At 73.8% G+C, this 56,069-nt stretch carries 49 protein-coding genes and 2 pseudogenes (2 of these 51 running past the window's edge); 20 read left to right on the forward strand and 31 right to left on the reverse strand.

Translation table 11 applies throughout. The features are described 5' to 3' along the window. Positions 1 to 644 carry the 3' portion of a LysR family transcriptional regulator gene (locus ACZ6JT_RS32385; RefSeq protein WP_469215333.1) on the forward strand. Its footprint begins 250 nt before the window's first position, so the window shows 644 of its 894 coding nt (coding positions 251-894); its start codon lies off the left edge, out of view; its stop codon occupies positions 642 to 644. Between the two features lie 46 nt (positions 645 to 690). On the opposite strand, the gene ACZ6JT_RS32390 is transcribed toward ACZ6JT_RS32385, so the two are convergent. The 4 genes from ACZ6JT_RS32390 to ACZ6JT_RS32405 all read right to left on the reverse strand — a co-directional run bounded on the left by ACZ6JT_RS32390 (position 691) and on the right by ACZ6JT_RS32405 (position 4,038). Continuing rightward, positions 691 to 1,269, reverse strand: coding sequence for a hypothetical protein (locus ACZ6JT_RS32390; protein WP_469215335.1), 579 nt, complete (start codon positions 1,267 to 1,269; stop codon positions 691 to 693). A gap of 86 nt (positions 1,270 to 1,355) precedes the next feature. Continuing rightward, positions 1,356 to 1,697 carry a hypothetical protein gene (locus ACZ6JT_RS32395; protein ID WP_469215337.1) on the reverse strand — a complete coding sequence of 114 codons (342 nt, stop codon included), beginning with the start codon at positions 1,695 to 1,697 and terminating at the stop codon, positions 1,356 to 1,358. Between the two features lie 84 nt (positions 1,698 to 1,781). Beyond that, entirely contained in the window at positions 1,782 to 3,137 is a 1,356-nt protein-coding gene (gene gdhA / locus ACZ6JT_RS32400; protein ID WP_469215339.1) for an NADP-specific glutamate dehydrogenase, read from the reverse strand. Between the two features lie 256 nt (positions 3,138 to 3,393). Beyond that, positions 3,394 to 4,038: a dihydrofolate reductase family protein gene (locus tag ACZ6JT_RS32405; protein ID WP_469215341.1), complete on the reverse strand. Its 645-nt coding sequence runs from the start codon at positions 4,036 to 4,038 to the stop codon at positions 3,394 to 3,396. 246 nt (positions 4,039 to 4,284) lie between these two features. On the opposite strand from ACZ6JT_RS32405, the gene ACZ6JT_RS32410 reads away from it, so the two are divergent. After that, the gene (locus ACZ6JT_RS32410) at positions 4,285 to 5,376 is read left to right on the forward strand and encodes a PP2C family protein-serine/threonine phosphatase (RefSeq protein ID WP_469215343.1); all 1,092 of its coding nucleotides are present in this window, start codon (positions 4,285 to 4,287) and stop codon (positions 5,374 to 5,376) included. A 100-nt stretch (positions 5,377 to 5,476) separates the two neighbouring features. Here ACZ6JT_RS32410 and ACZ6JT_RS32415 read toward each other — a convergent pair whose 3' ends face one another. The 15 genes from ACZ6JT_RS32415 to ACZ6JT_RS32485 form a co-directional block, all read right to left on the reverse strand. Beyond that, the gene (locus ACZ6JT_RS32415; protein ID WP_469215345.1) at positions 5,477 to 6,433 is read right to left on the reverse strand and encodes a virginiamycin B lyase family protein; all 957 of its coding nucleotides are present in this window, start codon (positions 6,431 to 6,433) and stop codon (positions 5,477 to 5,479) included. A gap of 253 nt (positions 6,434 to 6,686) precedes the next feature. After that, positions 6,687 to 8,399 carry a PKD domain-containing protein gene (locus ACZ6JT_RS32420; protein ID WP_469215347.1) on the reverse strand — a complete coding sequence of 571 codons (1,713 nt, stop codon included), beginning with the start codon at positions 8,397 to 8,399 and terminating at the stop codon, positions 6,687 to 6,689. Between the two features lie 210 nt (positions 8,400 to 8,609). Continuing rightward, positions 8,610 to 8,969 carry an ArsR/SmtB family transcription factor gene (locus ACZ6JT_RS32425; RefSeq protein ID WP_469215349.1) on the reverse strand — a complete coding sequence of 120 codons (360 nt, stop codon included), beginning with the start codon at positions 8,967 to 8,969 and terminating at the stop codon, positions 8,610 to 8,612. Between the two features lie 165 nt (positions 8,970 to 9,134). Next, a complete protein-coding gene (locus ACZ6JT_RS32430; protein ID WP_365478084.1) occupies positions 9,135 to 9,509 on the reverse strand; it encodes a hypothetical protein in 375 nt (124 codons plus the stop codon). 181 nt (positions 9,510 to 9,690) lie between these two features. Continuing rightward, on the reverse strand, positions 9,691 to 11,448 hold the full coding sequence (locus ACZ6JT_RS32435) for a thiopeptide-type bacteriocin biosynthesis protein (RefSeq protein ID WP_469215351.1): 1,758 nt from the start codon (positions 11,446 to 11,448) through the stop codon (positions 9,691 to 9,693). Positions 11,449 to 11,488: 40 nt separating this feature from the next. Beyond that, a complete protein-coding gene (locus ACZ6JT_RS32440; protein ID WP_469215353.1) occupies positions 11,489 to 13,510 on the reverse strand; it encodes a TOMM precursor leader peptide-binding protein in 2,022 nt (673 codons plus the stop codon). Beyond that, complete coding sequence (locus tag ACZ6JT_RS32445) at positions 13,507 to 15,318, reverse strand: hypothetical protein (RefSeq protein ID WP_469215355.1); 1,812 nt, start codon at positions 15,316 to 15,318, stop codon at positions 13,507 to 13,509. Before ACZ6JT_RS32445 ends, ACZ6JT_RS32440 begins: the two co-directional genes overlap by 4 nt. After that, positions 15,315 to 16,490: a lantibiotic dehydratase C-terminal domain-containing protein gene (locus ACZ6JT_RS32450; RefSeq protein WP_469215357.1), complete on the reverse strand. Its 1,176-nt coding sequence runs from the start codon at positions 16,488 to 16,490 to the stop codon at positions 15,315 to 15,317. Before ACZ6JT_RS32450 ends, ACZ6JT_RS32445 begins: the two co-directional genes overlap by 4 nt. Before the next feature lie 80 nt (positions 16,491 to 16,570). Continuing rightward, entirely contained in the window at positions 16,571 to 19,306 is a 2,736-nt protein-coding gene (locus ACZ6JT_RS32455) for a lantibiotic dehydratase (protein WP_469215359.1), read from the reverse strand. Positions 19,307 to 19,427: 121 nt separating this feature from the next. After that, a complete protein-coding gene (locus tag ACZ6JT_RS32460; RefSeq protein WP_469215366.1) occupies positions 19,428 to 19,610 on the reverse strand; it encodes a thiazolylpeptide-type bacteriocin in 183 nt (60 codons plus the stop codon). Between the two features lie 22 nt (positions 19,611 to 19,632). Continuing rightward, positions 19,633 to 19,821 (reverse strand): thiazolylpeptide-type bacteriocin, encoded by a 189-nt coding sequence (locus ACZ6JT_RS32465; protein ID WP_365478096.1) that lies wholly within the window; start codon positions 19,819 to 19,821, stop codon positions 19,633 to 19,635. 416 nt (positions 19,822 to 20,237) lie between these two features. After that, the gene (locus ACZ6JT_RS32470; protein WP_469215369.1) at positions 20,238 to 21,899 is read right to left on the reverse strand and encodes a hypothetical protein; all 1,662 of its coding nucleotides are present in this window, start codon (positions 21,897 to 21,899) and stop codon (positions 20,238 to 20,240) included. A gap of 218 nt (positions 21,900 to 22,117) precedes the next feature. After that, on the reverse strand, positions 22,118 to 22,993 hold the full coding sequence (locus ACZ6JT_RS32475; protein WP_469215371.1) for a hypothetical protein: 876 nt from the start codon (positions 22,991 to 22,993) through the stop codon (positions 22,118 to 22,120). A 126-nt stretch (positions 22,994 to 23,119) separates the two neighbouring features. Beyond that, the gene (locus tag ACZ6JT_RS32480; protein WP_469215517.1) at positions 23,120 to 23,764 is read right to left on the reverse strand and encodes a GAP family protein; all 645 of its coding nucleotides are present in this window, start codon (positions 23,762 to 23,764) and stop codon (positions 23,120 to 23,122) included. Positions 23,765 to 23,991: 227 nt separating this feature from the next. Further along, the gene (locus ACZ6JT_RS32485) at positions 23,992 to 26,316 is read right to left on the reverse strand and encodes a macro domain-containing protein (RefSeq protein WP_469215373.1); all 2,325 of its coding nucleotides are present in this window, start codon (positions 26,314 to 26,316) and stop codon (positions 23,992 to 23,994) included. A gap of 283 nt (positions 26,317 to 26,599) precedes the next feature. Here ACZ6JT_RS32485 and ACZ6JT_RS32490 point away from each other — a divergent pair, with 283 nt between their 5' ends. Next, positions 26,600 to 28,090, forward strand: coding sequence for an MFS transporter (locus ACZ6JT_RS32490; protein ID WP_469215374.1), 1,491 nt, complete (start codon positions 26,600 to 26,602; stop codon positions 28,088 to 28,090). Between the two features lie 16 nt (positions 28,091 to 28,106). Here the strand turns inward: ACZ6JT_RS32490 and ACZ6JT_RS32495 are convergent, their stop codons facing one another. The 3 genes from ACZ6JT_RS32495 to ACZ6JT_RS32505 form a co-directional block, all read right to left on the reverse strand. Then, on the reverse strand, positions 28,107 to 29,252 hold the full coding sequence (locus tag ACZ6JT_RS32495; protein WP_469215377.1) for a mechanosensitive ion channel family protein: 1,146 nt from the start codon (positions 29,250 to 29,252) through the stop codon (positions 28,107 to 28,109). A 283-nt stretch (positions 29,253 to 29,535) separates the two neighbouring features. Further along, positions 29,536 to 30,207 (reverse strand): hypothetical protein, encoded by a 672-nt coding sequence (locus tag ACZ6JT_RS32500; RefSeq protein ID WP_469215379.1) that lies wholly within the window; start codon positions 30,205 to 30,207, stop codon positions 29,536 to 29,538. 150 nt (positions 30,208 to 30,357) lie between these two features. After that, positions 30,358 to 31,635 (reverse strand): pyroglutamyl peptidase, encoded by a 1,278-nt coding sequence (locus tag ACZ6JT_RS32505; protein WP_469215380.1) that lies wholly within the window; start codon positions 31,633 to 31,635, stop codon positions 30,358 to 30,360. A 204-nt stretch (positions 31,636 to 31,839) separates the two neighbouring features. Between ACZ6JT_RS32505 and ACZ6JT_RS32510 the strand changes: the two genes are divergently transcribed. Beyond that, entirely contained in the window at positions 31,840 to 32,922 is a 1,083-nt protein-coding gene (locus ACZ6JT_RS32510; RefSeq protein WP_469215382.1) for a P1 family peptidase, read from the forward strand. 97 nt (positions 32,923 to 33,019) lie between these two features. Here the strand turns inward: ACZ6JT_RS32510 and ACZ6JT_RS32515 are convergent, their stop codons facing one another. The 3 genes from ACZ6JT_RS32515 to ACZ6JT_RS32525 all read right to left on the reverse strand — a co-directional run bounded on the left by ACZ6JT_RS32515 (position 33,020) and on the right by ACZ6JT_RS32525 (position 35,049). Then, on the reverse strand, positions 33,020 to 33,625 hold the full coding sequence (locus ACZ6JT_RS32515) for a hypothetical protein (RefSeq protein ID WP_469215384.1): 606 nt from the start codon (positions 33,623 to 33,625) through the stop codon (positions 33,020 to 33,022). Positions 33,626 to 33,818: 193 nt separating this feature from the next. Further along, complete coding sequence (locus tag ACZ6JT_RS32520; RefSeq protein ID WP_469215386.1) at positions 33,819 to 34,532, reverse strand: hypothetical protein; 714 nt, start codon at positions 34,530 to 34,532, stop codon at positions 33,819 to 33,821. A 163-nt stretch (positions 34,533 to 34,695) separates the two neighbouring features. Continuing rightward, a complete protein-coding gene (locus ACZ6JT_RS32525) occupies positions 34,696 to 35,049 on the reverse strand; it encodes a ribonuclease H family protein (RefSeq protein ID WP_469215387.1) in 354 nt (117 codons plus the stop codon). A 416-nt stretch (positions 35,050 to 35,465) separates the two neighbouring features. On the opposite strand from ACZ6JT_RS32525, the gene ACZ6JT_RS32530 reads away from it, so the two are divergent. Next, positions 35,466 to 36,218, forward strand: coding sequence for a hypothetical protein (locus tag ACZ6JT_RS32530; RefSeq protein ID WP_469215389.1), 753 nt, complete (start codon positions 35,466 to 35,468; stop codon positions 36,216 to 36,218). Positions 36,219 to 36,275: 57 nt separating this feature from the next. On the opposite strand, the gene ACZ6JT_RS32535 is transcribed toward ACZ6JT_RS32530, so the two are convergent. From ACZ6JT_RS32535 to ACZ6JT_RS32545, 3 genes are all read right to left on the reverse strand, one after another. Beyond that, positions 36,276 to 36,746: a flavodoxin family protein gene (locus ACZ6JT_RS32535; RefSeq protein WP_469215391.1), complete on the reverse strand. Its 471-nt coding sequence runs from the start codon at positions 36,744 to 36,746 to the stop codon at positions 36,276 to 36,278. A 123-nt stretch (positions 36,747 to 36,869) separates the two neighbouring features. After that, positions 36,870 to 37,619, reverse strand: a complete 750-nt coding sequence (locus tag ACZ6JT_RS32540; protein WP_469215392.1) for an SDR family NAD(P)-dependent oxidoreductase — start codon at positions 37,617 to 37,619, stop codon at positions 36,870 to 36,872. A 79-nt stretch (positions 37,620 to 37,698) separates the two neighbouring features. After that, positions 37,699 to 38,670 (reverse strand): RNA-guided endonuclease InsQ/TnpB family protein, encoded by a 972-nt coding sequence (locus ACZ6JT_RS32545; protein WP_469215518.1) that lies wholly within the window; start codon positions 38,668 to 38,670, stop codon positions 37,699 to 37,701. Positions 38,671 to 38,770: 100 nt separating this feature from the next. Between ACZ6JT_RS32545 and ACZ6JT_RS32550 the strand changes: the two genes are divergently transcribed. Continuing rightward, the gene (locus ACZ6JT_RS32550; RefSeq protein ID WP_469215394.1) at positions 38,771 to 39,709 is read left to right on the forward strand and encodes an NAD-dependent epimerase/dehydratase family protein; all 939 of its coding nucleotides are present in this window, start codon (positions 38,771 to 38,773) and stop codon (positions 39,707 to 39,709) included. Positions 39,710 to 39,795: 86 nt separating this feature from the next. Here ACZ6JT_RS32550 and ACZ6JT_RS32555 read toward each other — a convergent pair whose 3' ends face one another. Further along, on the reverse strand, positions 39,796 to 40,782 hold the full coding sequence (locus tag ACZ6JT_RS32555) for a ScbA/BarX family gamma-butyrolactone biosynthesis protein (protein ID WP_469215396.1): 987 nt from the start codon (positions 40,780 to 40,782) through the stop codon (positions 39,796 to 39,798). Between the two features lie 459 nt (positions 40,783 to 41,241). Here ACZ6JT_RS32555 and ACZ6JT_RS32560 point away from each other — a divergent pair, with 459 nt between their 5' ends. The 10 genes and pseudogenes from ACZ6JT_RS32560 to ACZ6JT_RS32605 all read left to right on the forward strand — a co-directional run. After that, positions 41,242 to 42,531: a cytochrome P450 family protein gene (locus ACZ6JT_RS32560; protein ID WP_469215398.1), complete on the forward strand. Its 1,290-nt coding sequence runs from the start codon at positions 41,242 to 41,244 to the stop codon at positions 42,529 to 42,531. Positions 42,532 to 42,725: 194 nt separating this feature from the next. Beyond that, positions 42,726 to 43,400 (forward strand): ScbR family autoregulator-binding transcription factor, encoded by a 675-nt coding sequence (locus ACZ6JT_RS32565; protein ID WP_365478148.1) that lies wholly within the window; start codon positions 42,726 to 42,728, stop codon positions 43,398 to 43,400. 302 nt (positions 43,401 to 43,702) lie between these two features. Then, complete coding sequence (locus tag ACZ6JT_RS32570) at positions 43,703 to 44,374, forward strand: TetR family transcriptional regulator (protein WP_469215399.1); 672 nt, start codon at positions 43,703 to 43,705, stop codon at positions 44,372 to 44,374. A gap of 259 nt (positions 44,375 to 44,633) precedes the next feature. Beyond that, positions 44,634 to 45,521 (forward strand): AfsR/SARP family transcriptional regulator, encoded by an 888-nt coding sequence (locus ACZ6JT_RS32575; protein WP_469215401.1) that lies wholly within the window; start codon positions 44,634 to 44,636, stop codon positions 45,519 to 45,521. Positions 45,522 to 45,570: 49 nt separating this feature from the next. Continuing rightward, positions 45,571 to 46,314 carry a ScbR family autoregulator-binding transcription factor gene (locus ACZ6JT_RS32580; protein WP_469215403.1) on the forward strand — a complete coding sequence of 248 codons (744 nt, stop codon included), beginning with the start codon at positions 45,571 to 45,573 and terminating at the stop codon, positions 46,312 to 46,314. Next, positions 46,304 to 46,498, forward strand: a complete 195-nt coding sequence (locus tag ACZ6JT_RS32585; RefSeq protein WP_469215405.1) for a hypothetical protein — start codon at positions 46,304 to 46,306, stop codon at positions 46,496 to 46,498. The genes ACZ6JT_RS32580 and ACZ6JT_RS32585 overlap by 11 nt, the downstream gene beginning before the upstream one ends. 430 nt (positions 46,499 to 46,928) lie before the next feature. Beyond that, positions 46,929 to 47,765, forward strand: a complete 837-nt coding sequence (locus tag ACZ6JT_RS32590) for an AfsR/SARP family transcriptional regulator (protein ID WP_469215406.1) — start codon at positions 46,929 to 46,931, stop codon at positions 47,763 to 47,765. A gap of 222 nt (positions 47,766 to 47,987) precedes the next feature. After that, positions 47,988 to 48,173: pseudogene (locus ACZ6JT_RS32595) on the forward strand (NAD(P)-binding protein); the annotation flags it as partial. A gap of 1 nt (position 48,174) precedes the next feature. After that, complete coding sequence (locus ACZ6JT_RS32600) at positions 48,175 to 48,540, forward strand: hypothetical protein (RefSeq protein WP_469215408.1); 366 nt, start codon at positions 48,175 to 48,177, stop codon at positions 48,538 to 48,540. Next, positions 48,537 to 49,016 (forward strand): annotated as a pseudogene (locus tag ACZ6JT_RS32605) (nucleotidyl transferase AbiEii/AbiGii toxin family protein); the annotation flags it as partial. The gene ACZ6JT_RS32600 and the pseudogene ACZ6JT_RS32605, both read left to right, overlap by 4 nt. 86 nt (positions 49,017 to 49,102) lie before the next feature. Here ACZ6JT_RS32605 and ACZ6JT_RS32610 read toward each other — a convergent pair. After that, a complete protein-coding gene (locus ACZ6JT_RS32610; protein ID WP_469215410.1) occupies positions 49,103 to 49,393 on the reverse strand; it encodes a hypothetical protein in 291 nt (96 codons plus the stop codon). A gap of 727 nt (positions 49,394 to 50,120) precedes the next feature. Here ACZ6JT_RS32610 and ACZ6JT_RS32615 point away from each other — a divergent pair. From ACZ6JT_RS32615 to ACZ6JT_RS32630, 4 genes are all read left to right on the forward strand, one after another. After that, complete coding sequence (locus ACZ6JT_RS32615; RefSeq protein WP_469215412.1) at positions 50,121 to 51,416, forward strand: helix-turn-helix domain-containing protein; 1,296 nt, start codon at positions 50,121 to 50,123, stop codon at positions 51,414 to 51,416. A 76-nt stretch (positions 51,417 to 51,492) separates the two neighbouring features. Then, positions 51,493 to 52,461 (forward strand): SRPBCC family protein, encoded by a 969-nt coding sequence (locus ACZ6JT_RS32620; protein WP_469215414.1) that lies wholly within the window; start codon positions 51,493 to 51,495, stop codon positions 52,459 to 52,461. Between the two features lie 11 nt (positions 52,462 to 52,472). Next, positions 52,473 to 53,429: a 4'-phosphopantetheinyl transferase family protein gene (locus ACZ6JT_RS32625; RefSeq protein ID WP_469215415.1), complete on the forward strand. Its 957-nt coding sequence runs from the start codon at positions 52,473 to 52,475 to the stop codon at positions 53,427 to 53,429. Positions 53,430 to 53,558: 129 nt separating this feature from the next. Next, entirely contained in the window at positions 53,559 to 55,661 is a 2,103-nt protein-coding gene (locus ACZ6JT_RS32630; RefSeq protein WP_469215417.1) for a condensation domain-containing protein, read from the forward strand. Between the two features lie 5 nt (positions 55,662 to 55,666). Here the strand turns inward: ACZ6JT_RS32630 and ACZ6JT_RS32635 are convergent, their stop codons facing one another. Further along, on the reverse strand, positions 55,667 to 56,069 hold the 3' portion of the coding sequence (locus ACZ6JT_RS32635; RefSeq protein WP_469215419.1) for an AfsR/SARP family transcriptional regulator. The gene runs 419 nt beyond the window's last position; the window shows 403 of its 822 coding nt (coding positions 420-822); the start codon falls outside the window, past its right edge; it ends in the stop codon at positions 55,667 to 55,669.

The following is a 56,069-nucleotide window of genomic DNA, read 5'->3' on the forward strand; positions in this document are numbered from 1 at the left end:
TGGCGGCCCGTGGCATCACCGCAGAGCTGCGCGTCAGCCTGATGCCGTTCAACGTCGTGGATCTGCACCCCTATTGGAAGGCGTTCCGCGCGCGGTACCCGCAGTGGGGGCTCCGGATCCGCCAGGCGACCTTCACCGATGTGTTCGGCCAGCTCCGCAGCGGCGCGATGGACGTCATCGTCGCCTGGCTGCCGGTGGAGGAACCGGACTTCACCGTCGGGCCGGTCCTGTGCAGCGACTCGCGGATCCTCGCCGTGGCCGCCGACCACCGGCTCGCGCAGCGGGACTCGGTACGGCTGGAGCTGCTGGCCGACTTCCCGCACGGCACGGCTCTCGGCCTGCCGGATTACTGGGAGGACAGCTACCTGCCCTTCCACACCCCACGGGGCCGGCCGATCGAGCGCATCACGTCCGCGGCGTCGGACAACGCCGATCAGCTGATCAACCACGTCGGCATGGGTGAGATCATCCACACCTTCCCCGGGCACGTCACCCGGCACTGGGGCATGTCGAACATCCGATGGATCCCCATCCCCGACATGGCCACCATGCGCTTCGCCCTGGTCTGGCGGACCGAAGCCGAGAACGACCTCATCCGCGCCCTGGCCGACACGGTGCGGGACCTCGGCGTGTTCCGCTTCTGACGGGGCGTCCGCCGAGGGCCGTGGCGGCCCGGCCGAGTGGGCGGGGTTACTTGCCGGCCAGGCCCGCGTTGGCCCCGCCGCGCAGGTCCTGGAACCCCTGCGCGATGACGGCGGCCGGCTCCAGGCACGCGGTGCGGGTGTCCGCTGCCGTCGGCCCGGTGGCGCATCCCAGGGTGTGGTAGGTGCGGGCGGCGGTCTGGAGCTTGCGGGCGACGGAGTCGAGCGTCGCGAAGCCCTGGCGGCCGTCGATCTCGGTCAGGGCCAGGCCGGCGGCGTCGGACGTGGCGTCGGCGGCCGCCTTGCACGTGGCGGTGAACACCTGGGGCGATGACGTGGAGCAGGGAGAGTTCTCACCCGAGCCGAACTGCCGTTCATCCGCGGAGATGCGCTTCTCGACGGCGAGCTTCACCTTCTCGGCGGCCTGTGCCTTCGCCGAGAGCGGCGCCGCCGACGGCGCGGAGGAGGGGGCGTCGGAGGTGGCGGCGTCAGAGGTGGCGTCAGAGGCGGCGGCGGTGGCGGCCGGGGGATGGTCGGAGGGCTTCGCGCCTTCGGAGTCGCTGCATCCCGTGACGAGCAGCCCGGACATACCCAATACGGCGGCTGCGCGCAGCGCTTGCCACTTCATCTTTGCTCCCCCTGTGAACTGTCGCATCACCCTACCCGAGGGGACGGTTCAAGATCGAAGAGCTGACGGGAGCGGCTGCGGAGGCCTCAGGCCCGGCGGCGGCGGTGCAGGGCGTGCAGGGTGAGGGCGGCGGCCGCGGCGGTGGCGGTGAGGGTGCCCGCTGTCATGAATCCGTGGCGTGCGCGCCAGGAGAGCACCGACCAGCTGGACTGTGCGGAGAGCACCGAGCCCGTGCTGAGCCAGGAGCCGGCGCAGAGCAGGGAGAGGGAGGAGCCGATGGACGCGGCGGAGAGGGCCGAGCCCACCGAGCCGACCGACAGCACCGAGCCGACCGACCCGATCGACAGCACCGAACCCACCGATCCGATCGACAGGATCGAGTCCTTGGAGCAGAGGGAGAGGTAGGACCTGTCCTGTGGTGGGGGCATGGCACTCAGTGTGGCACGTGAGCGGTCCTCCGCATGTGCTGCCGCCGGGTGCGGCAGCACATGCGGGTGGTGTGGGCTGCCGGGTCAGATGACGCCCTGCGCCAGCATCGCGTCGGCGACCCGCTCGAAGCCGGCGATGTTCGCGCCGGTGACGTAGTCGCCCGGGGCTCCGTAGCGTTCGGCGGTTTCGTGGGCGACGGCGTGGATGGAGCGCATGATGGCGGCGAGCTCGTCCTCCACCCGCTGTGCGCTCCAGGCCACCCGGCCGGCGTTCTGGCTCATCTCCAGGGCGCTGACCGCGACTCCGCCGGCGTTGGCGGCCTTGCCGGGCCCGAAGGCGACCCCGGCGTCCTGCAGGATCCGTACGGCCTCGGGGGTGGTCGGCATGTTGGCGCCCTCGGAGACCGCCTTGACGCCGTTGGCGACGAGCGTGCGGGCGTCCTGCGCGTCGAGTTCGTTCTGTGTCGCGGAGGGGAAGGCCGCGTCCGCGGGGACCTCCCAGACCCGGCCGCCGGGCACGTACCGTGCCGAGGTCCCGCGGCGCTGCGCGTACTCGCTGACGCGGCCGCGTTCGACCTCCTTGACCTGCTTGAGCAGGGCGAGGTCGATGCCCTTGTCGTCGACGACGTAGCCCTGGGAGTCGGAGCAGGTCAGTGGGTTCGCGCCGAGCTGCTGGAGCTTTTCGATCGTGTAGAGGGCGACGTTGCCGGAGCCGGAGACGACGGCGGTCAGGCCGTCGAGGGATTCGCCGCGGACGTGCAGCATCTCGGCGGCGAACAGGACGCTGCCGTAGCCGGTGGCCTGCGGGCGGATCGCGGAGCCGCCCCAGTTCTGTCCCTTGCCGGTCAGGACGCCGGCCTCCCAGCGGTTGGTGATGCGCCGGTACTGGCCGAAGAGGTAGCCGATCTCGCGGCCGCCGACGCCGATGTCGCCTGCGGGCACGTCGGTGTGCTCTCCGATGTGCCGGTGCAGCTCGGTCATGAAGGACTGGCAGAACCGCATGACCTCGGCGTCGGAGCGGCCGTGCGGGTCGAAGTCGCTGCCGCCCTTGCCGCCGCCGATCCCGAGGCCGGTCAGGGCGTTCTTGAAGATCTGCTCGAAGCCGAGGAACTTCACCACGCCGATGTCCACCGACGGGTGGAAGCGCAGGCCGCCCTTGTAGGGGCCGAGGGCGCTGTTGAACTCGACGCGGTAGCCGCGGTTGACGTGGACCCGGCCCCGGTCGTCCTGCCAGGGGACGCGGAAGAGGATCTGCCGCTCGGGCTCGGTGAGCCGCTCCACCAGGGCCACGGCCGGGTCGGCGTACTCGGGCCGGGCGGTGAAGACGGGGGCCAGGCTCTCGAGTACCTCGCGTACCGCCTGGTGGAACTCGGGCTGTGCGGGGTTGCGGCGCTCGATCTCGGCCCGCAGCGCTTCCAGCCTGTCCTTCGAGTCCTTCACGTGTGTCCCTCCAGGGAGTGCGCGGTGCGCGGACGACGGCAGGTGCATGATGCCGGAGGGGCCGCGAGTTCCGGTCGATTTCGAGTGCAGCGCGCCCCGAACCCGCGCTTTCGGAAAAGTTTTTCCGGAGGACGACCCCTCTGCGGAGGCTATCGCGCAGGGCGCGGCTCTGGGGAAAGCTTCTGTCCCGCGGACAAAAAACATTCCCCCGCGCCGGTGCCCGGCCCGTGCGGGCTGCCGTGGCTGTCGTGAGCGCTCAGGCGTCGCGTCCGACGCCGCGGTCGGGTGCGCTCATGTCCCCGGTGGCGGGGATGCCGTCGGCGAGCCCGTAGCGCAGGTACACGCTGCCCTTCGGGCCGGCTGCCGGGGGTGCGAGGAGGGTGAGGTTGGTGGGCACCGCGCCGTCCTCGAACACCTTCTTCCCGACGCCGAGCACGATCGGGTGCACCCAGAGGTCGAGACGGTCGAAGAGCTTCTCGCGCAGGAGGCTCTGCACGAGGTTCAGGCTCCCGACGACCTTCACGTGCGCGTGCCGGTCGCGGATCTCGCGCACCGCGTCGGCGAGGTCCGGGCCGAGCTGCGTGGACCCGGCCCACGTGAGGTCGGGCCTGCCGCGGGAGGCCACGTACTTCGGGACGCTGTTGAAGAGCGTGGCGATCTCGCCGTCCTCGCCGCCCTTCTGGTGGGGCCAGTAGGCGGCGAAGATGTCGTACGTCCGCCGGCCGAGCAGGAGGGCGTCGGTGCCCTCGTAGGCGGCGCCGACCTGCGCCCCGGCGACCTCGTCCAGCAGGGGTGCCTGCCAGCCGCCGAAGGGGAACCCGGCCGGGTCCTCGTCGGGGCCGCCGGGCGCCTGCCCGACGAGGTCGAGGGTCGCGAACAGCTCGATTTCGATGAGGCCCATGGCGTGCTCCCGGTGAGTGGTTGTCTCCGTCAAGGGATAGACCTGCGGATGCCCGTGTACTCATCGCCGCGCCGGGCCCGATTTCACCCGGCCGGGCGGCCTCGGAACGCCCCTGCTTGCGGACCGTTCCGGTCCGCGATGGGCGCGGGATCGGCGCGGCATGACACCCGGCCGGGGAGCGGGGGCGGACGGCCGGCTCCGTTCGCCAGAGCGCTGTGCCCTCGTTGCGCACATATTCTGGGAAGTGTGATCGAGTCTGGACGGCCGTGGCTGCGCCGGCACTACGGCCGCGGGTGGCTGGTACGGCTGTCGCCGGTCATTCTGACCGTCGTGATCGCCAGCCTGGCCTACGGCACCCCGCGGGAGATGGCCTTCAGCCGGCTCCTGCCCGCGGCGCCGGCCCTGGCCGCCGCCATGTGGCCGGTCCTGCCCACCGTCCTGCTCGGGACGGTGTGCCTCTTCCTGATGATCGGCCTCGGCTTCCTCTTCCCCGATCTGGGCACGTGGTGGACGGCCGCGGGGATCATCGCGGTCACCGTGGCCGCCGCGTACGGAAGCCACGTCCGGCTCCAGCGGGAGCGCACCCTCTTCCAGGTACGGCTCGTCGCTGAGGCGGCGCAGCAGGTGGTGCTGAGCCCCATGCCGCACCGCGTGGGGAACATCGAGATCGAGTCGCTGTACCTCGCGGCCGCGGCGGAGGCCCGCATCGGCGGGGACTTCTACGAGGTGGTCGACACGCCGTTCGGGGTCAGGCTGCTCATCGGTGACGTGCGGGGCAAGGGCCTGCCGGCGGTGGGGGCGGCGGCGGCGATCGTCAACGCCTTCAGGGAGGCGGCCTACGGCGAGGTCGACCTGGTCGAGGTCGCGCGCAGGCTGGACGCCAGCAGTACCCGTTACAACGCCGCCTTCGCCCCCGACGGGCCGATGGAGCGCTTCGCCACGGCCCTGCTCGTCGAGATCCCGCGGGCGGGCGGCCGTATCGACATCCTCAACTGCGGACATCCCCCTCCACTGCTCCTGAACCGCGGGAAGCTCCGTGTCCTGGAGTCCGCCAACCCCTCGCCGCTGCTCAGCCTCGCGGAGCTGATCGGTGATCACTACACCGTCGACACCTTCGATTTCTCCCCCGGTGACCTGCTGCTCCTCTATACCGACGGGATCGCCGAGGCCCGTGCCCGCGACGGCGAGTTCTTCCCGCTGGCGGCGTGGATGGGCCGGCAGCCCCCGACGCCGCCGCGCGAACTGCTCACGGCTCTGCACGGCGACCTCCTGCACTACAGCAGGGGACGTCTTGACGACGACATCGCCGCCCTCGCCGTACGCCTGTCCGAGCCCTGAGGCGCGCAGTGCCGGTGTGGAGTCCCGGTGCGCGGTCCCGGGGGTGCGGTCCGGGTGTGTGGTCCGGTGTGCGGTCCGGTGTGGGGGCCGGGCGCTCGTCTCACCGGTGCGGGGCCGCCGGCGGGGTGGTGCGGGTGTCCGGGGGGAGGGCCAGGCCGGTGGGGGTGTTGAGGCCGGTGGAGTTCAGGGTGCTCTGGGTGCCGTTGGGGCGGACGCGCAGGACGCGGTTGTGGAAGGCGTCGGCCACGTACAGGGTGCCGCGGGCGTCGACCGCGAGGCCGAGCGGGCTGCTCAGGCCGGTGGCGGGGACGGTGGTCTGGGTGCCGGTGCCGGCGGCGAGCCGCACCACGCGGTTGTTGCCGCTGTCGGAGACGTAGAGGTCTCCGGTGGCGCTCAGGGCCAGCCCGGTGGGCTGCGAGAGGCCGGTGGTGGGGACGGTGCTCTGGCCGGTGCCGTCGGCGGGCACCTTCACCACGCGGTCGTTGACGAAGTCGGAGATGTAGAGGTCACCGTCGGGTTCCAGGGCCAGGCCCCAGGGGTGCAGCAGGCCGGTGGTGGGGACGGTGCTCTGGCCGGTGCCGTCGGCCGGCACCTTCACCACGCGGTCGTTGAAGCTGTCGGCGATGTAGAGGTCACCGGCGGGGTCGACGGCCAGGCCCAGGGGACGCGAGAGGCCGTCGGTGGGAACGGTGGACTGGCCTCCCTTGTTCGGGAGCAGCCGCACGACGCGGTTGTTGCCGGTGTCGGAGACGTAGAGGCTGCCCGTACGGTCGAAGGCCAGGCCCGTCGGGCGGACCAGCCCGTCCAGGGGGAGGGTGTCCGGGTCGCCGCCGTCGGGGGGCAGGGTGACCACGCGGTTGTTGCCGTAGTCGGAGACGTACAGCGGCAGGGCGGTGTGCGGGCGGGCGTCGTGGGGCTGGGTGTCGCCCACCGCGCGCGCGGGCAGCGCGCACAGCAGCAGGAGTCCCGTCACGGCGGCGAGGCCGCGGGTCAGGCGGTTGCGGCGGGCGGGCGCGGGAGGTGGCTGTCCGTGTGAGCCGGCCGGGACGCGTTCCACGATGCACCCACCCCTTCACCAAGCGAGGGCCGGCCGGCTGCGGTGCCGGCCCGGTCGCGTCGACCCTAGGCGGCGGGCGCGGGCCGGTCCGCAGCCACGCCATCGGCGGCGACGCGGGCCACTCCAATGCGCTGCCCCACGCGTTCACCGTCCGGGGGCGGGGTGGGCGGGGTGGGGCGGGGTGGGGCGGGGTGGGGCGGGGTGGGGCGGGGTGGGGCGGGGTGGCCCGCCGGTGCGGGCCACCCCGCGGGCATCACTTCGACTGGTAGACGCCGAAGACGTCGAGCACCAGGTCGGCGTCCTGGTAGCCCTGGTTCCAGAAGGTGATGACGCCGTGGTCGCCGTCGCTCGCCTGGACCAGGTTGGGGACGGTCTCGCCGGCCGTCCAGTTCAGGGTGGAGGAGCCGGGGCGCGGTGCGGTGGGTGCGGCGGGTGCGCCTTGCGCCGGCAGCGGGTGGGGGCTCGGTGCCACCGAGAGGTATCCGGTGCCGCCGGTGGCGGTGACGGTGGTGTTCAGCACGTAGGCCTCGACGCCCGTGGTGGGCTCGGGCGTGAACCCGTGCGTGATGTACTCGCGGGCCCGGAACCGGCCGCCGGGCCAGCCGTAGGCCTCCTCGCGGGTGTCGAGGGTCCGGAAGGGGGTGAAGGGCAGGAAGGCGGCCTTGCTGTCCTTGCTGTAGTAGCCGACGACGTCGACCACCACGTGGGCCGCGCTCCAGGACCCGTTGAAGACCTTGATGGTCCCGTCCGCGGCCACCGGCACGATCACGGCGTTGGCCACCGTCTGGCCGGGTGCGAAGTTCAGGTTCGACGCCGTGGGGACCGGCCCGTCGCCGGAGAAGGCGGTCAGGTGGCCCGGTCCGCCGGGTTCGGTCACCGTGACGTTCAGTGCGACGGCGGTGATGCCCTGGGGCACGCCCTGCAGGCCGCCGATCCGGGTCGTGAACGCGGTGCGCGCGGCGAGCTTGCCCCGGGGCGCGCCGAGGCCTTCGCGGGTGTCGACGAAGCGGGCGGGCGTCATCGAGGTGTAGCCACCGGCCGCGGCCCGGGTGAAGTAGCCGGTGACGTCGGCGATGAGGTCGACGGGCTGCGGGCCGCCGTTGTAGAGCTCCACGTACCCGTCCTCGCCGACCGGCACGATCACCAGGTTCGGGACGGACCGGCCGGCCGTGTAGTTGAGGTTCGAGGTGCCGGGGCGCTCGTAACCGGTGCCGGGCCAGGCGGTGACGTACCCGCTGTCGGCGGTCTCGGTGACCGTGACGTTGAGGGCGACGGCGGTGACGCCGGCCGGGACGGCGGCGTTGCCGGCGATCTTCACCCGGACGGAGCCCAGGCCGGGGACCTTGGCCGCGGGTGCGCCGGTGCCGTCGCGGGTGTCGAGGAGCCGGGTGGGGGTGTGCGGGGTGAAGTCGGAGCCGGGGGTGAGGAAGGCGCCGCCGTTGGCGGCCTGGACGGCGTTGGCGGTGTCGGTCACCGTCACCTTGACCTGGTACTCGCCGGACTTGTCGTACGTGTGCGTGTGGTGCAGCTCGGTGGTGCCCTGCGCGGTGACCGTGTCGGTCTTCCCGTCGCCCCAGTCGACGACGACGCCGAGGGCGAAGTCGGCGCTCGTGATCAGGGTGGTGAGTTCGATGCCGTGCGCGGTGTAGCTGGTGCCGCTGACGTCGACCGCGAGGGCCGGGTTGGCCCCCGCGTCCGCCGCGGCCGGCGCGGCCGGCGCGCTCTGGGCGCTCTGGGCGCTCTGGGCGCTCTGCGGTGCGGCGGTCTTGGCGTTCGTCTTGCCGTTCGCGGCGGCGGCGCCGGGCAGGGTGGTGCGGATCGTGCGGTCGGCCGGGCTGTGGAAGCCCTCGGAGGTGGCCGCCTTGGCTATCGCCTCGGCCACGCCGGCCGCGGCGGGTACGGGATCGGCCGCCTGCGCGGTGCCCGGGATGATGCCGAGACCGGCTGCCACCAGGGCAGCGGTCATTACGAGTCGGTGGTTGCGCACCGGCCCCCCAGTTGTGGTGATGAGCGAGAAGAGGGGCCAACGTACGTAAGGTTCCGGCCAAGGGTCACGGGATCCCGGCGGCATTCACTCCATAGGGGCCAAGGCTTTACCGGCTGTGCGGTTTGTGATCGACGGCTCCCGTTCTCGGCCGTGCCCGCCCGGGACGCGCGGCCGGCCGAGGCGTGGGCGTCACAGTGGGGTCGGACCCGCGTGTACGGGGGTGTCGGCGTGGCGGAGTTCGGCGAGCAGCTCGCTCTGTCCGGCCAGCAGTTCGGTGAGGATGCGCCGTGCGGCCCGCAGGAGTTCCGCGACGTCGCCGCCGGCGAGGGCGTAGCTGACGGTGGAGCCGTCACGTATGGAGACCACGATGCCGGACCGGCGCAGGACCGCGAGCTGTTGGGAGAGGTTGGACGGTTCGATCTCGATCTCGTTCAGCAGTTCGCGTACCGGTACGGGGCCGTTCTGGAGCAGTTCCAGTACGCGGATGCGGACGGGGTGTCCGAGCATGCGGAAGAACTCCGCCTTGGCCTGGTACAGCGGCACCTGCATGCGACAACACTCCCAACCGGGTTCGGCTTTTCCTGAGCTGGCGGTCAGACCTCCATCCTCCCGCTCCCTGGCTCCGGTCCACCCGTGGCTGATCACTTTCAGATGTGCCGAGTTGAAGAGTCTTTCAACTCGTGGGCGTGCGGAGCCGGGAAGCAGGAGGGACGGTTACAGCTCCAGTTCCGCCTCGATGCGCTTGAGCTGGTGCCTGGCCATGGCCAGGTTCGCCCTGCCCTTGTCCAGGACGATGTAGAGGAACAGGCCGTTGCCCCCGCGGCCCTTGATCAGCCGGATGAGGTGGTACTGGCTGCCGAGGGTGATCAGCACGTCCTCGATGTCCTCCTCGATGCCCAGCATCTCCATGGTGCGCAGCTTGGCCCGGATCACGTCGGTGTTCCCGGCCGCGGCCACCGTGAGATCGAGGTCCTTGCCTCCGCCCAGCGTTCCGAGGGCCATGCCGCTCGTGTAGTCGACCAGTGCGGCCCCCACGCTCCCCTCGATCGAGGTCATCGCTTCCTTCAGAGACGTCTCGACACTCACCATCGGTACTCGCTCCCTCGGCTCTTGACGGCCCCGGCCGGCTTCACGACTCCGGCCGGGTGATGACGGACGACGCTACCCACTGGCCGTCAGGAGGGCGGGGAAGATCCGATATTCGGCGGGAAACGAACCTTCGCGACCGGCCTCGTTGCAGAAATCGCCCGGCGCCGCCGACCGGATGGGGTCAGCCTTCGCCGCCGTGCGGGCGGCGGCCGAGGGGCAGCAGGTACTGCAGGGGCTGGTCCGGGTCGTGGAGGCCGAGGAGTTCGTGGGCCAGGTCGTCGTGGAAGCCGCCCAGCGGGGTTCCGCCCAGGCCCAGGGCCGACGCCGTGAGCAGCAGGGTCTGGGCCAGGTGGCCGGTCTCCAGCAGGGCCAGGCGCAGCGCGCGCAGTCCGTAACGGCGGCGCAGCAGGCCGAGGTCGGCGTAGAGGGCGAGGACGACGGGTGCCTGTTCGACGCCGATCCAGTCCGGGTCGGCCGAGGGGCGCGAGAGGTAGGTGGACAGGGCGGTGATGTCCTCCAGCGGTGCCACCGGGCCGATGCGGCGCAGGGTCCGGCGCTCGGGGACGCAGTCGTAGGTGCCGGCGGGGAGCCCGGCGACGTCGAGGACGAGCAGGCGCACGCGTGCCGTGTGGAGGGCGCCCGCGCTGGGGTAGGGGCGGTGGGCCAGGGTACGGGTCGTGCCGTCGGCGAGGCGCTGCTCGCTGCGGCCGCTCTCGGCGAGGGAGTGCCACAGCAGGGCGCCGAGCGTGCCGGCGTCGAGGGGGCCGGTGAGGGCGCCGCGGAGCGAGGAGCGGGCGGCGAGGACGGCGCCCAGGGACACCTGCGGCAACGGGTCGGCCGGCAGGGGGACTTCGGCGGCCACCGCCGGGTCCGGGGCCGCGGTCGGTTTGTCGTCGGCGGCGGTCGGGGCGTACGGGCGCAGTGCCGAGTCCTCGCCGCGGCCGATCTGGAACTTGCTGCGTTCCAGGTACTGCACGTCGGGGGCGGTGTGGCCGGGCGGGAAGAACCCGGCCGGTGCGTCGCCGGTTTCCAGCAGGGTGCGTGCGGCCAGCCGGCACACGGCCCGTTCCTCGTCGGGACTCACGCCCAGCCGGTTGAACAGCATGTGCAGCTGCGAGCCCCACACCGCGGCCCGGGTCCGCTCCCCCAGGTGGTCGAGCCGCGCGTCGGCCTCCCGGACGTGTTCGGCCCAGTACGCCGGCCAGGGCGCCGCCGTGCCGGCCCGGAGGCGCGCGTACAGGTCGGCGGCGCGTGCGGTGAGGGTCGTGCGCTGCGCCGCGTGGACGGTGTTGACGCGGGTGTGGATCGCGGCGGCGGGCAGCAGCGGCACCTCGGTGACCCAGCGCCAGCCCGCCGCGTGCGCGCGCAGCCAGCGTGCGGCGGCGAGCCGGTCCAAGCCGAGCGCGTACGCCGTGGTGTGGGCGAGGTCCGCGGCCGCGGTGAGCCGGGACGCGGCAGCGGACCCGGCGGGCAGGGCCCGAAGGACGTCGAGGGCGGTCCGGGTGGAGGCGCCGAAGACCGCCTCGGCGACGGGCAGCGCCCGCGGTCCGCCGTAGCGCCGGGTCTCGGGTGCGTAGGGCACGGTGTGGACCTCGCCGTGCCGGGAGGGCCAGGGGCCGGGGACGGCGGGTACTTGCCGGGCCTGACGGGCCAGCAGGTCGGGGAGTTCGGGCAGCGGTGCGGTGGTGCGGACCCGGATGCGTACGTGGGGGCCGTCCTGTCCGTAGCGGATGAAGAACCAGTCGGCGGCTTCGCCGGCGGCGACCAGGCCGTCGAGGAGCGGGGCCGCGTCACCGGTCAGGAAGCGGTCGGTGTCCTCGGTGGTGGAGTGCAGGAAGAGGTGGTGGCTCTGCCAGGTGCCGGCGGCGGTGCCCGTGCCGGTGCCCGCCTGGATGTCGGTGTCGGTGTCGGTGTCGGTGTCGGTGTCGGTCGTCGTCACGTCGTCCGGTCCTCGTCGTCGCGGGTCGGGTCGGGTCGGGTCAGGGGAAGGGGTGCGGGTGCAGGGGCAGTTCCCCGTGGCGTGCGGGCCGGCCGGTGCGGCCCAGCCGGTGGGGTACGTCCAGCAGCCGGGGCAGGCCGAGGGTGCGCCGGTTGACGTGCCCGAAGGTCATCGGGAGCGCGCCGGGGACGACGGCCTTCACGCAGTGCAGGCCGAACCGCTCGCGCAGCCCCGGCTCGCTCTGGTCGACGGTGATCACCTCCAGGCCGGCGCGGGCCAGCCGCTCGACGGTGCGTGTCAGGAGGTCGGAGAGGTCGGGCACCGGCTCGGGGGCACCGGGCCAGGCCTCGGCGGCCGCCACGGTCGGGGTGTCGGCGAAGAGGAACTCCAGGCGGGGGGCGGCTTCGGGCAGGGTGTTCAGTCCGACGTGGTCGTCCAGGGTCAGCACCAGTTCCGGGCGTTCCAGCAGGGGCCGCAGCCGTGCCCGATCGCGCGGGCCGCCCTCGGCGAAGGAACGGTGCGGTGCCTCCAGGACATTGGTGACGGCCTCGGCGACGGCGGAGCGGATGGCGGCGCGCGGATCGTGGTGGGCGCCCGCCGCGAGGAACATCCGCGGTGCGTCCGGGTGGCCGCCCTCGTAGCGGCAGACGGCCAGGACGGCCGGGATGCCGAAGTCGTTGGTCGCGTCCAGGAGGAGGAGCCGGTAGCCGGCGGCCGCCGCCCGGTCCGCGAGCAGCAGGGTGTCGGTGTCCTCGGCCGGCAGGCGGACGCGGCGCAGCGGGGTGGCCGCGTACCAGGCCATGAGGAAGGCGTCGCGTTCCGCGACCTCGAACAGTCCGTACAGGGCGGCCTCTTCGGGGCTGTTGCCGAGCCCGCAGCCGTTGGAGGACTCGTAGACGACGCGCGGCCGGTCCGGGCCCGGCACGTCCCAGTACGCGACGTGTTCGGGGACCGCGGTCGGCCGGTGGTGGGTGAGGGACCAGCCGCGCACCCAGTGGAGCGGCAGGTCCGGGGTGTAGGGGACGGTGGGCGAGCCGGGGTGGCCGTGGTGGGCGGGGTCGGGCAGGCCGAGCCGTTCGGGGTCCAGGGCCCGCTCGGGGCCCAGTTCGGCGAAGGAGGCCAGCAGGTCGGTGCGGCGGCCGGTCGGGCGCATGCCCGCGTACCGTTCGACGGCCTCGAAGAGGGCGATGCGCTCGCTGTCGGCGAAGGTGCGGGCCCGGCCGTGGCCGCCGTCGTCGACGGACCGGCCGTCGGTGACGATCGCGCTGGTGAGGCTGAACGCCGAGTCCTCGGAGCGGCGCAGCAGCCGCACCGGCCCGAACCGCTCGTCGTACAGGGCGGCCCGCAGTGCGGCGCCTGTCGTACGGGGGTTGGGGCCGCGCAGGACGGCCGGGTCGGGCAGCGGGCGCGGCGCCGAGGGCAGCGGGCTGAGGGGGGTCTGCGCGTCGGAGGGCAGCGGGCGGCACACGTGGCAGCCGCCGATGGGGCGGACGTGGTGGGTGGACCAGGTGCCGCGGCCCTGGTGGACGATGTGGACGACGGCCGGGTCCGGATCCTCGGGGGGCGATTGCGGGTCGGGGTGGTCGAGGAGGTCCTGTACGAGGGCCAGGGCGGCCGGGGTCAGGGCCGGTGAGGGCACTCCGGCCAGGGTCAGCTTCGGGCTCTGCCACGGGACCCGGCCGCCCGCGGTGGCCAGGCGCTGGTACTCGGTGCAGACGAGGCAGGCCGCGGCGTCCGGCCGCAGCACCGGCCCGATCACCGCCAGGGCCCCGTCGAAGCGCACCGGGACCAGGGCCACGGGCCGGCTCAGGGCGTGGCGGCTCAGTTCCTCGGCGAGGCCGAGCGTCCAGCGGGTCAGCAGGACCGCGGCCCGGCCGGTGGTGGCCGCCAGGGCGGCGGGGGCGTCCAGTACGGGGACGGCGCCCGGCCCGGCGGCGGCCGCAGGGCCGGCCATGGGGGCGGGGGCGGCCATGGGGGCGGGGGCGGGCGTGGGGGCGGGGGCGGGCGTGGGGGCGGGGGCGGGCGTGGGGGCGGGGGCGGGCGTGGGGGCGGGGGCGGTCATCGGGTCTCCTCGGCGGTGCGCAGCACGGTGAAGCCGAAGGAGCGCAGCAGGCCGGCGGGTTCGGGGTCCGGTGCGCCGTACGGGGTGGGGGCGGCGGGGCCGGTTGCGGACAGCCGGTGCAGGGTGTTCTGGAAGGTTTCCTCGCGCGCGGCCAGGTCGGCGAGCCAGCCCCCCGTCCAGCCGAGGTCTTCCCAGGCGGCGGTGCGCGCGCCGGCCGCCGCCAGCGGGGCGAGCGCCGCGCCGGAGGGCCGGGGGCGGGCGGCGGGCGGTCCGGCCGCGGCGGTGCAGGTGGCGGTGACGGCGGCCAGCGCGGCGAAGGACGCGGCGTCGCCGGGCGTGGCCTCGACGGCCTCGCCGAGCAGCGGGCCCGGCCCGCGCCCCGGTTCCTGCGGGGTGTGGCGGACCACGGCGTGGTAGGCGTGCGCGCGGGGGGCCGCCCGGTGCACCTCCAGGCGCGCGGGGACGGCGAGCCGGTCGGTCAGGGTCGTCCACCAGTGGCGCAGCTGCGGGTGGCCGGACCATCGGGTCGGGTCCACCGCGGTGCGGCCGTCCGGAACGGCGGCGGCAGCGGCGGCGAGGCGGCGGGCGGCAGCGTGGCGCAGGGCGCGGCCGCGGGCGTGCACGGGGTCGGCGCCGACGGTGAACTCGCCGTCTCCGAGGAGTAGTTCGGCGGCCCGGCAGAACAGTTCCAGCCGGGCCAGGTCGAGGCGGGGCCCGCCGCCGGTCAGGGTGCGGGGCGGCCCGGCGGCGCCGGTGGCGGGGCCGGGCAGGGTGCAGGTGGCGAGGGGTACGGGGAGTTGGGGCAGCTCCCCCGGCAGCGGGCCGGGCAGGGGTCCGCAGCGGTGCTCCCCGAGGGCGGTGATCCGCCGCAGCGCCTCGGTGAGGTCGGCCGGGGGTGCGAGGCGGACGCGGCGGTCCGCGTCGATGTGCTCGGGGCCGAGCCAGCTGTGGTGGTCGGCGCGCGCGGGGCGCAGGTCGGCGAGGAGGACGGCGGGGATGCCGGGGAGCAGCCGCGGGTCCTCTGCCTCGGCGGCCGGGTCGGGCAGTCCGGCGGCGGCGCACAGCAGCCGGTGGGCGGCGGCGCCGGCCAGCAGTGCGGCGAACGCGCCCGGCGCCTGGTGGGGTTGCGGCGCGCCGGCGTCCCCGGCGGCGGCGAGGCGGGTTTCCAGGGCCGCCGCGTCGGCGCGTGCCTGGGCGGCGCTGCCGGGGGCGGTCACGTATCCGGTGGCGCCGCCCTGTCCGGCCGCGACGGCCCGTTCCCGGCCGGCGCCGCGGACGGTGAGCAGGACCCGGTCCCCGGGCAGCCGCGGGTCGGGGGTGCGGGTGACGGGCAGCCCGCAGGCCTCCAGTGCCCGTACGGCGGCTGCGGCGGGCGGGGCGGCCGGGTCGCGGGCCAGGACCTCGGCCCGGGCGGCGGCGAGGGCGGCGGCCGCGTCGGCGGGGCGGGCGGCCGTGGCGTCGATCCACCGCGCGACGGCGGGGTGCACGGCGCCGGCGGGGTCCGGGGTCCCGGCGGCAGGCGGCGCCGGGACCAGGAGGTCGTGGTCGGCGAGTTGGCCGACGAGGGTGTCGACGGCGACGCGGACGGCCGAGCCCGGCTCCAGGCCCTCCCGGAACGGTGCGAGGCGGCCGGCGCGCAGGGGTTCCTCCAGCAGGCCCCACACCACCGGGACGGCGGTGCTGCCCTCCAGGGTGACGCCGGCGCGCCGCCCCCGCAGGTGCAGTCCGGCGCGCAGCGGGGTGACGGCGGTGCCGGGGCGCAGCCGGCCGCCGCCGGCACGGTCCTCGCCGGTGTCCGCGCCGGTCATGTCCGGGCCTCCACCGCGTCGATGACGGCGCCGATCTCGGTGCGCCAGTCGCAGCCGGTCAGGGCGGGCACGGCGCGGACGACCAGGTGCGCGGCGAGGTAGCGCTCCAGCGGGCGGACGTCGCAGACGGCCAGCAGCCGGTACAGGGCGTTCGTACAGGCCCGGTGGACGAGGTAGTCGGGGCGGCTCCACATGGCGCCCTGTGGGTCGGCGCGGCGCAGCAGTCGGTGGAACTCGCTGTAGCGGGTGCGGATGTCCTGGTTCCAGCGTTCGTGTGCGGCGGCGTCGCCGGTGGCGGCTGCCCGGACCCGGTAGGCGAGGGGATCTCCGTGCAGGTCGGCGCCGGCGTCGTGGCGTTGCCGCGTGAGCTGCCAGGCGTCCTGGGAGAAGCCGGCCCAGGCCTGTTCCCAGTCGTCCGCGCGGCCGTCGGCGATCCGTGCGACGAGGGCGGTCGCGGTGTCCCCGGCCTGCTCCCCGTGCCGTTCGAAGGTGGCGCGCAGTCTTCCGTCCGGGTCGTCGTGGAGCAGGAAGTCCTCCAGGTGGGAGACGTAGGACCAGTGGCCGCCCGTCAGGCCGCCGGGGTGGGCGCAGGCGTGGGCGGCGAGGGCGGTCACGGCGAGGCGGAGCCGGGCCCGGTCGGTGTCGCCGTGCCGGCCGAGGAAGCCGGCGCCGGCCCGCAGGGCGTCCAGGCCGCGGCGCAGCAGGTCCTCCCGCAGGGCGGTGCCGTCCGCTCCGAGCAGGCCCCGTACGGAGGACCGGTCGACGGGCTCGATCCGGACCGTGTTGTCGGGGATGAGCGGCCCGTAGGGCGGGGCGATGAGTTCGGCCCGTCCCGCCTGGGCGGCCCGTTCGAGGAGCTGGGCCTCGGTGAGGTCGCTGTGTGAGGGGTGCGCCTGCAGCCAGGCGCGGATGCGTCCGGCCGCGGTGGCGGCGGTGGCGGCGACCCGGGCGGGATCGGTGCCCTGCAGGCGCAGGCGCAGGTGCGGGCCGTGCAGCCAGTGCCGTTCCACGTGGGCCGCGGTCCCGTCCGCGGCGGCGTCGGCGGCGAGCGGCAGCATCACCTCGCGCAGCAGCGGGGCCTTGACGGGGTGGTGGTGGTACGCGACGACGTCCAGCGCGCCGCTGTCGCGCGGGTCGTCTGCGGCGGGGGCTCGGGGGTCGGGGGACGGCATGTCCGGCAGGCTCCTCTCCTGGTGCTGCGGGCTCGGCGGATGCGGCGGGCTGGGCGGACTGGGCGGGCTCGGCGGGCGGGTCATCGGGGGCGTCCGGCCCGGTAGACCTCCAGGACGAGTTCGACGGCCCGGGCGGGTGCGGGCAGGCCGCCGGGTGCGGGCAGGGCCTCTTCGAGGACGACGCCGTCGGTGTGCCGGGACAGCCATTTGGCGAGGCAGCGCAGGTGCAGGGCGTTGCCGAGGTCGGCGAAGTGCGGTTTGGGGCGGGCCAGTCCGCTCAGGAAGTCCTCGGTGGCCCGGCCGGTGGGGGCGCCGGCCACCGGGTGCAGGAAGACCTGCTCGGGCAGGCCGAGCAGGGCCCGCCAGTGGGCCGCGGCGGATGCGGGGACCCGGCCGGGGCCGGTGTCGGTGGCGAGGTCGGCGCGCAGCCGGGCCACCACGGCGGACGGCAGCAGCCAGCGGCGGCGCTGGAGCACCACGTGCCGGTGGCGGAGCCGGGAGCAGAGGGTGACGTGGCCGCCGGGTGCGGCCAGGGACCGGCGGGGGGCGAGGGGCCGGAAGTCCACGACCCCGCCCGGGTGGTCGGCGAGGTGGGGCGCGATGCGGGCCGGCAGCAGCACGGGGGCGAGGAAGCCGGGGTAGAGCACGTCGAGCAGCTCGCCGGTGGTCCGCAGACGGACCCGGATCTGGTCGGTGGCTTCGTCGTGGACGAGTTCGAGGTCGGCCTCGGCGATCGGGGTGCGGTGGCGGTCGGGGCCGATCTCGTCCGGGACGAGGAGGGGGTGGAGGTTGGCGTTGAACCCGCCGACGGGGCGGATCTGGGCGGGGCGGGCGCCGGGGCCGAGGCCGCGCCGGAGCTGCCGGGACACCTCGGCGGTGGCGCGGGGGTCCAGCGAGTCCAGGAAGCGGCTGGCGAAGCGGCCCCAGCCGCCGTAGACGTGGTTGACGGCGAGCAGCCCGCAGGCGGGGTCGCGCTGGAGGAAGTAGGCGTAGCTGAGGGGCCGTTCGACGGTGGAGGCGGGGAGCCGCTCCCCGAGGGTCTTGAGGGTGTCGGCGGGGAGCAGCGCCTCGTCGCGGGCACCGGAGGGGCCGGAGGGGCCGTCGTCCGCGCGCAGGGCGTCGGCGACCTCCGCCCGCAGCCGGGCGAGGGGTTCGCTCCCGCTGGGGAACGCGTCCTGGTCGGCGGGGTCGAGGCGGGCGATCCGTCCGGCGGACTCCCAGGCGGCGGCGACGTCCGGGCCGAACTCCCAGGGGTGCGCGCAGCGTCCGCCGGCGCCGTAGCGTTCGACGAAGCGGTCCCGGACGGCGCGGCGGACGAGGTGGCCGAGGTCGAAGAGTTCGGCGAGGGCGGTGACCTCGCCGAGCGCCTCGTGGTCGGCGGCGCCGAGGAAGCCCTCGAGTGCCAGCGGGCGCGGGGCGACCACGTCCTCGGACAGGACGGTCAGCGGGGCGGAGGCGGTGGGGACGGGCCGGCCGGCGGCGGCCAGCTCGGCGGTCCAGCGTCGGGTGAGGACGGTGAGCCGTTCGGGGCGCTCGGCGGCCGGGGTGGCGGCGAACCGGGCGGTCAGCGAGCCGAGTTCGGTGATCCGGTCGGCGCGGTCGGCGTCCTCGGGGTGGCCGGGTGCGAAGGACCGCAGCCAGGCGGCGAGGCGGTGCAGGGGGTCGGGGTCCTGCGGGGGGACGGGGTCCTGCGGGACCAGCAGGCCGGCCTGGGCGAGCTGGTCGAGGAAGGCGGCGGCCGCGGCCCGGCCGTCACCACCCCTGGTGCTGCCACCGCCACCGGCGTCGGCGTCGGGCGGGCAGAGCGTCGCGGCCAGCTTCTCCGTCAGCTCCGCGAGCGGTACGGGGTGCTCGGCGAGGGCGGTGAGCAGGCCCAGCGGTCCGCCGGCGGCCACCTCCGCCTCGTCCTCGCCGGGCACGAGGTAGCGGCCACCGGCGAAGGAGGGCCGGTCACGGGAGTACGCGGCCCGTCCGCCTGCGGTGCGTGCGGTGCTGGTGATGCGGTGGGGCAGGGTGGCGCGGCGGTGCGGGGCGTCGAGGAGGGCGAGGGTCAGCGCGGTCGTCAGGGTCCGGTTGACCCGTACGACGGAGTGCAGGGGGCCGTCGAGGACGGGTGCGGCGCCCCAGGAGGCGACCGGGCGGACCGGGCCGTCGGCCGGGCCGTCTGCGGGGGCGCCGGTCAGCGGGCCCCATCCGACGGCCGTGAACCACGACAGCGGGCTGGTCTTGGTACTGGCCCGCAGGGCGTAGCGCAGCACGGTGGGCTCCTCTTTGCGGGCCCGGCGGTCGGCCGCACCGGTGGCGGCGCGGTTCACGGCGCGCCAGAGGTCGGCGCTGGTCAAGGCGGTGGCCTTGGCGAGGGCGGGTTCGCGGCACAGGGCGGCGAGCGCGGCGCGTTCGGCGTCGAGGGCGGGGCCCGTGGCGGCGTCGAGGGCAGTGAGGAGGGTGTCGCGGTCGGCGCGCAGGCTGAGCCAGGCATCGAGCCGGGGAAGGCGGGCGGGGAGGTCGCCGAGGCGGGCGAGCAGGGCGGGGCGGGGTTCGCGGCCGTTGTGCAGGGCCCGTCGCAGGGGCAGGACGACGTCGCGGTGGAAGTCGGCGGGGTGGCCGTCGCGGGCGGCGTACAGGTCCTCGCACAGGGGTGCGGTGGTCAGGGCCAGTTGGGTGTCGAGCCGCTGGAGGCGGGCCAGCAGGTCCCGGAAGGCGGCCGGGGCCGGGTGCTGGGCCGGGTGGGCGAGCACGGTGGCGCGGGCCAGCGCGTAGGGGGCGGAGCGTACCCGGTAGCCGTCGGCGCTGGGGGTGGGGTGCGGCTGCGGCATGGGTTTCCGTCCTGTGGGTGGGGGCGGCGCGCGGGCTTCCCGCCGGGCGCGTGGCACGGCGGGAAGCGTCTGCCGAGCGGTGGTGCCGTCGTGCGGTGGTGCGGTGGTGCGCCCGTGTCCCTTAGACGGGGAGTTCGGGCATCTGCGGGTGGGCGCAGGAGGACGAGCCGCAGGAACAGGAGCTGCCGCCGTTGGACGCGCCGCCCTCGGGCAGGGCGACGGTGTCCCTCAGGGAGGTCACGGTGAGTTCACCGAGGTCGAGTTCGTCGAGGTCGAAACCGGAGGACTGCGTGCGGTCGGTCATGGGTTTCCTCTCGTGGGCGGGCTCAGGCCTCGAGGGCGACGGAGTCGTGCGGCTGGGCGCAGGAGGACGACCCCTGGCAGGAGCAGGAGCCCCAGGACGCCCCGCCCTCGGGCAGTGCGGAGGTGTCCCGCATCGAGGTGACGGTGAGGTCGCCGAGATCGAGTTCCAGGTCGTGGAGTTCGAATTCGGGGGTACGTGCGGTGTCGGACATATAAGTCTCCCGGGGATGTGGAAGGGGAAAGCCGAAGGTGCACTGGACTTCAGTCGACCGGATCGTTCGGAAAGCATTGCGAGGTCGTCCGGACGGCGGCAAGCGTGCGGGGCTTCTGCCCGCTACCTGGGCAAGTCCGGTTCTACTTCGTCACGTTGACGCCGATGAGATCCGGCCACGGGGGTGTGTCCGGCCGAGGTTTCGGCCGCTCCCCAGTATTCCCCGGGTTCGCTTGAGCCCCGCCGGAGCGTAAGCGGCCGCATTTTGGGTGCGGGGCGCGGAATTGCGCCGACCGGCTTGTTTTCGGTGAATTCCCCGAGCGTTTATCGGGGCGGGTGGGAAACGGGACGTGCCCCGGGAACAGCCGCAGTGGCTGTTCCCGGGGCACGGTGGTGGGGCGCTGCCTGCCGGGTGGGTCAGTACTCGTAGAGACCGAACATGTCGACCACCATGTCGGTGGGCTCCCAGCTGCGGTTCCAGAGGTCGATGACGCCGGTCTTGCCGGTGCTCGCCTGGACCAGGTTCGGGACGGTCGCGCCCTTCGTCCAGTTCAGGTTGGAGGAGTTGGGCGGTGTCGGGCGGATCTGGGTCCCGCCGATGTACTGGGTCCAGGTGTTGGTGTCCGGGGCGACCGTGAGGTGGCCGTCGCCCTGGGTGTTGGTGACCGTCGCGTTCAGGACGTAGCCGGTGACCCACGGCTTGCCGTCGGCGAGCGGCAGGTAGCTGTAGTCCTGGCCCGGGACGGCGGACCACTTGCGGGAGTCGTACAGCCGGGTGGGCGTGACGGGCAGGTAGGCGGCCTTGCTGTCGGGGCTGTAGTAGCCGACGACGTCCACGATCACGTCGGCCGGGTCCCAGCCGCCGTTGCGGACGTTGATCCTGCCGTCGGAGCCGACGGGTACGATCACCGAGTTGGCGATCGTCTGGCCCGCCGTGAAGTTCACGTTGGAGGTGGACGGGGCCTGCTGTCCGCTCGGGAAGAGCGTCAGGTGGCCGGCGCTCTTCGGGTTGGTGACCGTGACGTTGAGGGCCACGGCGGTGACGCCCCGGGACGGGACGCCGGCCTGGCCGGCGATCTGGACGGGGAACGTGCTCTGCCCGCCGACCTGGCCCCACGAGGTGCCGAGGCCCTCACGGCTGTCGACGATGCGGGCCGGGTCCAGCGAGGTGTAGCCGCTGGCGTTGGTGCGGGTGAAGTAGCCGGTGACGTCGGCGATCAGGTCCACGTCGCCGTAGCTGCGGTTGACGAACTCCACGTAGCCGTCCGCGCCGACCGGCACGATCGTCATGTTCGGCACGGTCTGCCCCGCGACGAAGTTGACGTTGGAGGTGTCCGGCTGCGCGGTGCCCGAGGGGTAGGCCGTGACGTGGCCGCCGGAACGGGCGTTGGTGACGGTCAGGTTGAGGGCCACGGCGGTCGCACCGGCCGGAATGCCGCTGTTGCCGCCGATCTTCACCCGGGTGGTGCCGTACGGGGCGACGGGGCCTGCGGCGGCGCCGGTGCCGTCGCGGGTGTCCAGCAGCCGGGCCGGGCCGTGCGGGGTGAACTTCGAACCGTAGGACTGGACTTCCACGCTGTTGGTGGCGGTCACGTTGTTGTCCAGGTCGGTCAGGGTGACCGTGACCGTGTGGGTGCCGAGCTCGGCGAACGTGTGGTCCGCCTTGAGGAGCTTGGCGTTGGTGGTGTGGCTGGTCTCGGTCCGGCCGTCACCCCAGTTGATCTCGACGCGGATCGAGGACGCGACGCTGGTGCTGATCCGGGACGCCAGGCTGATGCCGTGCGCGGTGGTGCCGGAGGCGAGCAGGTCGACCGCGAGGCCCGGGTTGTCCTTGCCGGCGCCGGCGGCCTGTGGCGCGGCGGCCGGGTTGCCGTTCTTGCCCGCGTCGGCGGGCGCGCTCGCGGCCTTGCGGACGGTGCGCTCGGCGGGGCTGTGGAAGACGGCGGAACCCACCGCCGCCGCCTTCGCGGAATCGATCGTGGCGGCCACGCCGCCCGTACGGTCCGCAGGCTGGTCTGAGGCCTGGGCCACGTTCGGTACGAAGCCGATGGCTGCCGCGACGACGGCAGCCGAAATCATGACGCGGTGACGCTGCACCGGTCCCCCCTTGTTCTTGAACCTGTTCAGAAAGTGAAGCGCGTTCAGAGTACACACATTTCTGGTCACATATGAACGTACTTCCGCAACGCGCGCACGCCCCGTCGCTCAGGACGGCAGGGCGTTCACGGTGGTTGCAGCGGAGGTGATCAAGTTGTCGGCGGCGCGCGGAGCGCCGGGGGCGGCGCGGTGTTGCGGCGTCACGGGCCGCCGGTGACCTTCCGCAGCCCGTACAGGTGCCCGGAGTCGGGGTGGCCGATGCGCTGGTAGATCCGCGGCTCCTCCTCGGTGCCGCCGACGCTCCACGCCGGCCAGGAGCATCCCGGAACCTGTATGCGGACCTTCTGGGTCCGCACCCCCCGCCCGGGCTCGTACGACCAGGTGCCGGAGCCCGAGCACTGCGGCGGCAGGCGGTAGGGGTCGTCGCCGGGGCCGTACTCGTGGACGCTGTCGGCCGTGACCCGGCCGTCGGAGGTGAAGACCAGCTTTCCGCCCGTCTGGTCACCCCAGGTGCCGGGCAGGGTCGCCGGGTCGATCGCCGGCGGCTCGTAGGCGGGCAGCAGGCCGGCGGTGAGCCCGAGTGCGCCGAGCAGGCCGGTCCCCGCCACTACCGCCGTGCCCCACAGCGCCACCTGCCGACCCAGTCCCGGACGGCGGGGCTGGGCGATCAGGGCGCCCATCGAGAGCGACGCGGTGGCTGCGGCCCAGAAGACGAGCACGGGCCGCGTCTCCAGGTGGTTGTACGACGCGAAGGTCCAGATCGGCGGTGCCACCAGGGCCGCCACCGCGAGCGGGACCCACCACCACGCCTCGCGGCCGCCGATCCGGCGGCCGAGCTGGTCGGCCAGCGCCACCGCCGGCAGTACGAAGACCAGGGACAGCAGGACCGCGATCACCGCGACGATCACACCGAGGGAGAACAGGCCCCCCACGAGCGCGGTGTGGTCGACCGGGCTGTCCGGCGGCGGTTGGGTCCGGACGTACAGGAGGATCACCACGACGGTGAGCGCGACCTCCAGGCAGCCCACCAGCGTCGACACCAGCAGCATCCGGCCGTACGACCGTTTCTGACGCACGGCCAGCCCCCCTCGTGGCACGGCGAAATGAACGCGTCGCCGTGGCCGGCGGCGCGCGGATCCATACTGCCAGCCGGGCTGAACGTGTTCAATTCATTCTGGGGGCCCCGGCTGTCGGCGAGCCGGTCAGGCGACCAGCTCGTAGATGCCCCGGGCCGCCAGCCACAGACCGACGAGCAGCGAGAGCGTGACGATCAGCTGCTCCTGGTGCTGCTCGAGCCACCTGCGCAGGGCCTCCAGCCGGGCGGCCGCGGCGGCCGGTGCCCGGAGCATGTACATCTCCATGACGATGAGGCCGAGCGTGGCCAGCAGGCAGTAGCCGGTCAGCGCGAGCCAGTCGGTGAGGGAGGAGAGGTCCGCGGCGACGACCGTGGCCGCGCCGGCGCCGACCAGCGCCCAGGGCTGCAGCAGCCAGGCCAGCCCGGCGGCCGTCCCCAGTGAGGCGCCGTCCACCTTGGCGGTCCAGCGCGGCGGGCCGTGCGGGCGGGGCGGCCGGCGGCGCCGGTGCGCCGCGTACAGCACCATCCCCAGGCCGATGGCGAGTTTCGCGCTCGCCGCGGCGGTCGACGGCGCGCTGTGGCGGGCCGGGGGCTCGCCGCCGGTCAACAGGACCACGCACGCGATGACCACGACCAGGTTGGCGAGCCACGACAGCAGGAACGCCAGGCCCTTGCGGACGCCTCGCGGTGAGGAGAGCAGCAGGATGAAGGCGCTGTTGTGCAGGGGGCCCAGGGTGATGGCCGTACCGATCACGACCAGGTCGAGGACCATCAGCGCAGTCACTCCCCAAGGCCAGGGCCGTCTGCCGCCTTCGGACGGGTGGACCGCAGGCGGGCTCGGGCGGCGCTGTCGCGGCACCGCGTTCCGACTCTGCGTCGGGCGGCCCGAGCGGTCAAGCAGGCCACGCCCACGTTCCCGAATGCCGCACGGCGGATGGCGGGCGCCCGGCCGGGCGGCCCGGCCGGGCGGCGCCGACTCGCCGGGGCCGGCCGAGCGGGTCAGGACACCACGGGGGTGGCGTCCACCTCGGTCAGCTTGACCGTGTACAGGCCGCTGCGTTCGCTCTTCACGTCCGTCACCTTGAGCTGCGTGCCCGGTGTGAGGATGTACTCCTCCTCCCCCGTGAAGGCGGAGAAGCTCCTGATCCCGACCGCCTTGGCGGGCGTCACCTCGAAGAGCGTCCGCTTGCCGCGGCTGCCCAGGAAGGACCGCGCCACGTTCAGCTGGGAGGTGCACGAGGAGACGCCCCACCAGGTGACGGTCCGGCCCACCGGGTACTGCGACCGCAGGTCCAGCGACACGCCGCGCCACAGCGGCTGCGTGTGCGCGGGCAGCCCTCCGACCGCCGAGAACAGCAGGCGCAGGTACGGCAGGTAGGGGGTGACCCGGCTGCGGTCCGGGGAGCGCAGGACGGCGTTGATCTCGCGGTAGAACGCGGACTCGCAGGTGTAGAGGTAGAGGGCGGCGATCGCGTCGGCGGACAGGCCGCCGGACATCTCGTCGGCCCGCCGCTTGCCGAAGTCGCGTGAGCGGTCGATGTGTCCGGCGAGCCCGGACAGCGTCCGGGCGACCGGTGCGACGGCGTCCTGGAAGTCCATCAGCGGGGTGTCGAAGACGCCGGTGATCGCGGGGAGGACCAGGCCCTCGTCCTTGACGCTGGTGAGCCGCTCCAGGTACAGCTGGTGCAGGTTCATGGTCGACTCGATGAAGGCGCCCATGCGTGCCGCGACCGCCCCGTCCGCGCCGGCCGTCCCCGCGTTCCATCCCTTGCTGGGCAGCCAGTCGATCGGGTCGGCGCCCAGCGAGACGAGGGCCTCGTTCACCAGGGCGAAGTGGTCGCCCTCGCAGAAGATGTCGCCCTGCGCCGCCGGGTTCGCGTGGTCGATGTGGCGGACCTCGACGTCCGGGTACTTCTCCTGGATCCGCAGGACGACCCGCTTGAGGTTGCGGGCGTGCGCCCCCCACCAGGCGAAGACGATCCCGCGGTCCTCCTCGGCCGCGTCCTGCTTGGCCTTGAGGATCTCCTCGACGATCCGTTCGGCGACGGGCCGCCAGAACGCCGTGTGCTGGTCGGCGCCCATCGCTGCGTCGCCGCTGGCGGTGAGGGAGGCGTTCAGCAGCAGCACGCCCTGCGTGAGCATCGCCTGGAACCACTCGGGCGGCTGGACGGTGTCCTGCTCCTTCAGCAACGCGCGCACGTCGGCGATGGGCGTCTTCTTGGCTATGCCGTACTTCCACATCGCCGCCGCCTTGATGAGGCAGCGGATGCTGACGACCCTGCCGAACTGGCTGTCCTTCCAGTCGCCGAAGGTGTTGTCGAACATGGCGATGCCGGTCGCGCTCTCCGCCCGCGGGTAGGGGTTCTGGCCGAAGGCGACGACCTTCCACTTGTGCGGCGGGTTGGGCTTGAGGGCCTGGAAGGTCAGCTCGCGCACCGGGACGACCTCGGGGCTGCGGCCCTTCCCGATGAAGTGGGGGGCGTCCGGCAGCGCCTCGATGACCGGCTTCAGCAGCGGGAGCCAGGGCTCGCCGCCGCCGTCGAAGAGTTCGGTGAGAGCCAGGGGGTCGTTCGCGTCCGTCATGGCGGAGGGGCTCTCGTTCGTCGGGGTCGGGGCGGGGACCTGGCCGGTCGGGTGGCCGGCGGGGGCGGGGGCGGGCGGGGCGGTCTTCGGCACCACGATGCGCACCCGCTCCTCGGCGGGGGCGTTCTCGATGCCGTTCAGCTGCGTGACGATGGTGGCGCGCAGCTCGTCGTCGTCCTCGAACCAGTGGTCGTGGAAGAGGGTGTAGCCGGTCCACATGAGGTTGGCGCAGACCCTGGCCGGGACCCGGCCGGTCTGTGCGCCCATCCCGACCAGGGCCACCGAGCGGATGCTGCCGGGCTGCCGCCGGTTCTGCCGGTGAACGGCCTGGAACGCGGCGGCGCAGGCCAGGGCGACGTTCAGGGTGGCGCTGACGTTCTGCGAGGACCGGACCATGGTCGGTGTCGATATCAGGTACCGGGGGGTGGCTGCCCCCGAGGGGACGCAGACCGCGCTGCCCACCGGGAGGACTCCGGCGAACCGCTCGCGGATCGCGCGCTGCACGCGGACCTGGATGCCGGATCCGAGGTGGCGCTTGACGGCGGCGTCGACCCCGCCGTCCATCCGGCCCCGGGAGTTCGTCGGGGTGACCCAGGCGTCGACGTCCTCTTCGAGGATCGAGCCCCGGCGGATCTCGATGCCGGGGGTGTCCGCGAACGCCGCCCGCCATGCCTCCACCACGCGCTCGTTCACGTCGGTCAGCACCACCCTCAGCGTGGGCTGAACACTGCTCTCGGTCATCGTCCGCTCCTGTCGGAAGGCCCTTGCAACATTGCGAAGGTATCCGGCGGCACTGACAACGACGGTTCTGTGCGGTGGGGGTGAGTGGCCGTCACAGCTGCGCAAACGTCCCTCCGGGACGGTCCGGGGCGCGCCGGGTGTGTCGCGGTGGGTGGGTCCGGGCCGGGCGCGCAAGCTGGGAGGCGGGCCACGGGCGGCCGGCGGTGATCGCGGCCGCATGTCCGGGAGGTTCTCGGGAACCCGGCAGGCAGGGGGCGTTCGAGCAGGAGGGAAACAGGAAGCCATGGCATCCGATTCGTCGCCGGTGTCCGTGCCGGCCACCACGGGCACCGTCACCACCGCCGTGCCGGCCCGTCTCGACCGGCTGCCGTGGTCCGGGTGGCACTGGATGATCGTGATCGGCCTGGGCACCGTCTGGATCCTCGACGGGCTCGAGGTCACCATCGTCGGCAACGTCGCCGGCCGCCTCGCCGAGGAGGGCAGCGGTCTCGACATTACCGCCGCGCAGGTCACCGGCGTCGCCGCCGCCCTCTACGTGGCGGGCGCCTGTTTGGGGGCGCTCTTCTTCGGCTGGCTGACGGACCGCTACGGCCGCAAGCGGCTCTTCATGGTGACCCTGGTCGTCTACCTGGGTGCGACCGCGATGACCGCGCTCTCGTTCGAGTCGTGGTGGTTCTTCCTCTTCCGCTTCCTCACCGGCTTCGGCATCGGCGGCGAGTACGCGGCCATCAACTCGGCGATCGACGAGCTGATCCCGTCCCTGTACCGGGGCCGGGTCGACCTCATCATCAACGGCAGCTACTGGCTGGGCGCGATCGGCGGCGCCCTGCTGTCCGTCGTGATGCTCGACACCGACGTCTTCCCCGCGAACCTCGGCTGGCGGCTCAGCTTCGCCCTGGGCGTCGTCCTCGGCCTGGCCGTCCTGCTCGTACGCCGGCACGTTCCGGAGAGTCCGCGCTGGCAGTTCATCCACGGCAGGCAGGAGGACGCCGAGGCGCTGGTGTCGTCGGTGGAGGAGCGGATCGAGCGGGAGAAGGGCGAACCCCTCCCGCCGCCGGCCGGTGAGATCACCGTCCACCAGCGCAAGAGCATCGGCTTCGGCCTGATCGCCCGGACGGTCTTCGGCCGCTACCCGCGCCGCGCGGTCCTGGGCCTGTCGCTCTTCATCGGCCAGGCGTTCCTCTACAACGCCGTCACCTTCGGCTTCGGCACCATCCTGACGACGTTCTTCGACGTGCCGACGGGCAGCACGGGCTACTACTTCGCCGTCATCGCCGCGGGCAACTTCCTGGGGCCCCTGCTGCTCGGCAAGCTGTTCGACACGCTCGGGCGCCGGATCATGATCTCCTCGACCTACCTGCTCTCCGGTGTGCTCCTGTTCGCCACGGCATGGCTGTTCGACCGGGGATCGCTCACCGCGACGACCATGACGGCCTGCTGGTGCGTGGTGCTGTTCTTCGCGTCGGCGGGCGCCTCCAGTGCGTACCTGACCGTCTCGGAGGTCTTCCCCATGGAGACCCGGGCCATGGCCATCGCCTTCTTCTACGCCCTGGGGACCGCGGCCGGCGGCATCAGCGGCCCGCTGATCTTCGCCGACCTCACCTCGTCGGGCGTGGTCGGCGACACGGCGCTCGCCTTCCGGATCGGCGCCGCGCTGATGTGCGCCGCCGGCCTGGTGGCGGTCTTCCTCGCGGTCAAGGCCGAGCGCCGTTCGCTGGAGGACATCGCCGAGCCGCTGTCGGTGGCGAAGCCGGACCCGGCCGGCTCACGCTGACCGCGCCCGGCCCTGCTCAGCGGCCGCTGTCGGTCAGTTCGGTGAGGTCGGTGAGGTCCGTGCGTTGGGTGGCGGTCGACGGTGACGCCCCGCGCTGGTGGGGCACGGGTGCGTGCGGGGACGGCGCGGGGTGCTCGTCGTGCCGGAGGGCGACCGTGCGGGTCGGGGCGGGGATGGAGATGCCCTCCGTACGGAAGCGCCGGTGCAGGCGCTTGATGAACTCGTGCTTGATCCGGTACTGGTCGCTGAACTCGCCGACGCCCAGGATCACGGTGAAGTTGATGCGGGAGTCCGCGAACGTGTGGAAGCGGACGGCTCCTTCGTGGTCGGGGACGGCGCCGTTGATGTCGGCCATCACGCTGTCGACGACGTCGAGGGTCACCCGCTCGACGTGCTCCAGGTCGCTGTCGTAGCCGACTCCCACCTGGACCAGGATGGAGAACTGCTGTTCCGGCTGGGTGAAGTTGGTCATGTTCGTCCGGGCGAGACGTCCGTTGGGGATGATGACCAGGTTGTTGGAGAGGTTGCGCACCACGGTGTTGCGCCAGTTGATGTCGACGACGTACCCCTCCTCGCCGCTGGTGAGCCGGATGTAGTCACCGGGCTGCACGGTCTTCGAGGCGAGGATGTGCACTCCGGCGAAGAGGTTGGCGAGGGTGTCCTGGAGTGCCAGGGCCACCGCCAGACCGCCCACGCCGAGGGCGGTGACCAGGGGCGCGATGGACACGCCGAGGGTTTCCAGGGCGACGAGGACGCCCATCACGAGGACCACGATCCGGGTGATGTTGACGAAGATGGACGCCGACGCGGCCACCCCGGTGCGGGTCCCCGCCACGGACTGGACGAGGCCGGCGACGACCCGCGCCGTGCTGAGGGTGGCGATGAGGATGAGCAGCGCGGTCAGGGACTGGTTGACGAATCCCGAGACCCGGGCGGTGAGCGGCAGGGTCGTGGCGGCGACCGCGGCGCCGGCGATGAGGGCGGCGCCGGGGGCGATGGTGCGCAGCGCGTCGACGATGACGTCGTCGCCCTTCCAGCGGGTCCGCTCGGCGTGCCGGCCCAGCCACCGCAGGAGGGCGCGCAGCAGCAGCCCGGCGGCGGCGCCGGCTGCCAGCGCGATGCCGGCGACCAGCCAGTCGTGGAGGACGAGTTCCCGGTTCAACGGACCTCCTCCGCTGCGCGTCCCCAGGCCGGGGGCGTGGCGGCGGGCGCCGCCGGGCGTCGTATGAGGTGTGTCGTCACCTTGTCACCTGTCAGTTCGTCGTGCAGTGGGCCGCGTTCGGGCGTGTGTGCGCATCCGAAAACGGGCTGCCATCCTGCCCCATGGCGGGGTGACGCACCGCAGGCGGGGCGGTGGCCGGGTCGTGTGGCGGAAGTGGGTCATGACGTTGCGCAACGGATCTGATGCGATGCCACGCGGCACTGGCTATGCCGCGGGTCCCGGACTAGTCGACGCGTTGGGGGTCGTGAGCCGACAGGCGACCGAGTCGCTCGGTGAGGGCATCGATGTGCTCCGGCTGATCCAGGACGGACATCGCCGCTTCTTGTCTGCGATGGAGTGCGGCGACGTCTTGTCGCAACGCGCGAAGGCGCGCAGGCATCCGCAACCGCGTCTGCCATGGGTGCCACAGCGCCCGGAGCAGGTGTTGAGCTGTCGCCTGCCGGTATTCCTCACACTGCGTCATGAGTTCTTCGAGCGATTCACCCAGGACACCGCCCAGGTGGAGATCGACCGCTGCGATGACCTCGCATTGCAGGGCACGTTCCTCGCTGCCTCCGGCAAAGTCCAGGACCCTGCGGGGTACGCCCGCCGAGAGCGCAGCCACCACGAGATCTGCGATCGCTTCCCGCTGCGTGTGCTCGGCGTCATGGCCGTCCTCCAGGACCGCCGTGACGCCAAAACGTGCCGTGGCAAGCAGTCGCGCCCCGGCCAGGTGCCGTGACGGACGCTCCCTCCGGCTCGGCACGATGTCGCACACCCTGTCGCGTACCGCTGTGACGCGCAGGAGTTGTTGCATGACCGCGGCTCGCTGCTGCCGACGTTCCTGGTTCTTGGAGAGGTAGTTGGTCACCGCGGCGCCGACGACACCGCCGGCCGTGGTGTATGCCAAGTCCATCCATCCAGGCATGGAAGCCGCCTCACTGTGCCGGGAGCAAGGAGATCACTTCGCACCGAGACGGTCCGAGTGTAAGCGGGCTGCTGGGACCAGCACCACGCCCGACGAAGCGTGATCATCCACGCTCAAGATCCACTTTCGCAACAGGCCCTAGCCTCGTACTGCGGCGTGTTCGAGGACGGCGCGGACCTCGGCGGTGATCGCGGTCTCGTTGCGTTCGAAGTCGGGGCCGGTCAGCAGCTGGGGGTCGGCCGGCAGGCCGGTGAGCACGGGGGTGTGGAGGTGGCCGCCGGGCAGGTGCGGGGCGAGTTCGGCGCGGAGCCGGTTGGAGCGGTAGGCGACCTCGTTGGACAGGTAGCCGCCTCCGCCGCCCGCGACGGCGCGGGAGCCGGGTGTGGGGCCGTCGGTCCGGTCCACGGGGGCCGTGGCGCCCGCCGGGATCTCGGTGACGTCGGGGTTGAGGAGGACGGGGTAGGGGCTCTGCACGGCGGCGGTCACGGCGTCGGCGGGGAGCGTGGTGCGGATGAACTCCGGTCCCGGGCCGAGGCCGGGGGCGGTCACCGGGTGTTCGCGGGTGCCGCCGGACAGGGCGCGTGCGTTGTCGGGGTAGGGGTCGGCGGACCGGGCCCGGCCGGCCCAGTCCTCAAGGGTGAAGATGCCGGGGTAGCCCTGGCTGACGGTGGTGATGATGTCGGCCGGGGCGGGGCCGGCGGCCAGGCGCGGGGCGAAGGCCCGTTCCACCATGCCGGCGTCGAAGTCGGCGTAGCGCACGGGCAGGACGACGGCGCGGATCTCGGCGGGGCTGCCGTCGGCGAGGGTCACGCGGCGGCCGTTGAGCTGGAGGGCGGCCGATCCGGAGGGGTTGGCGCGGCGTATCTCCGCGTCGAGTCCGAAGGGGTCGAAGCCGCTGATGAAGACGCGGCGTACGCCGGGCGCGGCCTGGAAGGCGTTGTCGGTGAGGCCGCGGGAGGCGTCCTCGAAGCGGGCGCGGAGCGCCGCCCTGTCGACGGTGAACCCCGGCTGCCAACGGGCGAGTTCGGCGGTCATGGACAGCCGTGCCCAGTACAGGGGCCGGTCGTCCGCGGGGGCGAGGTCGCCGCCGGGCCGCTGTCCCTGGGCGCGGCGTACGGAGGCCTGCCAGAGGGCCTCGCCCCAGGAGCGCAGGAGGCGTTCGGCTTCGGCCGGGCTGCGTGTCGTGCACAGGGCGGCGGGAAGGCGCCGTACGAAGTCGGTGAGCCCGCCTCGTTCGACCAGGGCGGTGGTGCGGGCGTCGGCGAGCCGAATCTGTTCGGCGTCGAGCGCTGCGGCGGCCGGGGGGCGGCAGGCGGTGGCGCCGGCGGCGGTGGCGTGGGCGGGTGAGGCGAGGGCCAGGGGCAGGACGGTGGCGAGGAGGGCGGCGGCCGAGGCCGCACGACGTAAGAACATCATGTGATGTGACATTACATAGCGGCTGTCGCCCTCACCAGGCACACCGGGCGCAGCCGCCGGGAGTGGCTGGACTGCGCCGCCGGGGCGTCCGGTTCGGCGCACGGCGGGGTGGTGGCGGCGGTGGGGTGAGAGGGTGACGGCGTTGACGGGCGGCGGCGCGTGGGACGGCCGCGGCGGGTGACGGTGCGATCGGGGGCGGGGAACGTGGATCGGGTCGACGCGATAACGGACGTGGCCGGTGTGCGCGTGGGGCATGCCGCGCTGACGGGTGAGGGGGCGCTGTCGGGAACGACGGTGGTCCTGGTTCCGCCGGGCGGGGCGGTCGCGGCGGTGGACGTGCGCGGTGGAGGTCCCGGGACGCACGAGACGGACGCGCTGGACCCGCGGGCTCTGGTCGAGCGGGTGGACGCGCTCGTGCTGACCGGTGGCAGTGCGTACGGGCTCGCCGCGGTGCACGGTGTCATGGAGTGGCTGGAGGAGCGGGGGCGGGGCGTGCCGGTGGGGCCAGGGGCGGGGCAGGTGGTTCCCGTGGTGCCGGCGGCCGCGCTGCTGGACCTGGGGCGGGGCGGGGACTTCGGGCTCCGTCCGGGGCCGGCGCTGGGCCGGCGGGCGGTGGAGGCGGCCTCGGCCGCGGCGGTGGGTGCGGCGGTGGCGCAGGGGTCGGTCGGGGCGGGGACGGGCGCGGTGGCGGGCGGCCTGCGCGGCGGGGTCGGGTCGGCCAGTGTGTGCCTGGAGGGCGGGGCGGTGGTGGGCGCCCTGGTGGTGGTGAACGCGGCCGGGTCGGTCGTCGATCCCGCATCGGGCGCGCTGTACGGGGAGTTGTATGCGGGCCGGCGCGATGTGTGGCCGCGGCCGCAGGTGCACGAGCGGGCGCGGCGGGCCTTGGACGAGGCCCGTGCCACGACGCGGTCGCGGCGCGGCGCTCCCGCGGAGGGCGGGTCGGGGGCGGTGATGAACACCACCCTCGCCGTGGTGGCGACCAACGCCGACCTCACGCGGGCCCAGGTGCAGAAGATGGCCGGCACGGCCCATGACGGGCTGGCCCGGGCGATCCGTCCCGTGCACTTGATGAACGACGGGGACACCGTCTTCGGGCTCGCGTTGGGCGGGCACCCGGTGGCGGGGATGGCGGAGTTCAACGAGGTGCTGGGGGCGGCGGCGGACGCCGTGTGCCGGGCCGTGGTCCACGCGGTGCGGGCCGCGGAGGGTTTCGACGGTCCGGGCGGCCTGTTCCCGTCCTGGCGGGACCTCTACGGTCAGGAGCCGGGCGTCCGGGACGGTGGGTGAGGGTCGGTCATCGCGGGGTGTGCCGGGCCCGGTCGGCGGTCGGGGTGGGGCCGTCGGGGGCGGGGCCGTCGGGGGCGGGGGCTCTGAGGTGCGCCCGTCAGGGCCGCAGGCCCGCCCGCGCGAGTGCGATCCGGGACAGGGCCGCGACGGACTGCGGGTCGCCGCGGCGCCAGGCGTCCGCGAGGCCGCCCGGCGGGGCGGGGATCGCCAGGAGGTCGCCCGGCGGTCCGGTGAGGGCGCGCAGCGCGAGCAGGTCGGCGCCGCCGGGTGCGTCCAGGAGATGCCGGATGGAGGCGCTGCGACGGATCCAGCGCAGGCGCGGGGGAAGCCACAGCAGGAGTACGAACGCCACGGGGACGACGATGAGGACGACTGCGGCCAGGGTGGCCAACTGGCTGACGGTGTCCTGGAGCGACTGTCCCGCGTCGGCGATCCCGGTGCCGGCGTCGGCCGCGGACCGGAACGGTTTCTTCAGGAGGTCGCCGACCAGCGGCACGTCCGAGGCGGTGTCACCGGCGTCGCCGAGGGCGCTGGCGAGGCTCTTGCCGGAGCTCTCGACCTTCCGTCCCGGCTCGGCCAGCAGCATGATCGCGTCGTGGACGGCGAGGGCGAACCACACCGCGGCGGCGATCAGGAGCGCGGCGATCAGGTCCGCGAGGATCTGGCGGTTGCGCCGCGCTGGGGTCTGGGCGTAGAGAAGCATCGGCTGCTCCCGTTCCGGTCGTGGCGTCGAGGAGCCGACCCCGGCCAGGTGTGCGGTGCCGGCGGCAGGGCTCGGCCGGTTGCTCGACCGTACGTCGCGATCGGCGCCCGCACCGGTGTTCACGGGGACACGTCCGTGAACCGTTGCCGGGTTGGCGCAGCGCCGGCGCCACCGCCGGGCGACCGCGCGCCCCCTACCCGGCGGGCGTGTAGTGGTCGGCGTACGACTGGAGGCGGGCGGGGAGCGGGCCGTCGGCGTCGGCGGAGTTCAACCGCATCCACAGCTCGTTCTCCACGACGAAGCGGTACGCGAACTCCTCGAAGGTGTCGGCGCACCGCACCAGCGAGGCGGCCACGGCGGCCCGGACCTCCTCGGCCGGTTCCCCGTCGGCCCACCAGCCGGCGGACTCCAGTTCCAGGTGGGAGAAGACCACGAACGCCTCCCCGCAGGGGCGCAGGTACAGGTACCAGATGACGCAGTCCTGCTGGTCCCGCAGGAACCGTATGAGGCGGGCGCCTTCCTCCACCGGGCTGCGCAGCGGGCCGGAGAGGTGGCTCCAGCACGCGGTCACCGAGACCTCGTCGAAGGTGCGGTGGAGGCGCTCGCTCCCGTAGAAGGCGGTGAAGCCCTCGGGGAGGGCCAGTGCGGCCTCGGCCAGGTCGCGTGCCAGGGCCGTGAGGTGCTCCTCGTGTTCGGATCGCGGCCCGTCCGCCCCGCCGAGCCAGTCGAACCGCTCGGACCGGGCGTCGAGGTGCGCGGCGTCCAGCGGCGGCAGGCTCTCCACGGGGTACACGTCGTAGGTGGAGTCGCAGGGCCGGAGGCGTCCCAGGTCGGTGGCGCACCAGCCGGTGGGGAACGGGGCGGGCGCGGTGGTGTGGGCTGCGGGCCCGGAAACGGAAACGGACATGGAAAGCCCCTCGGACGGTGGCCGGTTCGGCGCTGTGCGTTCATCCTGGCGCCCGCCACTGACAACGGCCGTCCTCGTGGCGGGGGCGGCGCGCTGTGTCCGTACGCCGAGCAACGCGCGCGCGTGGTGCCGGGCGCGCCCTGACCCGGGGGGCGGCTGCCGGTCAGCTTGGTGTGCGGCCTTCGGTCTGCGACGCGGCGGGTTCGTTCTCTGAGCGGGCGGTGCGGGCGGTGCGGGCGACTTGGGCGGTCCACGACCAGGGCTCCCCGGGCGGATCCCAGTGCACCTGCACGTCGGTGTGGTGGACGTCGCGCGCGAGTTCCGTCACCATGACCGCCGCCGCGGCCCGCGCGTGCTGGGGGTCGGTGCGGGGCGGCACGCTCAGGCGCCCGCAGAGCATGCCGCCTTCCGCGGTGCGGACGCTCGTGTGCCAGCCCTCCGGGGTCGCCAGGAGGACGATCCCCGTCGGAAGGCCGAAGGCGGGCCGCTGCTCCTTCTCCTTCTTGCGTCTCACCATGCCGCCATCCAACCCCATCGGCGGCCGTGCCCGTTCCGGGCCTGTTCCGGGCCTGCTGCGGACCTGTCCCGCGCTTCGTGGCCGCCTTGGGCGTCCCCGTCGCGGTGGAGGAGGACCGCGGCCGGCGCTCCGCCGTCTGCGCGTGGGTCTGGGTGGTGCGGGAGGTCGGCGGGTACGCGCCGCATGGGAGACGTACTGCAAGGGCGCCTGCGGACACGCGTGGCACAACCTCCCGGCGGCGGCCGGAGAGTCGTAGCGGCGGCTGTCCCCACTGGGTCGCTGGGGCCGCCGGTGGGCTGTGGGGGAACCGTGGTGTCTCGTCTGCCGTCCGTAGGGGGCGGGGCGCGGGCCCGGACGCCCGCTGGGCGGGGCGGCCGCGGGTGTGTGCCGGCCCATGGCAGGAGGGGGATGACGGGGTGGCCTTGGACACGGGGGTGCGGGAGCGGGCCGGGGGCGAGAGGTGGGAGGCGGGGGGCTGGGCGCTGCTGGGGGTGGTGCTGCTGGCGCTCTCCGCCGCGTTGGGCAGCCAGATCCCGGAGCAGATCGCCTACGAGGAGTCGTTCCTGGCGGCCCGGCCGTGTGCCGGGGAGCAGGCCGAGCGGGGGGCGGCCGCCTGTCTGCGTACGACCCGGGCCACGGTGCTGTCCGCTCGGCCCGCCACGAGCGGCCCGAAGAAGGCGACCGTCTTCGAGGTGCGGCTGCGGGGGCCCGTTCCGGCTCCCGCCGACCGGCCGCTCCGCCTCGATCCGGACGGCGAACTGTCGCGGCGCGTCGAGCCCGGTGAGGAGGTGGAGGTCGTCACCTGGCGGGACGTGCAGGTCTCCGTCCGCCAGGACGGGGTCGGCGAGACGCTGCCGGGGCTGCCGGACGAGGCCACCATGTACGTGGGGCTCACGCTGGTCGGCGTGTGGCTGTCGGGGGTGGCCTTCGTCGCCGCGTTCGGCAGTGTCCGGCGGGCCCGTTGCCGTGACGCCGGCCGTCCCGCCGTGCCGCGGGTCGGCTTCGGCATGGCGAAGATCGTGTGCGTGGTGGTGGTTCCGCCCGCTGTGTCGTTCTTCTGCCTCACGGTGTGGGACGCCTGGGTGGCCGCGGGCATGACGGTGGTCATCTGGGCGCTGATCGCGTTCCCCGCCACGTTCGCCGCTCTGCGATGGGACCGCGACAGCTGAGTCCGGCGCCGCCCGTGGCCGGGACCGGTCCCGTCACGGCCGGGGTGTCCGCGGTCGTCAGGGCGTGGTGGTGGGGCCGTTGGCGAGTCGTCGGGCGAACGTACGGGCGGCGGTCAGGTCGGCCGCGTTCGGGCGGTGTCGGCTGATGCCGCCGAGGGGTTTGAACGGCGCCCACGTGTCGAAGGCGCGGCAGGTGAAGGTGGGCTCGACGTGGAAGCCCCTGGCTTGGAGGAGGCGTACCAGCGGCCGGGTGAAAGGCGCGAACGGCAGTTCCGGCAGGCCGCTGGTGGCGAAGACGAAGGCCCGCCCGCGCGAGGCCGGCAGAGTGCGGACGAAGCCGAGCAGGTCCGGGTGCATGCGCTGGGAGAAGACGCCGGAGCCGAAGCCCACCAGGTCGTAGCGGGCCGGTTCGAGGGCCGTCGCCTCCTGTGGTGTGACCACGCGGGCGTCGAGGATGGGGGCCATCGCCTGCGCCACGCGGCGGGTGTTGCCGTGGGATACGGACGTGCACACGAGCAGAGTCCTCATCGGTGTCCCTTTCGTCGGTCGCTCTCTGGAGCGGGGACCGATCAGGCGCGCCGAATGTGACAGGCCCCCGCCGGGGCGGGGTTCGGTGCGATGGGGAAAGGGGAAAGGCGAGGGGGGACGGGGTCAGCGTGTGGTCCAGCCGCCGTCCACCGAGAGGGTCGTGCCCAGGACGAAGGACGCGCGGTCGCTGCAGAGCCAGGCGGCCGCCTCGGCGATCTCCGTCGGGTCCGCGATGCGCGGCAGGGGGGCCGAGCGGAGGAGGACTTCCTCCATTTCCGGGTTCTGCTGGAGCCAGTTGTCGATCATCTCGCTGCGGGTGGAGCCCGGGGCGATGGCGTTGATGCGGATGCCGTGGGCGGCGTACTCGCAGGCCGCGGCCTTGGTGAAGCCGAGGACGGCGTGTTTGGAGGCGATGTACGTCGCGGTGACCGGGGTGGCGACGAGGCCGGCGGTGCTGCTGTTGTTCACGATGGAGCCGCCGCCGCCCGCCAGCATGGCGCGGATCTCGTGGCGCATGCAGTTCCAGACGCCGCGGACGTTGGTGTCCATCACGGTGTCGTAGGCGTCTTCGTCCAGCAGGTGCATCGGCTGCGGGGTCGCGCCGACGCCCGCGTTGTTGAAGGCGGCGTCCAGGCGGCCGTAGGCGGCGACGGCCGTGTCGACGGCGCGGGCCACGTCCTCGGTGCGGGAGACGTCGGCGACCACGTACTGGGCCTGGTGGCCGGCGGCACGCAGTTCCCGGGTGAGGGCGGCCAGTTGGGGTTCGCGGCGGGCCACCAGGGTCACCGAGGCGCCTTCGCGGCAGAAGACGCGTGCGGCGGCCGCGCCGATGCCCGCGCTCGCGCCCGTGATCAGCGCCGATCTGCCCGCCATCAGAGAATTGCTGGTCTCCCCCGTCACGGCGCGACCGTAACACGGTGACTCCTCCCCCACCTGAGGTGGGGGCTTTTCGCTATGCCTGGTTGGCGTTGCGACGGACCAGCCCGGCCCGTAGAACATTGAGTTCCCCGACGACGTCGGCGTGGGCCTGGTGGCCGCAGCTGACGCAGTGGAACTTCTCCTGTGCGGGTCGGTTCTCCGCGCTGACATGCCCGCATTCGGGGCAGGTCCGGGACGTATTGCGGGGGTCCACAGCGATCACTTCCCGACCGGCGCTTTCAGCCTTGCTGGTGAGGATCGCGAGGAACACCCCCCATCCGGCATCCGAGATCGAACGGTTCAATCCGGCCTTCGCAGCAACCCCGTTGGGCAGGAAGATGCCCGGCTGTTCGGGGTCTGGCTTTGGCTTGGGAGCCTTGACCATGTTGCGGATCTTGAGGTCTTCGTGCCCGATGACATCGTGATCGCGGACCAGGTCCAAGGCGGTCTTGTGCGCGTGGTCCAGGCGCTGGCGGCGGACCTTGCGGTGCAGGTCGGCAACCTTCCGGACGGCCCGCTCGTGGTTGCCGGTCCGCTTGTCCCGGCGCACGCGCCCGAAGCGGGCGAGCTTTTGCTGTGCGGCCTGGAGCTTCGCAGCGGCGCGGCGACCATGGCGCGGGTTGGCGATGTGCCCGCCGTTGGACGTGGTGAGGAACGAGGCGATGCCCATGTCGATGCCGACCGCGGTCCCTGTCGCCGGCAGCGGCTCGGGCCGGGTCTGCTCTGCGCTCAGCACCACGTACCAGCGCTTGCCCTCCCGCTTGACGGACACAGTCTTGACCTTGCCGACCACCAGCCGGTGTTGGTTGACCTTGACGTGCCCGACGCCCTGGAAGCGGACGCGGGTGACCCGCTCGTGCGGAGTCGAGTTCCAGCGGCAGCCGTCGCCGTCCTTCGGGAAGTCCACCGTGTCGAACCAGTTGATCCCCCGAAAGCGCGGATAGCCCGGCACGTCACCGTACTTGACCCGGCGGAAGAACGCCGCGGGCCGCCACCGACAACACAGCGAACACCGGCGCTCCGCGCCTCCAGGCCAAGGACACGTTTGCCTCCCCAGCCAAAGCAGGGGACACCCACGCAAGATCAGAGATGGGATGGGGGGCGTGATGAGAAGAAGCGTTGTGCTGGTGACCGGAGCGGCCGGATTCGTCGGTTCCGCGGTGGTGGGGCGGCTCGTGGAGGAGGGCGTGGCGGTACGGGCGTTGGCGCACCGTTCTGATCTGCCGTCAGGGGTGGAGGGGGTGCGGGGGGACCTCGTGCGGCCCGGGTCGCTGCGCGGGCTGTGCGAGGGGGTGGACTGCGTGCTGCATCTCGCCGCGCGGATCGGGGGTACGGCCGAGGAGTGCCGGGCCGTCAACGCGGACGGCACGCGGGCGCTGTTGGCGGAGGCGGAGCGGGCCGGGGTGCGGCGGATCGTGCAGTTGGGGACGGCGGCGGTGTACCGGGAGGGGGCGCACCGGGGTGCGGTGGAGGGGGAGCTCGCCGAGGAGCCGGGGTCGGTGACCAGTGCCTCCCGGCTCGTCGGTGAGCGGATGGTGCTGGCGGCGGGCGGGGCGGTGGTGCGGCCCCATCTGGTGTACGGGAGGGGGGACCGTTGGGTGGTGCCGTCGCTGGTGCGGTTGCTGGCGCGGTTGCCGCACTGGGTGGAGGGCGGGCGGGCCCGGATGTCCCTGGTGTCGGTGGACGCGCTGGCCGGTGCGATCGCCGAGTTGGCCGTACGGCAGGAGGGTGTCGGCGGGGTGCTGCACGCGGGGCACCCCGAGCCGGTGACGGCGCGGGAGGTCGTGGGGACGGTGGCGCGGGAGCTGGGGTTGCCGCTGCCGAGGGGGGAGGTGGACCTGTCCGGGGCGCTGGAGCTGGTCGGGGGCCCGGACGGTCCGGATGCGGTGGTGCGGCGGCAGGTGTCACTGCTGGCGGTGGACCACTGGTACGACAGCGGGCGGCTGTGGGGGCAGGTGGAGGCCTCCCCCGGGGCGCGGTTCTCGGAGGCGTTCGGTCGCTACGCCGACTGGTACCGCGGTGAGGGCCTGGGGTCGCCGCGCTGACGTGGCGGGGTTGCGGCGCGGCGGAGGGGCGCGGCGGAGGGGCGCCGGAGCGTCGGGGGCGGTGGGGGCGGTGGGGCGGGTGGGTGTCACCGCAGGGGGAACATCGCGTGGCTCTCTTCGTGGCGGCCGGTGACCGTCGAGGTGAAGACGGTGCGGCCGTCCTGGTGGCCGGTGATCTCGACGCGGCCGGGTGCCACGACGGTGGCGTCCACCCAGCAGGGGGTGTCCAGTTCGGCGTACTGGTGGAACTCGGTGGACAGGCCGGTGGGGGTGAACGTCCCCGGGAGGTGGAGTCCGCAGGCGGCCTGGCGGGCGGCTTCGATCAGCACCATGCCGGGGTGGTGGTCGTTGGCGTGCTCGAAGAGGATCGGGTGGTCGAGGTCGGGGTTGAGCAGCCAGCGGCCCGGCCGGTCCGCGGCGGCGAGGACCACGTCGAAGGGCACGAGCCGGCCCGCGGCGGCGGCGGGTACGGGGGTGCGGCGGGCGAGGGGGCGCGTTAAGCCGGTGTGCCCGCGCTCGCCGCGCAGCCGGCGGTAGGTGGTGGGGGCGACGCAGGTGAAGCGGGCGGTGCCGGAGGCGGCGAGTTCGCCGCCTCGGTGGATGTCGACCTGCAGGAAACCGGAGAAGCGGCTGCCCTTCCAGGTGAAGTCCGTGCAGCGGGCGGTCATGTCGAGTTCGCTCGGGCCGCGGCCTATGCGCAGGTGCTCGGGGCGGGAGGTGAAGTCCAGGCTCCACAGGAGGACGTTGTGGCCGAGGGGGACTCCGTAGACGGCGTGGCAGAGGTAGAGGCCGGCCTGTCTGATGGTCTCGCCGGCCTGTACGGGGTCGTGGCCGCGACCGTCGGCGCTGGTGAAGAAGGTGTGGGCGCGGGGCCACTGTCCGGTGAGGGCGAAGGTGTCGTCGCAGATGCGGTCGCAGCCGGTGAGGAAGACCTCGGCGAGTGAGCTGCGGTGGACGTACTCCCTGGGCACCGTGGTGGTCAGTACGGGGGCCTCGTTGCAGCGCGTCCAGGGTTCCCCCACTCCCCTGAGCGGGAGGACGGGCGCGTGGTTCCGGGTCGTCAGCATGGTCATGGGACCTCTCCCGCAGAGCCGTTTGACGGATGGGACGGGTTGCGTACGCGAGACGCAAGATACGTACTCTCCGGTTTGGTTTGCAAGGTGCGGAGGGAGAGTGGATGTCGCTCGTGCGCCACCGTCGGGGGTGGCCGATCAAGACAGTCCGGGGCCGCCGTGACGTCGACCAGCGAATATCAGGATGGCGGCCGCCGCCCGCGATGTGCGGGACCACAACCCAAGTGGGAGAAGGCCTTCCGGTCATATGCGCCGGTCCGGCAGGCCATCGTCACATGTTGTTCAACGGGCAACGTTCAGGCCGCTCTTGAGTGGCCGTCACGGGGCGCGACCCGTTCGGCAAACCATTGGCAGGCGGGGTGGGGCAATGCCAGAATCAGGGCCGCCGCCGGTCACTAAAGAACCGGATGGATGGTTTCTGAACGCAGGGTGTCGGCAGTCCGCTGCCCCCTGTGACCGATGTTCGCCGCCATCCGGGAGAGCCGTCAGATGAACCGTCAGTGCCCCATAGCGATCGACCTCTCCGGAGCGGACGTGCACGCCGAGGCGGCGCGCATCCGGGAGCAGGCGCCGGCGACGCAGGTGCTGCTGCCCGGCGGGGTGAGGGGCTGGGCCGTCAACCGGCACGCCGACATCCGCCGGCTGCTGGTGGATCCACGGGTGTCGAAGGACGCCTACCGGCACTGGCCGGCGTGGATCAGCGGAGAGGTCGGCGCCGAGTGGCCGCTGTCGATCTGGGTCTCCGTGCAGAACATGATCACCGCCTACGGGGAGGAGCACACGCGCCTGCGCAAGCCGGTCGCGGCCGCGTTCACCTCGCGGCGCGTCGCCGCCCTGCGGCCGAGGATCGAGGAGGTCGTGGACGGGCTGCTGGACGGCCTGGCCGCGCTGCCGCCGGGCCGGACGGTCGACCTGCGGGCGGGTTTCGCGCACGAGCTGCCGACCCGGATGGTCTTCGAGCTGTTCGGGATCCCGGAGCGCTCCTGGGCGCCCCTGCACAAGATCATCAAGGGTTTCTTCGACACCACGATCACGGTCGAGGACGCGCAGCGCAATGCCGCGGACATGGACGTGACCATGGCGGAGGTGGTCGCGTACCGGCGGGCGCACCCGGGGGACGACATCACCAGCGTGCTGATCGCCGCCCGGGACTCGGACGGCGGGGAGGAGGGGGTGCGGCTCAGCGAGAAGGAGCTGGTCGACAACCTGATCCTGCTCTTCACGGCCGGGTACGAGACCACCGTCAACCTCATCTGCACCGCCCTGCACGAACTGCTGCGCCACCCCGCGCAGTTGAAGTCCGTACGGGCCGGGCTCGGATCCTGGGAGGACGTGGTCGAGGAGGCGCTGCGCATCGAACCGCCGGCCTCCTACGGGCTGTTGCGGTTCGCGGTGGAGGACATCGACATGGGCGAGGGTGTGGTGATCCCGCAGGGGGACCCGATCCTGGTGTCCTTCGGCGCGGTCGGGCGGGATCCGCAGCTGCACGGGGCGGGGGCGGAGCGGTTCGACGTCACGCGCGAGACGCGCGGTCAGCACCTGTCCTTCGGTTTCGGGACGCACTACTGCCTGGGCGCGACCCTGGCGCGGGCCGAGTGCGCGATCGCCGTGGAGCGCTTCTTCGAGAGGTTCCCGGAGGCGGAACTGGCGGTTGTGGGGGGCGGGGAGCTGCCGCGGGTGGCGTCGTTCATCTCCAACGGGCTGCGGGAGCTGCCGGTGGTGCTGGGGGCCGAGAACAGGGGTGTGTGAGGCGCAAGGGAGGGAAGTGAGGGAAGGGGGTGTGGGGTTTTGGTGGAGAGGTGACGGATTGTGATGCCCGGCCGGGCAGAGGCGCTTGACTAAAATACGGACCTTCTGGTTGGTTTTGATGAGGTGACGGATGATGGGGTGACGGATCCTGTCAGGGGATCCGTCAGGCACGGCCCATGGACAACGGAGGCACCGTGGCACGGCAAGAGCGTGCGGTACGTACGCGTCGCGCGATCTTGGAAGCGGCGGCGGCGGTCTTCGACGAGCGCGGCTACGACGCGGCCACCATCGCGGACATCCTCGCGCGGGCGGGGGTCACCAAGGGCGCCCTCTACTTCCACTTCTCCTCCAAGCAGGAGCTGGCCCAGGGCGTGCTCGAGGAGCAGTTCGCCGAGGGCGGGGTGCCCCACCGGGAGAGCAAGCTCCAGGAACTGGCCGACGTCGCGATGGTGTTGGCGTACCGGATGAAGCACGAGCCGATGCTCAGCGCGGGGGCCCGGCTCTCGCTGGGCCCGGGGATGCGCGACATCTTCGGCGGAGGGTCCGTGCCGGGCTGGATCGAGTTCACGCGCGCCCTGCTCAGCGAGGCGAAGGAGCAGGGCGAGCTCCTCCCCCACGTCGATCCCGCCGAGACGGCCTGGATCCTGTCGGCCTGCTGGACGGGCGCCCAGATCTTCTCGCAGACCCTCAACGACCGGACGGACCTCGAACAGCGGGTGGCCGCCGTCTACCAGCACATCTACCCGAGCATCTCCACGCCCGCGGTGCTCGCGAGGCTGGACCTGGGCCCCGACCGGGGGCGGCGGGTGACCGCGGAGATGGGGATCGGGACCGACCCGGCACAGGAACCCGAGCCGGCGCTGTCCTGAGACCGCGCCCGCGGCGGGGACGCACGGCGTGCAGACGCGCGGGGTGAAGGCCCGCGAGGCGCGGACGCGCGGGGTGAAGGCCCGCAGGGTCAAGGCGCGCGGGGTCAAGGCCCGCAGGGTCAAGGCGCGCGGGGCCGGGGTATACGACACCGGGAGTGCGGCCGCTGGGCGGGTTGGCGTACGCCTCGTACGCACACCGACTCCAGCAGGAAACGAGCCGCGCTCCGGTGCGACCGCAGACTGTGGCCGACAAGATCTTGTACCCCCTTGGGCAAACCGCATTGACGGTTTGTGGAGACTCCATGGTCAAGCAGGAGCGTGCGGCGCGCACGCGAGAGACGCTGATCCGCGCCGCCGCGGAGGTGTTCGCCGAGCAGGGTTTCGTCACCGCGTCGATCGCGGCGATCAGCCGGCGGGCCGGCGTGAGCGCCGGCGGGCTGCACTTCCACTTCGAGAACAAGACCGTGCTCGCCCGGGCGGTCGAGGAACGGGCGGCGCAGGCGCTGCGGCGGGTCACCACCGAGCGGTGGGGCGGCGTCTCGGCCTCGTCGGCGGCGGTGGACGGCAACGCCCTGCAGGTGCTGGTGGATTCCTCCCACGCCCTGCTGGCCCTGCTCGCGGCGGACGTGGTGGTGCGGGCCGCCTTCCTGCTGTGCGCGGACGTCTCCCGCAGGAGCGCGATCGACCTGCGCCGTCAGTGGCGCCTGTGGGTCGAGGCGGTGACGCGGGCCGCGGCGCGGCAGGGCGTGCTGGCCGACGGGCTCTCCCCGCAGGACGCGGCGGGCGTGGTGGTGGCCGCCACCGTGGGGCTGGAGGCCCTGGGTGCCCGTGACCGGGACTGGCTCGCCCCCCACGCCCTCACCCGCTTCTGGGTGGTGACGCTCCCCCGGCTCGCGGCCGACGGGACCCTGGCCGCTCTCGTGGCGCAGGGGTCGTCCGGTGACGCCGGTCCCGGCCCCCGTCCGCTCGCGTAAGGGGACGCCGTAGCAGACTGCTTGGTCTGTTTGAAGCGCCGCGAGAGCCGGTTCCGAGGGCGTCAGTGACGACGACCAAGGGGCCGGGTGCTCACTCCGGGGTGCGACAGATGGAATGAAATCCCAGCTGGGAATGGGTTTTTGAGGATCGGTCAGGCTGCGCCGGCCTGCAAAACAGCGCAACCGGTTTGATATTGACAAACCGTCGGTCCTGTTTTCTACTTGCTGTGCGACTCATCCAAGGACAGGGGAGTACGGCGTGGACATCGATGTACTGGGCGCGTTGGCTGTGCGGGAGAACGGGATCTCCATCACGCCGACCGCCCCCAAGCCCCGGCAGGTCCTGGCGCTCCTGGCCCTCCATGCCGACCAGGTGGTACCCGTATCGGCGCTGATCGAGGAGCTGTGGGCGGGCGAACCGCCGCGCAGCGCGCGCACGACGCTCCAGACGTACGTCCTGCAGTTACGGGCCCTCATCGCGACCGCTCTGGAGCGGGGCGCGGCCGACGGCGCGCAGGCAGGTGCGGGGGCCGGTGCGGATCCCGGGGATCCGCGTGATCCCGGCGATCCCGTGCGGACCGCGAAGGACATACTCGTCACCCTGCCGGGTGGCTATCTGCTGAGCAGCGGCGGCGGCGTCCTGGACGTGCGGGAGTTCGACCGGCTCGCCGGGACGGGCTACCGCGCCATGGACGCGGGCGACTTCCCCGCCGCCGCGCGGCTGCTGCGCGAGGCGCTGGCCCTGTGGAGCGGGCCCGCCTTCGCCGACGTACAGGGCGGGGTCCAGCTGGACATGGAGGCCAGACGGCTGGAGGAGACGCGGCTGTGCGCCCTCGACCAGCGGATCGAGGCGGACCTGCGGCTGGGCCGGCACCGGGAGTTGCTGGCCGAACTGACCGTGCTGGCGAGCCGGTACCGCACGCACGAGAACCTGCACGGCCAGTTCATGCTCGCCCTGCACCGCTCGGGCCGGCGCGGCGAGGCGCTGGACGTCTACCAGCGGCTGCGCGGGACGCTGGTGCGCGAGCTGGGGCTGGAGCCGTCGGTGGCGCTGCGGCGGCTGCAGCGCTCGATCCTGATGGCGGGCCCCGAGGGCCTGGCCGAGCCGGGCGTGGAGCCCGGGGGCGAGCGGCTCGTACGGGTCTGAGGTGCGCGGGGCCCTGCCGGTCGGCGGCGGGGCCGGAGGGGACGGCTCGGTGCAGGAGAGGTCGGAGCGAACCCGTAGGCGGCTGGTCCATGCCGCCGCCGAGATGTTCCACCGCAACGGCTACGCCAGTGCGACGCTGGGCGAGATCGCGGGCGCGGCCGGGGTGACGAAGGGGGCGCTGTACTTTCACTTCGCCTCCAAGGACGAGCTGGCGGAGGCGGTGCAGCAGCGGGGGTACACCCTGCTGCACGAGGAGGTACGGGCCCTGCGCGAGTCGGGGGCCTCGCCGTTGCAGGCGCTGATCGACATCACGCACTGGCTGGCCCGGGCGCTGTGGGAGGATCCGGCGGTCCCGGCGAGCTTCCGGATCACCAAGGAGTGCGGGGCCGGGCCCCGGGGGCCCGTCGGGGCGCAGTCGGTGGTGGTGGACTTCCACGCCGCGTGGATCTCGGTGGTCGGTACGTTGCTCCGGCTGGCGAGGGACGCGGGTGAACTGCCGGCGGCGGACCGCGAGTGGGAGGGCGCCGAGGCGCTGGTGGCGGCCGCGGCGTGCGGGATCGAGGTCATGTCCGGTACCGGGATGCCGTACCGGGAGCTCCAGCGGAAGGTGGCGGCCCTGTGGGCCCGGCTGCTGCCGAGCCTCGTGGAGGCCGGGAGCGTACGCAGGTACCGGGCGCGGGCGCCGGGTGGCACGGCGGGCGGGCCGGGGTCCGGCGGGGCCGCGGAGTTCCTCGGGGCGGGGCGGGAGGAAGCGGGCGGTGGAGCGGGCGGTGGGGCGGTCTGTGAGCGGTGAGACGGTGGTACCGCTGTGGGCGGCGCCGCTGGGAGGGACGGCCCGTGCCGGTGGCGGCGCGGCCGCCGTCGAGAGGAACGAGGACGGGGTGACGCCGCCGCCGGGCGCGGTGCGGGCGGGCGTGGTGGCGCCGGGCGTGGTGCTGCCGGGCGACGTGGACCGGGCCGAGGCGGCGGGCGCGTAACTCCCGCAGGCGGGCGCGGTCGTTGCGGGCGCGGTCGTCGCGGTCGCGGTCGTCGCAGGCGCGGTCGCGGTCGTCGTGGTCGCGGTGGGTGCGGTGCGGGCCGGACCGGGGGCAGGTGGGAGGGCGTCGGAGGGTGCGCCCGGCACGGGCAGCGCGTACGCGGGCCGGACGGGTACCTGACGTCCGGCGTTCGCGTTGGCCTTCCGGCGCGGCCGGCGCGGCCGGCGCCCCGGGTGAAGCGGTCCTCTCCCCCGGGCGGGTCCCGTGCGGTGTTTCGCCTGGGTGCGGGCCTTTCCCCCGGCTACGGGACGGGGGCGTGGAGAGGGGCTCGAAGGGGGCTCGAGAATCCGGTGACATCGCTCAAGTACCGCTACCGTGCCCCGAGTCGAAGGCCGAAAAACGAGGGAGTCGACGACTTGCGGAGGAGACCGTGAAGATTAAGGTGCTGGGTCCGTTGAGTGCCGAGGTCAACGGGGGTTCGATCGTTCCGACCGCACGCAAGCCGCGGCAGATCCTGACGCTCCTCGCCCTCTACCCGGGCCGGGTGGTGCCGGTGCCCACGCTCATGGAGGAGCTCTGGGGCACCAACCTGCCGCAGAGCGCTCTCACCACCCTGCAGACGTACATACTCCAGCTGCGCCGGCAGCTGGGTACCGCCATGGGTCCGGGCGGCGGCGGCCCGGGCAGCGCCGGTGGCGCAAAAGAGGTCCTTGTCACGCGGCACGGCGGGTACCTGCTGCAGATCCCGCCGGACGCGGTGGACGTGCACGAGTACGAGAGCCTCGTGGCCCGGGGCCACAGCGACTTCGAGCGGGGCGACGACGAGAGCGCGGCGGCCATGCTCCGCGCGGCGCTCACGCTGTGGCAGGGGCCCGCGCTGGTCGACGTACGGGTGGGGCCGATCCTGGAGATCGAGGTGATGCGGCTGGAGGAGAGCCGGCTGGTCACCGTGGAGCGGCGGATCGACGTGGACCTGCGGCTGGGGCGGCACACGGAGCTGCTGGCCGAGCTCACCGAGCTGATCGCCCGGCATCCGCAGCACGAGGGGCTGCACTCGCAGGCGATGGTGGCGCTGTACCGCTCGGGGCGGCAGGCGAGGGCGCTGGACGTGTACCGGCGGCTGCGCGGACGGCTGATCGAGGACCTGGGAGTGGAGCCGTCGCCGCAGCTGCAGCGGCTGCACCAGGCGATGCTGACGGTCGATCCGGCGCTGGACGTACAGGCGGGACCGAAGCGGGGGTCGACCTTCGACCTGTACGCGGTCTGAGCCCCTGGCCGGGCCGGCCCCGCACGGCACGGCACGGCCCCGCACGGCACGGCCCCGCACCGCGCCATGGCATGGCATCGGCGGGCGGGGGGGGTGTCGGTCGTCTGTCGGAGGGTGTCGGTGGCTGTCGGTCCGCTGTCGGGGGCCTGTGGGCGGGCCCTGACACCTTGCCGGAGACGGCCGGCCGGATCCACCGGGCGGCCCGGTCCCGAAGGAGCCACCATGCGCACACCCGTCACGATCATCGGCGCGGGACTCGGCGGACTCGCCCTGGCCCGGGTCCTGCACGTCCACAAAGTCCCGGTCACGGTCTATGAGGCGGAGTCCTCCCCGCAGGCGCGCACGCAGGGCGGGATGCTCGACATCCACGACTACAACGGGCAGCTCGCCCTGGAGGCGGCCGGGGTTCATGGTGATGCACTCCTCCAGCAGCGCGGCGCCGTCGGTGGCCGAGGTGCTCCGTGCCCGGTACGCGAACCGGCTGCCCGCTTCGCTGGAGAAGCTCGCGGGTCCGGAGCACGGGGTGGTCGGGCTCCCCCTGCACGTGGCCTGGTCCGGGCTGCGCGCCTACGCCCTGGACCGGCCTCGCCTGCGCATGGGCCTGTACCGCACCGTCCTGGCCGAGGGGCGGCACGAGGACCTCGTCACCCTGCTGAACCGCGACCTCCTCGTGGCCCAGTGGCCGGTCCTGCGCACCTTGGTCAGCAGGCATGTGCGGCAGGTCTGGGAGGAAGCCTTTCCCGAGCTCGCGAGCGCGAGGTCGGTCGCCGCGTGAAGCTGAGCGACCTGCACCGGCGGCTGCTGGCCGCCGTCATCGACGTCGGCGCCCCGTATCCCCTCGTGATCACCGGTGGGTACGTCGTTCAGGCCCATGGGCGGGGACTGGCCGCACGGGGCTGGCAGGTGCGCGTGATCGACGTGGACTCGCTGTCGGCCCGGCTGGTGGCTGCCGACCCGGACACCGGCGAGCAGTGCGAGGTGGACGTCCTCAAGGAGCACTTCTGGACGCCGCCGGCCCAGACCGAGTACGGGCCGGTCCTCGCCTTCGACTCCGTCATCGGTACCAAGGTCCGCGCCTTGGCCGACCGCGGCGCCGTCCGCGACCTCATCGAAGTACACGCCGCCTCCCGTCATCGCACGGCTCGCGAGCTGGAGCGGCACGGCGGGGACGAGTTCCGCCTCCATGACCTCCGCGACCGCCTCGCCGGCGCGGACTGGGCCGATGACGAGGAATTCGCCGCGTACGGCCTCATCGAGGAGGCCTGACGGTCCCGGGGCGGCGCCTGGCGACGGGCGCGGTGTGCTCGCCGGCTTGGGGTGCTCTTGGCCGAAGCAGGTCACAGGCCGAGGACGAGTCCCGCTGCGGCGGCGGAGCCGAGGTGGGCGGTGGCCAGCAGGAGCCATTCGATGGTTCCCATGCGCCAGCGGTTGTGTGCCAGTACCCGCCATTCGAGGACGATGCCGGCGAGGGCGGCCGCGAGCAGGGGGGCCCACAGCAGGGCCCACCAGGACCAGACGCCGCCGAAGCGGAGCACGGCGCACGCCGCGCCGGTGAGCGGCACCGTCAGCGACCAGGACGGCGTCGGGCGTGTGTCGTCGGGGCGCTCGGCGGCTGAGGGGTCGTTCACGGCTGGCGGCCTTTCGTGCCGGAGCCGGCGGGGCGTGGCGCGGGGCGCGCCGCACCCACCGGTGCGGGGGCGCCCTCGGTCGTGTCTCGACGGCTCGGTGGAACAACTCCCGGAGCGTTCAGTGGTGTCCGTGGCTGTGCCCGGAACGTAGCCCAGGTCGATGGCGTGCCTCAAACGGCCGGCGCCGCGGGCGTGATCACGAGCGGATCGTTTCCGCCGTGCCGGGGCCTGTCGGGGCCGCCTGGAATCGGTTCATAGGTTCCGCAATCGCCCGTGGCCGACCTGGTTCCGGCCAAAGCGAGGGGGCGGCTTGCGGCGTGTCGCGTCGTTCGCGGGCGGCCGCGGGTGGGGGTGGGCGGGGTGCGGTGGTTGGGCCAGCCGATGTCGTCGTCCGGGTGGGTCTTCTCGGTCGGGTCGGCGGGCCGGGGTGCGGGGGACGCGCGCACGGTGTGTGCTGCGGGCGTCCAGGACGCGCGGGGTGCGCCCACCGATGGCCTCATGGTCGACTCCAAGGCGCCGAATGCGGGAAGAGCGGGGTTCCGGCCGGTGCCGGGGCCGGGTTCTGGAGAGTCTGCCTCGGTCGGTTCGAGGAACGCTCGAGGAACGCATGACGTGCGCATGAGAGCCGTCGCGAACCCCTGGCAAAGGTTTGCCCGCGTGTTGCCGGGCGTCCTACGCTCGATGGCGGTTCCCGACAGATTTCTTGCCCGCGACCTCAGGGATGCTCATGCTGCGACAGCCCGCGTTCGGACACCGCCTGAGAAAGCTCCGGATGGCCCAGGGCCTGTCCCAGACGGCGCTGGCCGGCGAGGGCATGTCCACCGGCTACCTCTCCCGTCTGGAGTCGGGCGCCCGGCAGCCGACCGAGCGGGCCGTGGGGTACCTGGCCGGCCGGCTGGGCCTGGAGCCGGCCGACTTCGAGGAGCCGGCGACCGGTTCACTGGCCCACGCGCTCACCCTCGCGGCGTCCACCGGCTCCCCCGACGCCATCGAGGCCCTCCGGCAGGCCCTGGCCGCCGAGGGGCACGAGCCGCCGGTGCTGCGCTGGCAGGCGCTGTGGCTGCTGGCCCGGGCCGCCCGGGTCCAGGGCGACCACGCGCTGGAGCTGGACCGGCTCACCCGGCTGGTCGCGCTCGGCGAGGAAGTGGGTGTGTGCGAGCTGCGCGTGCGGGGCCTGACCCGGCTCGCGCGTTGCCTGCGGTCCATCGGTGAGATCAACCCGGCCCTCGACGCCGCCGTCGAGGCGCACCGGATCGCGCTGGGCGAGGAGTTGGGGGTGGAGGACCGGGCCACCGCCCTGCTGGCGCTGGTGTCCGTACAGGCCGAGGCCGGCCGGATCGGCGACGCCCGCGTGCACGCCGACGAGCTGACCGTCCTCGTCGAGGGGCGCTGCGACGCGCTGTGGGCGGAGGCCATGTGGACGGTCGCGGCCGTGCGGATGCGCCAGGGCGACTACCCGGGCGCGCAGGCCTGCCTGGACGAGGCCCTGGAGCGGTTCGGCAGCCAGGAGGACTTGGTGCTGTGGATCCGGCTGCGGCTGGCCACGGCCCGGCTGCACCTGCAGAAGCTGCCGGCCGACCCGGAGCAGGCACGCCTGCGGGCCGCCGAGGCGCAGGCCGCGCTCGCGTTCGTGGGGACGCCGGCGCTGCGGCAGGACCTGACCGCGCTCCAGGCCGACCTCGCGTTCGCCACCGGCCAGTACGACGACGCGCGCGCCCTGCTCGGCCAACTGGCCGCCGACCAGCCGAGGATGACCTACCGCGGCCGGGTGCGGCTGGAGATCCTGCGGCACCAGCTGCTGATCCTGGGCGGCGACCCCTGCGGGATCCAGGGCCTGCGCGATCTGGCGCAGCAGGCGCAGCAGGACGCCAACATCGACCTCGCCGCCGAGATCTGGCGGGTGCTGGCCGACGCCCTGACCCAGGCCGGTCAGGGCGGACAGGCCGTCGGCCAGGGCGGCGCCGTCGGTCAGGGCGTCGGACGGGCGGGGCGGCTCAGCGGGGCCTCGGCCGGCGGCGGTTGAGGAAGGCTCAAGTCCGCTGGTGCAGCCTGTGGTTCAGCCTGGAACGCATCGCGGGAACGATCAGGGGGTGGGTCCGATGCCGGCGCAGCGCGTGCACGCGAGCGAGCGGACGGCGTGGGTGGCCGCCCCGGCGGGTGTGGTCTACGGACTGCTGGCCGACGCCGTCCGCTGGCCGCTCCTGCTGCCCTCGTACGTCCACGTCGAGCGGATGGACTTCGACGGGGTCCGGGAGCGGCTGCGGGTCTGGGACGTACGCGAGGACCGGGTCCGCTCCTTCCACGTGCGGCGGGTGCTGGACCCGCACGCCAGGACCGTCGCCTTCGAGCAGGAGGACACCGCCCGGCCGGGCGTGCCCACCGCCGGCGTGTGGACGGTCGAGGCGCTCGGCGACACCGAATCCCTCCTGACCCTGCGTCAGGAACGTACGCTGGAGGGGCTGCCCGCCGCCGAGAGCGAGCGCAGCCGGCGGCAGTGGCAGGCGGAGCCGGCCGAGCAGCTCGCCCACGTCAAGGGGGTCGCCGAGCGCTGGGAGCGGCTGGACCAGCTGCTGTTCTCCTTCGAGGACAGCATGCGCGTCGAGGGCCCCGCCGAGCTGGTCTACGACTTCCTCTACCGGATCGGGGACTGGCCCGAGCGCGTCCCGCACGTGGAAACGGTCGACGTGGTCGAGGACGTGCCCGGTGTGCAGCTGGCGGCGGTGGACACCTGCGCCGCCCCCGGCGGGCGTACGGTCACCACCCGGTCGGTGCGGCTGTGCTTCCCCTCGGCCGCGCGGATCGTCGACAAGGAGCTGACGACGTCCCCGCTGATCGCCGCGCACACCGGCGAGTGGTCCCTCGTCCCCGGCCCGGACGGGGGCGGCGTACGGGCCGTCTGCGCCCGGCGGGGGATGCTGCGGGAGGAGGCGGTCGAGGAGGTGCTGGGGGCGGGCACCGACCTGGTGGAGGCCCGCCGGTACGTACGGACGTGGCTGGGGCGGGCCGGTACGGAGACGCTGCGCCTGGCCGGGTGGCACGCCCAGAGCGCCGTGCGCCGGCTGCGATGAGCCGCGCGCCCGTGCCCCCACGCGTTCGCGACGAGACCGAGAAGGAGGTCGTGGCCATGGTTTTCGACCGGTTGCGCCCGGAGCCGCTCGACGCTCCCCTGCACCTTGCCGGTCCCGAGGGGCCGTGGGACGAGGTGGGTGACCGGCTCGAGGACACCGGCCGGGCGGTTATCTGCACGACGTGGGGCCAGTGGCTGGCCGCCGTGCTGCTCGACCCGGCGCTGCGGCCCCTGCTCGGGCGTGACTGGCCGCGCTACCGGCAGACGGCGGCCGCGGCCGGCAGGATGCGCTTCGCCGTCTCGCGGTTCGTGGTGAAGCACTGTGTCGCGGCCGCGCTGGACGTTCCCGTGGACAGCGTGGAACTGGGCTACGAGGCGGACGGGCAGCCCGTGGTGCGGGGTGCGGGTGAGGACCTGGAGGTGAGTCTGGCGCACACCGGTGAGCTGATCGTGGTCGGTGTCAGCCGCAGCGGTCCGATCGGTGTGGACGCGCAGCCCGCGGACCGTGACGTCGCCGCCGAGGTGCCGGCCGGGCGGTGGTGCACCGCGGCGGAACGCGCGGCACTGGCCGCGCTGCCCGAGGGTGAGCGCCGGGCCCGGCTGCTGTGGCTGTGGACCCTGAAGGAGGCCCGGGCCAGGGCGCTCGGGCCCGGGCCGCGCCGCGCCGTCGCCGGCGTCGGGTTCGACCGCGACGAGCGGGGCCGTGCGGTCCTGGTGGGTGCGTGGGACGAGGAGGGGGGCGCGGGCGGGGAGTGGACGTTTGGCGCCCACCCGGTCCTGGAGCGGTATCTGGTCGGCGCCGCGCACCGGTGCCTTCCCGGCCTGGCGGCGGCCGGGAAGGCGCAGGTCGACACCGGTTCGCGAAGCGCTGCAGCACCACTTGAGGAAAGGGGGACCGGGTTCGGGGACCACTTACCCTTTCTGCGACCGGTGACCTCCGGGTGGGGCGAGGGAAGGCGGACGCCGTGAACGCAGGGGAACTTTCCACGGTGCCCCTTCACGTCGGTCCTGCCGTGCCGTGTCCGTGCCGGTGACCGACGACAGCGCGGCGGGCGGCCGGGCCGACGGCATCCGCCCCGGCCGCGTGCGGGCCGGCCGGTGAGGCGGGGCGACGCCGCGGACGGGCCGGGGCCGGTCCTGTCGGTGGTGTACGAGGCGGGTCACGGTGCGCCCGGCTGCGCGCTCGTCCTCGGCGTGCGCGGGCTCCGCCACGACGCGGACGCCGAGATGTTCGCCGCCCGCATCGCCGAGCGCCACCGCCGCTTCCGGGTCACCCTGGAGGGCCACGGCCCGGGCCGGCACACCCTGCGCCTGTTCCCCGACGCCGGCGCCCCCGGCGCCGCCGGCGCCGCCTCCCCCGGCCCGGCCCCGCCGGGCGGCGCGTCGCCGGGCGGGGAGCTGCCGGGCGGGGAGCTGCTGAGCGGGGAGTTGCTGGCCGACCTGCTGGGCCCCTATCCGGGCGCCGGTGAGCCGCTGGCCCTGGCCGGGGACCGGCGCGAACTGCTCGTGGGGGCGCTCACGCGTGCCGACGGGCCGGACCGGTACCTGGAGCAGGTCCACTGGAACTGGTCGGGGCCGCTCGACCGGGCCCGCTTCGACGCGGCCTGGCAGTCCGTCTGCGGGCGGGAGTCGATCCTGCGGGCCGCCTTCGACTGGACGGCGGTGCCACGGCTGCTGCTGCATCCGTACGCCGAGGTCGAGATCGTCCACCACGCCCGCGCGGACACCACCTGGCCAGAACTCCTCGACGCGGACCGGGCCCGCGGGTTCGCCCTCAACCGTCCGCCGCTGGTGCGCCTGGCCCTGCTGGAGGGGGAGCCGGGGGCGCCCACCCGGGTGCTGCTGACCTGCCACCGCGCCCTGCTCGACGAGCGTGGCGTCCACCTCCTGCTGCGCGCGTTCTACCGCGCCTACCTGGCCGCGGGCGCCCTGCCCGGTGGTGAGCGCCGTCCCGACCTGCGCGACCACGCGCGCTGGCTGGCCCGGCAGAGCGCCGGGGGCGCCCGGCAGCTGTGGGCGCGTGCGGCGCCCCCGCGCGGCGCCGCGACCGCGCCGGGACGCCCCGGCCCGGACACCGGTCAGAGCGGTGAGGGGCGGCTGCGCCGGCGGCTGGAGGAGCCGTACGGGCCGCGGCTGCGTTCCTGGGCGGCGCAGCGGGGGGTCGGCGAGAGCGGCGCCCTGTACACGGTGTGGGCGCTGCTGCTGTACCGGGCGGCGGCGGCCGGGGGTTGCCTGCCGGTGAGTTTCGGCGTCCGGGTCTGCGGCGGCGACATCGCGCTGCCCGGCGCGGGCGGCATCCCCGGACTGCTGGGCAGTGCGCTGCCGATGACGGTGCGGGTGGATCCGGCGGCCCCGCTGGCCGGCCTGTTGCGGCAGGTGCACGACGCACGGCTGGAGATGGGCGCCTACCCGTGGGTGTCGGCCGACCTGATCCGCGCGTGGAGCGGCCGGGGTCCGGGCGAACGACTCACCGACACCGTCCTCGTCTTCGACGGGCCGCCCGATCCGGGGGCCGACGTGGGGCGTGAACTGGAGGCACAGGGCATCGGTGTGGACGCGCCGCGGGCCGTCGGCGCCGGCGGGGGCGTGCCCGTCACGGTGGTCGCCCGGCACGAGAGCGGCGGGGCGCTGGTGCTCGACGCCGTCTACGACCGGGCGCGGCTGGCCGACGCGGACGCCGCCGCTCTGCTGGGGCAGTGCGTCGGCCTGCTGCGGGCCCTGCCCGAGCTGGCGGACCCCGATCCCACGGTCGGCGGGGTGCTGGGCCTGCTGGCGGACACGGAAGCCCCCTTCGTGGCCGCCCGGCCGCCCGCGGTACGGGATGGCGGGCTGCGCGTCCTGCGCGCCGGGGCGGCTTCGGCGGAGGTGATCTGCCTGCTGGCGGTGCCGGGGGTGGTGGAGGGCTGCTACGAGCTGTTCGCCCGCGACCACCGGGGCCCGCAGACGGTCGTGGTGCTGGACCTGGACGGTCCGCCCGGCGCGGTGGTGCCCGCCGCCCTGGCCGGGCTGCCGGCGCGCGGCGGGCGGCTGGTGCTGGGCGGGTGCGGGCCGGGCGCGGGGGCGGCGTACGCGCTGGCGCGGGTGCTCGCGGACGGGCCCAGGCCGCCGGTGAGTGTCGTCATGACGGGCCTGGGCGGTCCCCGGAGCAGCGCGCAGGCGCTCGCCCGGGGGCTCGCGGGTGTGGCCGTGCGGCGCGACTGAGCGGCCTAGGCGGCGTACAGGTCGAAGGTCGAGGTGCGGCGCGGGCCGGCGAGGACGTCGAGCTGCGGGTCGACGGCGAGCATGGCCTGGTGCAGTCGCTGGAGTTGCGGCGACGGTTCCACTCCCAGGTCCTCGATCAGGCGGCCGCGCAGCCGGCGGTAGACGTCCAGGGCGGTGGCCTGCCGGCCCGAGCGGTAGAGGGCGACCATGACCTGTGAGTGGAGTCCCTCGTGCTGGGGGTGGCGTGCGGTCAGCTCGGTCAGCTCGGCGATGAGTTCGGCGTGCCGGCCCAGTCTGAGGTCGGCGTCGATCCGCCGTTCCACGGTGACCAGGCGGCTCTCCTCGAGGCGCATCACCTCGATGTCGAGGATCGGTCCGACGCGTACGTCGACCAGGGCGGGGCCCCGC

It is taken from the genome of Streptomyces sp. NPDC046308 (assembly GCF_055588065.1).

Bases quoted from the DNA above. Each gene is read 5' to 3' on its own strand.
- ACZ6JT_RS32535 (WP_469215391.1), bottom strand. From the start codon at position 36,746: ATGAGGACTCTGCTCGTGTGCACGTCCGTATCCCACGGCAACACCCGC.
- ACZ6JT_RS32555 (WP_469215396.1), bottom strand. From the start codon at position 40,782: ATGACCATGCTGACGACCCGGAACCACGCGCCCGTCCTCCCGCTCAGG.
- ACZ6JT_RS32560 (WP_469215398.1), top strand. From the start codon at position 41,242: ATGTTCGCCGCCATCCGGGAGAGCCGTCAGATGAACCGTCAGTGCCCC.
- ACZ6JT_RS32390 (WP_469215335.1), bottom strand. From the start codon at position 1,269: ATGAAGTGGCAAGCGCTGCGCGCAGCCGCCGTATTGGGTATGTCCGGG.
- ACZ6JT_RS32520 (WP_469215386.1), bottom strand. From the start codon at position 34,532: ATGTCCGTTTCCGTTTCCGGGCCCGCAGCCCACACCACCGCGCCCGCC.
- ACZ6JT_RS32470 (WP_469215369.1), bottom strand. From the start codon at position 21,899: ATGATTTCGGCTGCCGTCGTCGCGGCAGCCATCGGCTTCGTACCGAAC.
- ACZ6JT_RS32615 (WP_469215412.1), top strand. From the start codon at position 50,121: ATGCTGCGACAGCCCGCGTTCGGACACCGCCTGAGAAAGCTCCGGATG.
- ACZ6JT_RS32445 (WP_469215355.1), bottom strand. From the start codon at position 15,318: ATGACCGGCGCGGACACCGGCGAGGACCGTGCCGGCGGCGGCCGGCTG.
- ACZ6JT_RS32480 (WP_469215517.1), bottom strand. From the start codon at position 23,764: ATGGTCCTCGACCTGGTCGTGATCGGTACGGCCATCACCCTGGGCCCC.
- ACZ6JT_RS32550 (WP_469215394.1), top strand. From the start codon at position 38,771: ATGAGAAGAAGCGTTGTGCTGGTGACCGGAGCGGCCGGATTCGTCGGT.
- ACZ6JT_RS32465 (WP_365478096.1), bottom strand. From the start codon at position 19,821: ATGTCCGACACCGCACGTACCCCCGAATTCGAACTCCACGACCTGGAA.
- ACZ6JT_RS32420 (WP_469215347.1), bottom strand. From the start codon at position 8,399: ATGACCGCTGCCCTGGTGGCAGCCGGTCTCGGCATCATCCCGGGCACC.
- ACZ6JT_RS32525 (WP_469215387.1), bottom strand. From the start codon at position 35,049: ATGGTGAGACGCAAGAAGGAGAAGGAGCAGCGGCCCGCCTTCGGCCTT.
- ACZ6JT_RS32450 (WP_469215357.1), bottom strand. From the start codon at position 16,490: ATGCCGTCCCCCGACCCCCGAGCCCCCGCCGCAGACGACCCGCGCGAC.
- ACZ6JT_RS32505 (WP_469215380.1), bottom strand. From the start codon at position 31,635: ATGATGTTCTTACGTCGTGCGGCCTCGGCCGCCGCCCTCCTCGCCACC.
- ACZ6JT_RS32540 (WP_469215392.1), bottom strand. From the start codon at position 37,619: ATGGCGGGCAGATCGGCGCTGATCACGGGCGCGAGCGCGGGCATCGGC.
- ACZ6JT_RS32395 (WP_469215337.1), bottom strand. From the start codon at position 1,697: ATGCCCCCACCACAGGACAGGTCCTACCTCTCCCTCTGCTCCAAGGAC.
- ACZ6JT_RS32460 (WP_469215366.1), bottom strand. From the start codon at position 19,610: ATGACCGACCGCACGCAGTCCTCCGGTTTCGACCTCGACGAACTCGAC.
- ACZ6JT_RS32405 (WP_469215341.1), bottom strand. From the start codon at position 4,038: ATGGGCCTCATCGAAATCGAGCTGTTCGCGACCCTCGACCTCGTCGGG.
- ACZ6JT_RS32620 (WP_469215414.1), top strand. From the start codon at position 51,493: ATGCCGGCGCAGCGCGTGCACGCGAGCGAGCGGACGGCGTGGGTGGCC.
- ACZ6JT_RS32600 (WP_469215408.1), top strand. From the start codon at position 48,175: ATGGTGATGCACTCCTCCAGCAGCGCGGCGCCGTCGGTGGCCGAGGTG.
- ACZ6JT_RS32490 (WP_469215374.1), top strand. From the start codon at position 26,600: ATGGCATCCGATTCGTCGCCGGTGTCCGTGCCGGCCACCACGGGCACC.
- ACZ6JT_RS32570 (WP_469215399.1), top strand. From the start codon at position 43,703: ATGGTCAAGCAGGAGCGTGCGGCGCGCACGCGAGAGACGCTGATCCGC.
- ACZ6JT_RS32485 (WP_469215373.1), bottom strand. From the start codon at position 26,316: ATGACCGAGAGCAGTGTTCAGCCCACGCTGAGGGTGGTGCTGACCGAC.
- ACZ6JT_RS32500 (WP_469215379.1), bottom strand. From the start codon at position 30,207: ATGGACTTGGCATACACCACGGCCGGCGGTGTCGTCGGCGCCGCGGTG.
- ACZ6JT_RS32455 (WP_469215359.1), bottom strand. From the start codon at position 19,306: ATGCCGCAGCCGCACCCCACCCCCAGCGCCGACGGCTACCGGGTACGC.
- ACZ6JT_RS32425 (WP_469215349.1), bottom strand. From the start codon at position 8,969: ATGCAGGTGCCGCTGTACCAGGCCAAGGCGGAGTTCTTCCGCATGCTC.
- ACZ6JT_RS32515 (WP_469215384.1), bottom strand. From the start codon at position 33,625: ATGCTTCTCTACGCCCAGACCCCAGCGCGGCGCAACCGCCAGATCCTC.
- ACZ6JT_RS32430 (WP_365478084.1), bottom strand. From the start codon at position 9,509: ATGGTGAGTGTCGAGACGTCTCTGAAGGAAGCGATGACCTCGATCGAG.
- ACZ6JT_RS32440 (WP_469215353.1), bottom strand. From the start codon at position 13,510: ATGACCGCCCCCGCCCCCACGCCCGCCCCCGCCCCCACGCCCGCCCCC.